Annotated in this window: 54 protein-coding genes and 2 pseudogenes (1 of these 56 cut by a window edge); 39 read left to right on the forward strand and 17 right to left on the reverse strand. The window is 63.3% G+C overall.

Annotated features, from left to right (window positions below):
- Positions 1 to 68: the start of a GFA family protein gene (locus FXB38_RS15445; RefSeq protein ID WP_148751721.1), read on the reverse strand. The gene continues 331 nt to the left of window position 1, outside the view; 68 of the gene's 399 nt are visible here — the first part of the coding sequence; the start codon lies at positions 66 to 68; its stop codon lies off the left edge, out of view.
- 263 nt (positions 69 to 331) lie between these two features.
- Between FXB38_RS15445 and FXB38_RS15450 the strand changes: the two genes are divergently transcribed.
- Positions 332 to 922 (forward strand): hypothetical protein, encoded by a 591-nt coding sequence (locus FXB38_RS15450; RefSeq protein WP_148751722.1) that lies wholly within the window; start codon positions 332 to 334, stop codon positions 920 to 922.
- A gap of 349 nt (positions 923 to 1,271) precedes the next feature.
- On the opposite strand, the pseudogene FXB38_RS15455 reads toward FXB38_RS15450, so the two are convergent.
- Both FXB38_RS15455 and FXB38_RS15460 read right to left on the reverse strand, forming a co-directional pair.
- Positions 1,272 to 1,427: pseudogene (locus FXB38_RS15455) on the reverse strand (flagellar biosynthesis protein FlgA); the annotation flags it as partial.
- Between the two features lie 296 nt (positions 1,428 to 1,723).
- Positions 1,724 to 2,674 (reverse strand): LysR family transcriptional regulator, encoded by a 951-nt coding sequence (locus FXB38_RS15460; protein ID WP_148751723.1) that lies wholly within the window; start codon positions 2,672 to 2,674, stop codon positions 1,724 to 1,726.
- 194 nt (positions 2,675 to 2,868) lie between these two features.
- Between FXB38_RS15460 and FXB38_RS15465 the strand changes: the two genes are divergently transcribed.
- Together FXB38_RS15465 and FXB38_RS15470 are read left to right on the forward strand one after the other, a co-directional pair.
- Positions 2,869 to 3,612: an SDR family NAD(P)-dependent oxidoreductase gene (locus FXB38_RS15465; RefSeq protein WP_148751724.1), complete on the forward strand. Its 744-nt coding sequence runs from the start codon at positions 2,869 to 2,871 to the stop codon at positions 3,610 to 3,612.
- Positions 3,613 to 3,628: 16 nt separating this feature from the next.
- Entirely contained in the window at positions 3,629 to 4,540 is a 912-nt protein-coding gene (locus tag FXB38_RS15470) for an alpha/beta fold hydrolase (protein WP_148751725.1), read from the forward strand.
- 426 nt (positions 4,541 to 4,966) lie between these two features.
- Here FXB38_RS15470 and FXB38_RS15475 read toward each other — a convergent pair whose 3' ends face one another.
- The 3 genes from FXB38_RS15475 to FXB38_RS15485 form a co-directional block, all read right to left on the reverse strand.
- Positions 4,967 to 6,280 (reverse strand): NAD(P)H-dependent oxidoreductase, encoded by a 1,314-nt coding sequence (locus FXB38_RS15475; RefSeq protein ID WP_148751726.1) that lies wholly within the window; start codon positions 6,278 to 6,280, stop codon positions 4,967 to 4,969.
- A 156-nt stretch (positions 6,281 to 6,436) separates the two neighbouring features.
- Positions 6,437 to 7,237, reverse strand: a complete 801-nt coding sequence (locus FXB38_RS15480; protein ID WP_148751727.1) for a phytanoyl-CoA dioxygenase family protein — start codon at positions 7,235 to 7,237, stop codon at positions 6,437 to 6,439.
- A 107-nt stretch (positions 7,238 to 7,344) separates the two neighbouring features.
- On the reverse strand, positions 7,345 to 8,163 hold the full coding sequence (locus FXB38_RS15485) for an alpha/beta fold hydrolase (RefSeq protein WP_148751728.1): 819 nt from the start codon (positions 8,161 to 8,163) through the stop codon (positions 7,345 to 7,347).
- A gap of 138 nt (positions 8,164 to 8,301) precedes the next feature.
- Here FXB38_RS15485 and FXB38_RS15490 point away from each other — a divergent pair, with 138 nt between their 5' ends.
- On the forward strand, positions 8,302 to 8,844 hold the full coding sequence (locus FXB38_RS15490; protein ID WP_148751729.1) for a methylated-DNA--[protein]-cysteine S-methyltransferase: 543 nt from the start codon (positions 8,302 to 8,304) through the stop codon (positions 8,842 to 8,844).
- 159 nt (positions 8,845 to 9,003) lie between these two features.
- On the opposite strand, the gene FXB38_RS15495 is transcribed toward FXB38_RS15490, so the two are convergent.
- On the reverse strand, positions 9,004 to 10,176 hold the full coding sequence (locus FXB38_RS15495; RefSeq protein WP_148751730.1) for an acetyl-CoA C-acetyltransferase: 1,173 nt from the start codon (positions 10,174 to 10,176) through the stop codon (positions 9,004 to 9,006).
- A gap of 222 nt (positions 10,177 to 10,398) precedes the next feature.
- Between FXB38_RS15495 and FXB38_RS15500 the strand changes: the two genes are divergently transcribed.
- The 7 genes from FXB38_RS15500 to FXB38_RS15530 all read left to right on the forward strand — a co-directional run bounded on the left by FXB38_RS15500 (position 10,399) and on the right by FXB38_RS15530 (position 18,467).
- Positions 10,399 to 10,995: a TetR family transcriptional regulator gene (locus FXB38_RS15500; protein WP_246229909.1), complete on the forward strand. Its 597-nt coding sequence runs from the start codon at positions 10,399 to 10,401 to the stop codon at positions 10,993 to 10,995.
- A gap of 55 nt (positions 10,996 to 11,050) precedes the next feature.
- Positions 11,051 to 11,809, forward strand: a complete 759-nt coding sequence (locus FXB38_RS15505; protein ID WP_148751731.1) for an SDR family NAD(P)-dependent oxidoreductase — start codon at positions 11,051 to 11,053, stop codon at positions 11,807 to 11,809.
- A 273-nt stretch (positions 11,810 to 12,082) separates the two neighbouring features.
- Positions 12,083 to 13,954, forward strand: a complete 1,872-nt coding sequence (locus FXB38_RS15510) for an AMP-binding protein (protein WP_148751732.1) — start codon at positions 12,083 to 12,085, stop codon at positions 13,952 to 13,954.
- Between the two features lie 28 nt (positions 13,955 to 13,982).
- Positions 13,983 to 15,110, forward strand: a complete 1,128-nt coding sequence (locus FXB38_RS15515; RefSeq protein WP_148751733.1) for an acyl-CoA dehydrogenase family protein — start codon at positions 13,983 to 13,985, stop codon at positions 15,108 to 15,110.
- Positions 15,111 to 15,125: 15 nt separating this feature from the next.
- Complete coding sequence (locus FXB38_RS15520) at positions 15,126 to 16,373, forward strand: acyl-CoA dehydrogenase (protein ID WP_148751734.1); 1,248 nt, start codon at positions 15,126 to 15,128, stop codon at positions 16,371 to 16,373.
- Positions 16,374 to 16,382: 9 nt separating this feature from the next.
- Positions 16,383 to 17,627 (forward strand): acyl-CoA dehydrogenase, encoded by a 1,245-nt coding sequence (locus tag FXB38_RS15525; RefSeq protein WP_148751735.1) that lies wholly within the window; start codon positions 16,383 to 16,385, stop codon positions 17,625 to 17,627.
- A gap of 138 nt (positions 17,628 to 17,765) precedes the next feature.
- Complete coding sequence (locus FXB38_RS15530) at positions 17,766 to 18,467, forward strand: nitroreductase (RefSeq protein ID WP_148751736.1); 702 nt, start codon at positions 17,766 to 17,768, stop codon at positions 18,465 to 18,467.
- A gap of 88 nt (positions 18,468 to 18,555) precedes the next feature.
- Here the strand turns inward: FXB38_RS15530 and FXB38_RS15535 are convergent, their stop codons facing one another.
- Positions 18,556 to 19,104 (reverse strand): sigma-70 family RNA polymerase sigma factor, encoded by a 549-nt coding sequence (locus tag FXB38_RS15535; RefSeq protein WP_128954138.1) that lies wholly within the window; start codon positions 19,102 to 19,104, stop codon positions 18,556 to 18,558.
- Positions 19,104 to 19,337 (reverse strand): NepR family anti-sigma factor, encoded by a 234-nt coding sequence (locus FXB38_RS15540; RefSeq protein WP_187434895.1) that lies wholly within the window; start codon positions 19,335 to 19,337, stop codon positions 19,104 to 19,106. Before FXB38_RS15540 ends, FXB38_RS15535 begins: the two co-directional genes overlap by 1 nt.
- A gap of 222 nt (positions 19,338 to 19,559) precedes the next feature.
- Here FXB38_RS15540 and FXB38_RS15545 point away from each other — a divergent pair, with 222 nt between their 5' ends.
- From FXB38_RS15545 to FXB38_RS15585, 9 genes and pseudogenes are all read left to right on the forward strand, one after another.
- The gene (locus tag FXB38_RS15545; RefSeq protein WP_187434896.1) at positions 19,560 to 20,366 is read left to right on the forward strand and encodes a response regulator; all 807 of its coding nucleotides are present in this window, start codon (positions 19,560 to 19,562) and stop codon (positions 20,364 to 20,366) included.
- Between the two features lie 145 nt (positions 20,367 to 20,511).
- Positions 20,512 to 21,126, forward strand: a complete 615-nt coding sequence (locus tag FXB38_RS15550) for a nuclear transport factor 2 family protein (protein WP_148751739.1) — start codon at positions 20,512 to 20,514, stop codon at positions 21,124 to 21,126.
- Positions 21,127 to 21,466: 340 nt separating this feature from the next.
- Positions 21,467 to 21,788: pseudogene (locus FXB38_RS15555) on the forward strand (helix-turn-helix domain-containing protein).
- A complete protein-coding gene (hyfB, locus tag FXB38_RS15560) occupies positions 21,788 to 23,803 on the forward strand; it encodes a hydrogenase 4 subunit B (RefSeq protein ID WP_148751740.1) in 2,016 nt (671 codons plus the stop codon). Before FXB38_RS15555 ends, hyfB begins: the two are co-directional and overlap by 1 nt.
- Positions 23,794 to 24,750 carry a respiratory chain complex I subunit 1 family protein gene (locus FXB38_RS15565; RefSeq protein ID WP_148751741.1) on the forward strand — a complete coding sequence of 319 codons (957 nt, stop codon included), beginning with the start codon at positions 23,794 to 23,796 and terminating at the stop codon, positions 24,748 to 24,750. The genes hyfB and FXB38_RS15565 overlap by 10 nt, the downstream gene beginning before the upstream one ends.
- Before the next feature lie 5 nt (positions 24,751 to 24,755).
- Entirely contained in the window at positions 24,756 to 25,418 is a 663-nt protein-coding gene (locus tag FXB38_RS15570) for a hydrogenase-4 component E (protein ID WP_187434909.1), read from the forward strand.
- The gene (locus FXB38_RS15575; protein ID WP_148751743.1) at positions 25,415 to 26,866 is read left to right on the forward strand and encodes a hydrogenase 4 subunit F; all 1,452 of its coding nucleotides are present in this window, start codon (positions 25,415 to 25,417) and stop codon (positions 26,864 to 26,866) included. Before FXB38_RS15570 ends, FXB38_RS15575 begins: the two co-directional genes overlap by 4 nt.
- 18 nt (positions 26,867 to 26,884) lie before the next feature.
- The gene (locus FXB38_RS15580) at positions 26,885 to 28,396 is read left to right on the forward strand and encodes a hydrogenase large subunit (RefSeq protein ID WP_148751744.1); all 1,512 of its coding nucleotides are present in this window, start codon (positions 26,885 to 26,887) and stop codon (positions 28,394 to 28,396) included.
- Positions 28,397 to 28,409: 13 nt separating this feature from the next.
- On the forward strand, positions 28,410 to 28,943 hold the full coding sequence (locus FXB38_RS15585) for an NADH-quinone oxidoreductase subunit B family protein (protein WP_148751745.1): 534 nt from the start codon (positions 28,410 to 28,412) through the stop codon (positions 28,941 to 28,943).
- 77 nt (positions 28,944 to 29,020) lie between these two features.
- Here the strand turns inward: FXB38_RS15585 and FXB38_RS15590 are convergent, their stop codons facing one another.
- Positions 29,021 to 29,341, reverse strand: coding sequence for a helix-turn-helix domain-containing protein (locus FXB38_RS15590; protein WP_148751746.1), 321 nt, complete (start codon positions 29,339 to 29,341; stop codon positions 29,021 to 29,023).
- Between the two features lie 342 nt (positions 29,342 to 29,683).
- Between FXB38_RS15590 and FXB38_RS15595 the strand changes: the two genes are divergently transcribed.
- The 3 genes from FXB38_RS15595 (at position 29,684) to htpG (ending at position 33,227) form a co-directional block, all read left to right on the forward strand.
- Positions 29,684 to 30,334, forward strand: coding sequence for a spermidine synthase (locus FXB38_RS15595; RefSeq protein ID WP_246229911.1), 651 nt, complete (start codon positions 29,684 to 29,686; stop codon positions 30,332 to 30,334).
- A gap of 447 nt (positions 30,335 to 30,781) precedes the next feature.
- Entirely contained in the window at positions 30,782 to 31,228 is a 447-nt protein-coding gene (locus FXB38_RS15600; RefSeq protein WP_148751748.1) for a hypothetical protein, read from the forward strand.
- Positions 31,229 to 31,352: 124 nt separating this feature from the next.
- Positions 31,353 to 33,227, forward strand: a complete 1,875-nt coding sequence (gene htpG / locus FXB38_RS15605) for a molecular chaperone HtpG (protein WP_148751749.1) — start codon at positions 31,353 to 31,355, stop codon at positions 33,225 to 33,227.
- A 12-nt stretch (positions 33,228 to 33,239) separates the two neighbouring features.
- On the opposite strand, the gene FXB38_RS15610 is transcribed toward htpG, so the two are convergent.
- Positions 33,240 to 36,374, reverse strand: coding sequence for an efflux RND transporter permease subunit (locus FXB38_RS15610; RefSeq protein ID WP_148751750.1), 3,135 nt, complete (start codon positions 36,372 to 36,374; stop codon positions 33,240 to 33,242).
- 426 nt (positions 36,375 to 36,800) lie between these two features.
- Between FXB38_RS15610 and FXB38_RS15615 the strand changes: the two genes are divergently transcribed.
- Entirely contained in the window at positions 36,801 to 37,091 is a 291-nt protein-coding gene (locus tag FXB38_RS15615) for a DUF3551 domain-containing protein (protein WP_148751751.1), read from the forward strand.
- 61 nt (positions 37,092 to 37,152) lie between these two features.
- On the opposite strand, the gene FXB38_RS15620 is transcribed toward FXB38_RS15615, so the two are convergent.
- Positions 37,153 to 38,133 (reverse strand): Bug family tripartite tricarboxylate transporter substrate binding protein, encoded by a 981-nt coding sequence (locus tag FXB38_RS15620; protein ID WP_148751752.1) that lies wholly within the window; start codon positions 38,131 to 38,133, stop codon positions 37,153 to 37,155.
- A gap of 223 nt (positions 38,134 to 38,356) precedes the next feature.
- Between FXB38_RS15620 and FXB38_RS15625 the strand changes: the two genes are divergently transcribed.
- The 6 genes from FXB38_RS15625 to FXB38_RS15650 all read left to right on the forward strand — a co-directional run bounded on the left by FXB38_RS15625 (position 38,357) and on the right by FXB38_RS15650 (position 44,298).
- A complete protein-coding gene (locus tag FXB38_RS15625; protein ID WP_148751753.1) occupies positions 38,357 to 40,171 on the forward strand; it encodes a long-chain-acyl-CoA synthetase in 1,815 nt (604 codons plus the stop codon).
- 151 nt (positions 40,172 to 40,322) lie between these two features.
- The gene (locus FXB38_RS15630) at positions 40,323 to 40,568 is read left to right on the forward strand and encodes an acyl carrier protein (RefSeq protein ID WP_008135396.1); all 246 of its coding nucleotides are present in this window, start codon (positions 40,323 to 40,325) and stop codon (positions 40,566 to 40,568) included.
- Positions 40,555 to 41,937, forward strand: coding sequence for a class I adenylate-forming enzyme family protein (locus FXB38_RS15635; protein ID WP_187434897.1), 1,383 nt, complete (start codon positions 40,555 to 40,557; stop codon positions 41,935 to 41,937). The genes FXB38_RS15630 and FXB38_RS15635 overlap by 14 nt, the downstream gene beginning before the upstream one ends.
- A complete protein-coding gene (locus tag FXB38_RS15640; protein ID WP_148751754.1) occupies positions 41,930 to 42,652 on the forward strand; it encodes an SDR family NAD(P)-dependent oxidoreductase in 723 nt (240 codons plus the stop codon). The genes FXB38_RS15635 and FXB38_RS15640 overlap by 8 nt, the downstream gene beginning before the upstream one ends.
- Before the next feature lie 124 nt (positions 42,653 to 42,776).
- Positions 42,777 to 42,986: a hypothetical protein gene (locus FXB38_RS15645; RefSeq protein WP_148751755.1), complete on the forward strand. Its 210-nt coding sequence runs from the start codon at positions 42,777 to 42,779 to the stop codon at positions 42,984 to 42,986.
- 169 nt (positions 42,987 to 43,155) lie between these two features.
- Positions 43,156 to 44,298: a DUF3095 domain-containing protein gene (locus FXB38_RS15650; RefSeq protein ID WP_148751756.1), complete on the forward strand. Its 1,143-nt coding sequence runs from the start codon at positions 43,156 to 43,158 to the stop codon at positions 44,296 to 44,298.
- 133 nt (positions 44,299 to 44,431) lie between these two features.
- Here FXB38_RS15650 and FXB38_RS15655 read toward each other — a convergent pair whose 3' ends face one another.
- The gene (locus FXB38_RS15655; RefSeq protein WP_148751757.1) at positions 44,432 to 44,872 is read right to left on the reverse strand and encodes a DUF2147 domain-containing protein; all 441 of its coding nucleotides are present in this window, start codon (positions 44,870 to 44,872) and stop codon (positions 44,432 to 44,434) included.
- 99 nt (positions 44,873 to 44,971) lie between these two features.
- Complete coding sequence (locus FXB38_RS15660) at positions 44,972 to 45,499, reverse strand: GNAT family N-acetyltransferase (RefSeq protein ID WP_148751758.1); 528 nt, start codon at positions 45,497 to 45,499, stop codon at positions 44,972 to 44,974.
- 210 nt (positions 45,500 to 45,709) lie between these two features.
- Here FXB38_RS15660 and FXB38_RS15665 point away from each other — a divergent pair, with 210 nt between their 5' ends.
- The 9 genes from FXB38_RS15665 to FXB38_RS15705 all read left to right on the forward strand — a co-directional run bounded on the left by FXB38_RS15665 (position 45,710) and on the right by FXB38_RS15705 (position 52,552).
- On the forward strand, positions 45,710 to 46,306 hold the full coding sequence (locus FXB38_RS15665) for a superoxide dismutase (RefSeq protein WP_063985730.1): 597 nt from the start codon (positions 45,710 to 45,712) through the stop codon (positions 46,304 to 46,306).
- Between the two features lie 193 nt (positions 46,307 to 46,499).
- Complete coding sequence (locus tag FXB38_RS15670; protein ID WP_148751759.1) at positions 46,500 to 46,748, forward strand: hypothetical protein; 249 nt, start codon at positions 46,500 to 46,502, stop codon at positions 46,746 to 46,748.
- Between the two features lie 2 nt (positions 46,749 to 46,750).
- The gene (locus tag FXB38_RS15675) at positions 46,751 to 47,506 is read left to right on the forward strand and encodes a metal ABC transporter ATP-binding protein (protein WP_187434898.1); all 756 of its coding nucleotides are present in this window, start codon (positions 46,751 to 46,753) and stop codon (positions 47,504 to 47,506) included.
- 6 nt (positions 47,507 to 47,512) lie between these two features.
- Positions 47,513 to 48,382 carry a metal ABC transporter permease gene (locus FXB38_RS15680; protein ID WP_148751761.1) on the forward strand — a complete coding sequence of 290 codons (870 nt, stop codon included), beginning with the start codon at positions 47,513 to 47,515 and terminating at the stop codon, positions 48,380 to 48,382.
- A 2-nt stretch (positions 48,383 to 48,384) separates the two neighbouring features.
- Entirely contained in the window at positions 48,385 to 49,248 is an 864-nt protein-coding gene (locus FXB38_RS15685; RefSeq protein ID WP_187434899.1) for a metal ABC transporter solute-binding protein, Zn/Mn family, read from the forward strand.
- Between the two features lie 54 nt (positions 49,249 to 49,302).
- A complete protein-coding gene (locus FXB38_RS15690) occupies positions 49,303 to 50,346 on the forward strand; it encodes a CobW family GTP-binding protein (protein WP_148751763.1) in 1,044 nt (347 codons plus the stop codon).
- Entirely contained in the window at positions 50,346 to 51,365 is a 1,020-nt protein-coding gene (locus tag FXB38_RS15695; RefSeq protein ID WP_187434900.1) for a WD40 repeat domain-containing protein, read from the forward strand. Before FXB38_RS15690 ends, FXB38_RS15695 begins: the two co-directional genes overlap by 1 nt.
- A gap of 30 nt (positions 51,366 to 51,395) precedes the next feature.
- On the forward strand, positions 51,396 to 52,112 hold the full coding sequence (locus tag FXB38_RS15700; RefSeq protein WP_148751765.1) for an MgtC/SapB family protein: 717 nt from the start codon (positions 51,396 to 51,398) through the stop codon (positions 52,110 to 52,112).
- 101 nt (positions 52,113 to 52,213) lie between these two features.
- Positions 52,214 to 52,552: a hypothetical protein gene (locus FXB38_RS15705; protein WP_187434901.1), complete on the forward strand. Its 339-nt coding sequence runs from the start codon at positions 52,214 to 52,216 to the stop codon at positions 52,550 to 52,552.
- A gap of 116 nt (positions 52,553 to 52,668) precedes the next feature.
- Here the strand turns inward: FXB38_RS15705 and FXB38_RS15710 are convergent, their stop codons facing one another.
- The 3 genes from FXB38_RS15710 to FXB38_RS15720 all read right to left on the reverse strand — a co-directional run bounded on the left by FXB38_RS15710 (position 52,669) and on the right by FXB38_RS15720 (position 55,280).
- Entirely contained in the window at positions 52,669 to 54,111 is a 1,443-nt protein-coding gene (locus tag FXB38_RS15710; protein ID WP_148751767.1) for a homospermidine synthase, read from the reverse strand.
- A 48-nt stretch (positions 54,112 to 54,159) separates the two neighbouring features.
- The gene (locus FXB38_RS15715; RefSeq protein WP_148751768.1) at positions 54,160 to 54,549 is read right to left on the reverse strand and encodes a RidA family protein; all 390 of its coding nucleotides are present in this window, start codon (positions 54,547 to 54,549) and stop codon (positions 54,160 to 54,162) included.
- Positions 54,550 to 54,692: 143 nt separating this feature from the next.
- Complete coding sequence (locus FXB38_RS15720; protein WP_148751769.1) at positions 54,693 to 55,280, reverse strand: GNAT family N-acetyltransferase; 588 nt, start codon at positions 55,278 to 55,280, stop codon at positions 54,693 to 54,695.
- Between the last annotated feature and the right edge of the window lie 32 nt (positions 55,281 to 55,312).

Consider the following 55,312-nt stretch of genomic DNA (forward strand, 5'->3'; position numbering starts at 1 on the left):
TCGGTGATATCCGACACGAGCCTGAACGTCACCGCGCCGCAATGACAGGCGCCTTGATAGGTCGGCATGCTTTTCTCTCTTCTCGATGCGCTCGAGCATGATCCGGGACGAGCTGTCCGCACAACAGTCCAATTGCACGCAGAACAATGTTTGGTGATCGCTGGCGGCTCCACAGGGTTGTGATCATTCAGCCATGATCGCCCGCTAGCAGGGACACGCTGAGTTCATGTGGAGTTCATTTCGAGTTCCCTAGCTTCCGACCGTCTACACCCTCGACGGCCAAATCCCTTCCGCCATCAAAACCAGCCATCCCCCTCAGGAGGAGACTTCCATGCCAGCATTGCTTCGTCCCGCCCTCACTGCGTTCGGCGTCGCGTGCCTTCTGTCCGCAGCCACGCTCGCCTCCTCCGGCGCCGCGTTCGCGCAGGCCAAGCAGCAGCCCGCACCGGCGCAACAGGCCGCGCCCGAGCAAGCTCCCACGCTCAAGCAGATGGCGCTGACCGACAAGCAGCTCGACGGTGTGCTCGCCGCGCAGAAGGACATGGATGCGATCACGGCAAAGCTGCCGGAGAACACCGCGCCCGACGCGAAGGTGATCGCCCAGCTCGACGGCGTCGCCAAGAAGCACGGCTTCGCCAGCTATGACGACTACAACAACGTCGTCGACAACATCAGCCTGGTGCTCGGCGGCTTCGATCCCGCCAGCAAGAAATATGTCGGCGCCGAAGCCGTCATCAAGTCGCAGATCGCGCAGGTCGAGGGCGACAAGAAGATGCCGGCCAAGGACAAGAAGGAAGCGCTCGATGAGCTCAACCAGGCCCTGAAGACCCCGGCGCCCGCAATCGAGAACAAGGCCAACATCGATCTCGTCGGCAAGTATTACGACAAGCTGGTGGCGGCGCTAGGGGACGATCAGAACTGAGACCGTAGCTCTCGTGTCCCGGACGCGCTGCAACGCGTAGCGTTGCCGCGCAGAGCCGGGATCCAGTGAGCCACGGATTCGGAGCAGCGTGGGCCCCAGCTCTGCAGCGCATCGTCGAAGGGACGCTGCGCTGCGTCCGGGGCACGCCGGCTCTGTAGGGTGGGCAAAGGCGCAACGCGCCGTGCCCACCATCCCTCGGCGGATCGCGATAGACATTGGTGGGCACGCTGCGCTTTGCCCACCCTACAAGACCTGACAACCAAAAAGCCCTGGAAACACCTCCGGGGCTTTCGTCATTTCCGCCATTTCTCGCTGATCAGCGCCTCGCAATGACAGAGTGCATGATTGCTTATCTCGCGAACGCCGCCTCCATCGCCTTCCTTGTCCTGATCGTCTCGTTGTTGGCGTCGAACTCCACGTCGCTCCAGCGCACGATCTCGCCATGAGCGACGTCGTGCTTCAGCTTGAGGCGATGCGCTAGGCCAATCGGCAGGGCGCTCACCTTGGCTCGCGGCACGCCAACACTGCTCGATCCCGTTGAAGAAGCGCTGAACTAGATTGTGGCTCCGGTTGGGAGGCTTCAATCACGGATATTCTTAGGTTCGCAATATCGAGCCGGCAGGTCCGAGATCGACTGGATAGCGGGCATGTCGCAGGTACGGCGAAATCGAAGCGAATGACCCTCAGCGGACGCCCCATGAAAAATTGACTGATTTGCCCTTCAGCAGTCCACAAAGATTGAGGTGAACACTAGCCTCACGACCGCAGAAGCGCTCGGTCTCGAAGTGCAGCCGACATTGCTCACTCGCGCCGATCGAGATCGACCTTTGCTAGGGGACTTATCCCGCTTTCTGCTTCGCCCTCGACGGATGACACAAGGTTCGCGGCGAGAAAGTCCACGAAAGCTCTGAGTTTGGGAGCGAGTTGCCGGCTCGACGGCCACAGGATCCGCAGCGGTCCCGAACGATCGGTGTAATCGTCGAGCACGGGGACGAGCAGACCTTCGCGAAGCTGGTGGTTGATGGCGAAGTCCGGCAGGTAAGCGATGCCCATACCCTGTTCGGCCATATAGATGAGCGGCTCAAGCGTACTCGCCACGACCGTTTTTGGCAGCTCGCTTTCGATGTCGGCATGCTCTCCCCGCAGCGGCCATCGCTCGAACCTTCGGCTGGTCGGAAACATGTGGCGCAGACAGGCATGAGCCTTGAGGTCGTCGGGGGTCTGAGGAACGCCTTTGGCCGCCAGATAAGCCGGCGATGCCACCAGGCGTCGGCGATACATGCCCAAAGCCCGGGACATCAGGCGCGTGTCGCCGGCGTCGGCGAAGCGCACGACGGCGTCGAAGCCTTCCTCGATGACATCGACGACCCGATCGCTGAAATCGAGATCCAATGTTATCTCCGGATATGCCCGCATGAACGCGACCAGAGTGGGCATCATCAGCATGCCGGCCAATGGCAGGGCGACACGCAGCGTGCCGCGCGGAGTTTCGTGCGTCTGCGACAGCTCAAGCTCGGCCGCTTCAATCTCAGCAAAGATGCGACGGCAGCGCTCCAGAAACCGGGCACCTTCCGCGGTGAGCGTGATGCTGCGCGTGCTGCGATGGAGAAGGCGCACGCCGAGCCGTTCCTCCATCCGCGCTACCGCCTTGCCGATCGCTGACGACGACACGCCAAGCTGCCGTCCCGCGACCGTGAAATTTCGGGCTTCCGCCGCCCGTACGAAGGCATTGAGCGACGTCAGACTGTCCATGGGCGAACCTCCATTTTGGACATTTTAGTCCGATATGTTTGGAATTGCGGCCCAATTTTCAAAGCGTTGAAGAGCGCTCATCTTCGGCCCAACGCCGCGGTTTCTTTCGCCTCACCGAAGGGATGGAGACGACGGGCGGCCCAGAGCAGAGGAGCCACCTCTGCTCAAACATTCGCTTTTTCAAGGAGATAGTCATGTCATCGTCAGTCGTATTGATCACGGGGGCCCTCACTGGCATCGGCCGCGCTGCAGCAGTCGCGTTCGCAAAAGCAGGCCATCGGGTCGTTGTTTCCGGGAGAAAGCCGGATGCCGGGGAGGCCTTGGTCCGCGAACTCCGTGCGTCTGGTGCCGAAGCCGAGTTCGTCCAAGCCGACGTGCGCAAGGAAGACGATGTCCGTCGCCTTGTCGACCGCACGGTCGAGCGCTTCGGGCGTCTCGATGTCGCGGTGAACAATGCCGGCACCGAAGGCAAACCCGGCCCGATTACGGACCAGACCGCGGAAAGCTACGCCGCGACGTTCGACACCAATGTTCTCGGCGTGCTGCTGAGCATGAAGCACGAAGCCCGCGTCATGAAGGGACGGGGCAGCGGCAACATCATCAACATCTCCTCGACCTACGGGCATGAGGGCGCGGCCGGAGCGTCCATCTATGTCGGCAGCAAGCACGCCGTGGAAGGCATTACCAAGTCGGTGGCGCTCGAACTCGCAAAGTCGGGCGTCCGTGTGAATGCCGTGGCTCCCGGTCCGACCGACACCGGCATGTTGACCCGCTTCACCGGCACGCCCGAGAACAAGGCGGCTCTGGTGACGACCGTGCCGATGGCCCGCCTCGGCCTCTCGGAGGAGCTTGCCAATGCGATCGTCTTCATCGCGTCGGAAGGAGCCTCATACATCACCGGCCATGTCCTCCATGTCGATGGCGGCAAGAGCCACTGACTGTCAGGGGCTTTCCATGACCCAACACAATCACCAGACCGCTCCCACGCGGTTCATCGAGGCCAACGGCATCCGCTTCGCCTATCGCCGCTTCGGCCGGGCAGGTGGCGTGCCGCTGGTCTTCAACCAGCATTTCCGCGGGACCATGGATCATTGGGACCCCGCCGTCACCGATGGTCTGGCCGGTAACCACGAGGTGATCCTCTTCAATAATGCGGGCGTCTCAAGCAGTTCAGGCCGGGTCCCGACAAGCTTTCAGGAAATGGGTGCAAATGCGATCGCCTTCATCAAGGCTCTCGGGCTTACCGAGGTCGACGTGCTCGGCTTTTCCATCGGCGGCATGGTCGCCCAGGAAATCGCCATCCAGGCTCCCGATCTAGTTCGCCGGCTCATTCTCGTCGGAACCGGGCCGCGTGGGGCTGACATGGCAACGAGCAGATCAGCGGAGATATTCGCTGCCACCTACGACTCGCCGGAGTATCTCTGGCTCGCCGTTCACTTCTCGCCGTCCCCTTCGAGCCAGGCCGCAGGTCTCGCCTTTCTGGAACGCAAGCTTTCCCGCGACGATCGCGATCCCGAGGTGAGCCGAGAAGCTGCGTCCGCGCAGCGCGAAGCCATCGGCAAATACATCGCTCCGGCCGAGAGCGTCTTCGACCGTCTGAAAAATATCCGTCAGCCGACGCTGATCGTGCAGGGCAGTAACGATGTCATCATACCTACGGTGAACTCTTACATCCTGCAGCAAAACCTGCCGAATGCGCAGCTGATCCTTTATCCGGACGCAAATCACGGGTCGTTCTACCAGTACCCCGAACTCTTCGTGTCGCAAGCCGACCAGTTCCTCAGATCGTCACTGCAAGGCGACGATGCGAACCTGCAACCCGCCGAGCGGCTGCCATTCCCCTCCATCGTCTCGGAAGGAATTTAGCAGGCTGGGACACGGAGCTAGGACATGGAAACGCCGCCCAAGACCCCGTTTCCAACTGAAAAGGATGCAAATCATGGCTGACAAAGTGGTGAAGATTCCGGGGGCTGATCACCAGATCGAGGCGAACCCGTCGCGGCGGTCTGCCGGTGTTTGGCGACAGCTTCGCAGATCAATCTTGATAGCGACGGAAGGCGGCGAGCTTCACCGTGAGCGATGTGATGGAGAAACGACGACCAGTGCGAACAGGAACTAAGAACAGCCCAAGGTTCACGGCATTTATGGTGGTAAGGGGTGCTAAAAGGCATGACCGCTATTGTCCCCCTGGCTGACCTGAGGCGATGTCCAGTTTGAGTCCGCAAAGCAAAGCAAGCAATGCATCGCATCGCTCAAGCCGCGCTATTGAATCTCGATTTATGAGTACACGGCCTAATCTACCTTTACGAACGCCGCTTCCATCGCCTTCCTTGTCTTGATCGTCTCGTTGTTGGCGTCGAACTCCACGTCGCTCCAGCGCACGATCTCGCCATGGGCGACGTCGTGCTTCAGCTTGAGCCGATGCGCCAGCCCGATCGGCAGAGCGCCCGCCTTCAGGCTCGAGGCCGCCGGCACCAGCTTGCCCCACACGGTGTAGCCGCCTTCGCCGTCCAGCATCTCGCCGGCGCGCAAGTTTCGCTTGGCCACGGACGCGACATCGCCGCGGAAGCCGTAGGGCTGGCCGGTCGGCTCGCCTCGCAGCGCGGCCGACAGCACCGAGATGTTCAGCTCAAGCCCGATCAGATGATAGGGCTTGTACATCGCAGCGAAGCGTCCGCTGCCGTCGGTCTTCAGGCCGTATTGCTTGAAACAGTCGGCGGCGTAGTCGTTCGGCGCCTCCAGCACGACATAGACGCCCCAGCGCAGATCGCGAAACACCGGCCTTCCGTCGCGCTCGATCGAGGAAACGACCTCGACCACGCCGGAGCGCTCCAGCACGCCGCCGCGCGAGCGCGGCCGCATGATGTGCGGGAGATCATCGACGCCGCAGGGTGGAAACAACAGTCCTTCCGCCGGCACGTCGAGACCGCAGGCGTTCGCGATCGCGGCCATCTCGATCGCCGACTTGGTGCCGTCGAGGAAGGAGTTGAACATCTGCGGATTCATGCCGGCCGACTGCGCCTCGCCGGCGGTGAGGCCATAATGCTGCCAGACGCCGTCCGGCGTCACGTCGTGATAGGCCGGCAGATATTTTGTCCCTTTGCCGGCGGCGACGACGCGAAAGCCGGTGGCGCGGGCCCAGTCCACCATCTCCGCCGTCAACGCCGGCTGGTCGCCATAGGCGAGCGAATAGACGACGTCTGCTTTCCGCGCCTCTTCGGCGAGCAGCGGACCGGCCAGCACGTCGGCCTCGACATTCACCATCACGATATGCTTGCCGGCCGCAATCGCGGCGCGCGCATGCTTGATGCCGACGGCCGGATTTCCGGTCGCCTCCACCACCACATCCATCGCGCCGCCAGCGATGGCGCGTGCGCCGTCATCGGTGAAGACGGTGGCCGAAATCCGCTCGGCGCTCCAGCCGACGGTGCGGCAGGCCTCGCGCGCGCGCTCGCGGTCGATGTCGACAATGATGGGCACTTCCAGACCCGGCGTGTGCGGTACCTGTGCCAGAAACATCGAGCCGAATTTGCCGGCGCCGATCAGCGCGACACGGACAGGCTTGCCGGCGGATGCGCGGGCCTGGAGGAGGCGGAAGAGGTTCATGGGGGATTCCGATTATGATCGTGTCCCGGACGCGGTGCGGCGCGAAGTGCCGCTCCGCAGAGCCGGGACCCAGAGAAAAACTATCCGCGTGGCGTGGGCCCCGGCTCAGCAGCGCATCGTCGAAGGGACGCTGCGCTGCGTCCGGGGCACGATACCTTACTCCGCCGCCTGCCGCGGCGCACGGGCCAGCCGCAGAAGCGCGTCGTCGTCCACCTTCCTGATCGGCGCGAAATCGCGGTGCGCGATGTAGTCCGGCCGCGTCGGGGTGCGGATATAGTTCGAGACCGCGTTCAGCGTCAGGTACACGATCTTGCGCGGGTAGGGCGTGATGTTGCCGGCCGAGCCGTGCACGAGATTGCCGTGGAACATCAGCATGCCGCCTCCCTTGCCGGTCGGCGCGACGATGCCGCCCTGCTTGACCAGCCGCGTCACCGTGTCCTCGTCCAGTGTCCACAGTGGATACGACGTGGTGGCGAGGTCATGCGAGGCCTTGAGATCGCCGGCGTTCTGGCTCTGCGGCACCAGCATCAGGGGTCCGTTGATCGGCATCACCTCGTCGAGGAAGATCGCGATGTTCATCGCGCGCGGCTCCGGCATGCCGTCGTCGCGCTTCCAGGTGCCGTAATCCTGGTGCCATTGCCAGACGTCGCCGGTAAAGGCCGATTTCGCGTTGATCTTGAACTGGTGCATGTAGACAGGCTCTCCGAACACCTGCTCCACGGGATCGATCATGCGCGGATGCGCCCCCAGAATGCCGAACGCATCATTGTAGAGATGCGCGGCAAAGGCCGTGCGCGGCGCGCCGCTCTTCTCGCGCCAGACCTCCGGCCGGTTGGCGTCGTAAATGCCAACCGCCTCGCGCGCGAGCAAATCGACCTCCTCCTGGCTGAACAATTCGGGCAGGAACAGCCAGCCCTCGCGCTGGAAGAACTCCAATTGCGCCTCGGACAGTTTCATGGGTCGTCCTCCTGTTTTGTTTTGTTTTTGATATCACCAAGTCTTTGATTTTATTGGGGCGGTCTACTGTGCATGGGGTTGTTTTCGGCAAAAATAGTTCTCGTCCGCTACTCCGCCAGGAACCTGCGCACCGCCTCGGTGAATTCCACCGGCGCCTGCTCGAACATCGGATGCGTCGCGTTCGGGATGATCGCCGTCTGGGAGCAGGGCACATGTGCGGCGAGCGCATGCAGCACCTTTGGCAGCAGGCCCTTGGTTCGCGCGCCCAGGATGAACAGCGTCGGCATTCTGATCGCCTCCGCATCCGCCTTCGAGAACGGCGGGCGATTGTCGCGGACCTGGCCAATCAAGGTATAGGCGTTGTCGCGCAAATTCTGCTTCACCATCGCCGGCAGCCGTGAGCAGGTGCCGGGGCCTTCGAGCGTGTCGACGAAGACGGCGAGGCCGCCATCGACATCGCCGGCCGCGATCTTCTCGGCCGAGGCCGTGAACCGCGCCAGCAGCGGCGACGGGCCGCCGGCGTACTCGGGATCAAGGCTCGCATCGAGCTCGCCGCCGGGTTCGGCGAGGACGAGCCGCCGCAGCAGATCCGGCCTCGCTTGCGCGACACGGAAGCAGATGTGGCCGCCGCGGGAATGTCCCATCAAATCGACCGGGCCGAGATCGAGCTTCTCGATAAAGGCGATGACGTCGCTGACATGCTGGGCAATCGAATAGGTGTCGCCGATGCCATCCCATTGTGCCGGGAAGAAATGCCGCAGGCTGACAGCTATCATCCGGTGCCGCTGCGTCAGCGGCCCGAGCACGCAGCCCCAGACGCGGAAGTCGGACAGCGAGCCGTGCACGCAGACCAGCGGCGGGCCGCCTCTGTTCTCGCCCACGTCGAGATAGGGCATATCGTATCCGTTGACGTGGAGGCTTTGCATTCTTGGCTCGCGGAAGGGGGCGGAACTCCTGTGCAAGATTCCCGGAAATCGGGTGGATCGCAACTATTTCCAAGCCTAGATTTAGGCCGAGATCACGATGGGGGCATGCGACAATGACGCGAGCTCAGGAACCAAGCCATGACCGACCAGCATTTTGCCCTGTTCGACACCAGGATCGGCCTCTGCGCCATCGCCTGGGGCCCGCGCGGCATCAACGGCACGCAGCTGCCGATGGGCGGCGAGGAAAAGATCCGCACCCGCATCAGCCAGCGCCACGCCGACGCCAGCGAGGCCGAGCCGACCCCCGAAGTGCAGCAGGCGATCGACCGCATCGTCAAACTGCTCGCGGGTGAGCCGGATGACCTCAAAGACATCCCGCTGGATCTCGATGGCGTGCCCGACTTCAACCGCGGCGTCTACGAGATCGCCCGCGCGATCCCGCCCGGCAAGACCATCACCTATGGCGACATCGCCAAGCAGCTGGGCGGCGTCCAGCTGTCGCGCGATGTCGGCCAGGCGCTCGGGCACAACCCGTGTCCCATCGTCGTGCCCTGCCATCGCGTGCTGGCGGCCGGCAACAAGCCCGGCGGCTTCTCGGCAAATGGCGGCGTGGTGACCAAGCTGAAGATGCTCGAGATCGAAGGCGCGCTGGTGAACCATACGCCCAGCTTGTTTGATTGATACGGCGCTAGATCTTCGCCACGGTCTTCGGCCAATACCTGTCTCACAGATGCCGCTTCACCAGCTTGCCCGTCGGTGTGCGCGGCAGCCCGGCTTCGAAGTCGACCGAGCGCGGGCATTTCACCTGCTCGCTATTCGCTACTCGCCACTCGCCCTTTCTTACAGCCGCTCCACGATCGTCACATTCGCCATGCCGCCGCCTTCGCACATGGTCTGCAGGCCATAGCGCTTGCCGCGCTGATGCAGGGCGTGGACCAGCGTCGTCATCAGCTTGGTGCCGGAGCCGCCGAGCGGATGGCCGAGCGCGATCGCGCCGCCATTGACGTTGAGGCGTGCCGGATCGGCGCCGGTGGTCTTCAGCCAGCCGGTCGGCACCGAAGCGAAGGCCTCGTTGACCTCGAACAGGTCGATGTCGCCGACCTTCATGCCGGCCTTCTCCAATGCGCGCTTGGTGGCGTGCAGCGGCGCGTCGAGCATGATGACCGGATCGCCGCCAGTCATGGTCATGTGGTGGATGCGCGCCAGCGGCGTGGCGCCGAGCTGCTTGAGGCCGCGCTCGTTCACGACCATCACGCCGGAGGCGCCGTCGCAGATCTGGCTGGCGCTCGCCGCGGTGAGCTTGCCGTTCTCGGCGATCAGCTTGACGCCCTTGATGCCGTCGAGCGTGGCATCGAAGCGGATGCCTTCGTCGATGTGATGGGTGTCCTTGCTGCCGTCGGCGCGGGTGATCTCAAGCGGCACGATCTCCTTCTTGAAGTAACCGGCTTGTGTCGCCGCGATCGCGCGCTGATGGCTGTTGTAGGAATATTCGTCGAGATCGTCCTTCGACAGGCCGTATTTCTCGGCCATCATCTCCGCGCCGGTGAACTGGCTGAACACGATGTTCGGATATTTGTGCTCGATGCCCGGGCTCTTGTAATTGCCAAAGCCGTTCTTGGCCGGGAGCTGCGACGACAGGCCCATCGGCACGCGCGTCATGGATTCCACACCGGCCGCGATCACCACGTCCATCGTCCCCGACATCACGGCTTGCGCCGCGAAATGCAGCGCCTGCTGCGAGGAGCCGCACTGGCGGTCGATCGAGGTACCCGGCACGCTCTCCGGCAGCTTCGAGGCCATGATCGCGTTGCGCGCGACGTTGTTGGACTGCTCACCGACCTGCATCACGCAGCCCATGATCACGTCCTCGACCAGCGCAGGATCGACCTTGGTGCGATCGACCAGCTCGTCGAGCACCTTTGCGGCGAGATCGGCCGGATGCCAGCCGGCGAGGCGGCCCCCCTTGCGCCCGCCCGCGGTACGCGCAGCGGCGACGATATAAGCCTCGGCCATTTCGGTCTCTCCCATGATTGTTCTGAATTGGTTTGGGTTGTCGGGGGCGGATTTAATGGACGACATATCGTTTAGTCAATCGATCAATTAACTCTTGTGGGGAGGCGCTGCTTGGGCTTATCTGCGGCCCGCTTCAAGCGCCGAGAACAAAGGATTTCCGTGACTACCAGCGTACCGAACAGGCTTCCGGGCGGAAAGAATTCCACGGCAGAGAAATTGCTCATGGCCGCAAGCGAGCTGATGATCGAACGCTCCTCGATCGAGATCTCGCTCTCCGACATCGCCCAGAAGTCCGGTGCCAATGCCGCGCTGGTCAAATATCATTTCGGCAACAAGGACGGCCTGCTGCTGGCGCTGCTCGCGCGCGACGCCGCGACAGAAATGTCCAATCTGGAATATCTGCTGGCGCAGCAGATCACCTCCACGGCGAAGCTGAAGCTGCATATCGGCGGCATCATCCGCGCCTATCACCGGTTTCCCTACATGAACCGGCTGATCCATTATCTCCTGCACGAGAGCGTTGCCGGCTCCGCGGACGAAGTTTCAAAATTCTTCGTCGCACCGCTGCTCGACTTTCATCGCCGCCTGCTCGCTGAGGGCGTCAGCCGCGGCGAGTTCCGCGCCACCGATCCGGTGCTGTTCTACACCAGCCTGATCGGCGCCTGCGACCACCTGTTCTTCGGCCGGCACGCGATGTCTCGCGCGACCGGCGTCGGCCCGGTCACCGACGACGTCTGCCGGCAATATATCAAGCACATGGAAACGCTGATCTGCGGCGGCATCCTCACGCAAGCCGAGGAAGCTGCCGCGGTCGGATAATCCGGCCATCACTCTCAAGTCTAGAGAAGAAACGCCCAAGGAAAGGTAGCCTGTCATGGAATTGAAAGACGTAGCCGTTCTCATCACCGGTGGTGGTTCGGGTCTTGGTGAAGCGACCGCGCGCGCCATGGCTGCCAAGGGCGCCAAGATCGGCGTGATCGACCAGAACAAGGATAACGCCGAGAAGATCGCCGCCGAAGTGAAGGGCGTCGCGCTCCATGCCGACGTCACCAGCGAGGAGCAGATCAAGGCCGCGATCGCGAAGGCGGAAGCCGCGCACGGCGTTGCCCGCGTGCTGATGAACTGCGCCGGCATCGGCGGCTCGCAGCGCATCGTCGGCCGCGACGGCGTCTATCCCTTGGAGAAGTTCGCACGCATCATCAACGTCAACCTGATCGGCACGTTCAACTGCCTGCGCCTGTTCGCCGAGCGCCTCGTCACGATCGAGCCGATCGGTGAAGAGCGCGGCGTCATCATCAACACGGCGTCTGTCGCTGCCTATGAAGGCCAGATCGGTCAGATTGCTTATTCGGCCTCGAAGGGCGGCGTTGTCGGCCTCACCCTGCCGGCCGCGCGCGACCTCGCCAGCCAGAAGATACGCGTCAACACCATCGCGCCCGGCCTGTTCTTCACGCCGTTGCTGATGGGCCTGAACGAGGAAGCCCGCAAGAGCCTGGGGGCCCAGGTGCCGCATCCCTCGCGCCTTGGCGATGCCAAGGAATACGGTGCGCTCGCCGTGCACATGGTCGAGAACCCGATGCTCAACGGCGAGACCATCCGTCTCGATGGCGCGATCCGCATGGCGCCGCGGTAGGCTCTTCTTCCTTCTCCCCTTGAGGGAGAAGGTGGCGCGAAGCGCCGGATGAGGGGTATGTGTCCGTGGAGGCAGACCCCGCACCCAAGCGAGTTCTCGGTCAGCGACCTAGCAAGAATTTTTGTGCTGGCCTCGACCTTAAGGCCGCGATGGCGCGCCGCTCCGAGGAATTTTCGGAAGGCATCAGGGCCTTCCTTGAGAAGCGAAAGCCTGTCTATATCAAGCACTGAACAACGAAGATCCGCAAAGGACAATAATTCCGGGAGACGCAAAATGAGTGGAAGCGCGGCGGCGGTGATGACGAAGCCTGCCTTTCGCAAGGTGGAGTGGCTCGCGCGCGACATCGATGTCGAACGCCGCGCTGACGGCACGGTGGTGCTCAAGTCGCGCATTCCCTTGCAGGCTTACGAGAAGCATCTTCCGGCCTCGCTCGCGAAGTGGGCGAGGCAAGCGCCGGAGCGCATCTGGCTGGCGCAACGCGGCGGTCCCAATCGCGAGTGGCGCAAGGTGTCGTATGGCGAAGCCAAGCGCACCGTCGATGCGCTGACGCAGGCGCTGCTGAACCTCAGGCTCGAGGGACGCCCGGTCACGATCCTCTCCGGCAATTCGATCGAGCACGCGCTGATGACGCAGGCCGCGATGCAGGCGCGCGTCCCGGCGGCTCCAGTGTCGCCGGCCTATTCGTTAATGAGCCATGATCATGTCAAGCTGAAATACCTGTTCGACCTGATCAAGCCGGCCGTGGTGATGGTGCAGGACGGCCCGACCTTCGAGAAGGCGCTGAAAGCGCTCGATCTCACCGGCGTCACCGTCGTTCACGTCGTGCGGCCCTGCGATGACGTCAAGAGCGTCAGCTTTGCCGAGCTTGCAGTCACGCCGGTGACGCCTGATGTCGACGCATCGATCGCGAAGATCACGCCCGATACCGTCGGCAAGCTACTGTTCACGTCGGGCTCGACCGGCATGCCCAAGGCCGTCATCAACACGCAAGAGATGATGTGCGCCAATGCAGCGATGATGATGCAGGTGCGGCCGCGCAGGCCGGGCGGTCCGCTCGCCACGGTGCTGGACTGGATGCCCTGGAATCACACGATGGGCGGCAATGCCGCATTCCACCCGGTGCTGGTCGAGGGCGGCACGCTCTATATCGACGACGGCCGGCCGATGCCGGGGCAGTTGGAAGAGACTATCAAGAACCTGCGCGAGATCTCGCCGACCTATTACGCAAACGTGCCGGCCGGCTACGCGGCGCTCGCTGCTGCGATGGAGAAGGACGATGCGCTGTGCCATTCGTTTTTCAAGAACCTGTCGATCATGGCCTATGGCGGCGCGAGGCTGCCCGACGATCTCTACGACCGCATGCAGGCTCTCGCGGTAAAGACCACCGGCGAGCGCGTCGTGTTCTATACCGGCTGGGGCTCGACCGAGACTGCGCCGACCTCGACCGGCACCTATTGGGACACCGAGCGCGTCGGTCTGATCGGCCTGCCGTTCCCCGGCGTCGAGCTGAAGATGGTGCCGTGCGGCTCGAAATACGAGCTGCGCCTGCGCGGCGTCAATGTCACGCCCGGCTACTTTGGTCAGCCTGATCTCACGAAGAAGATGTTCGACGAGGAGGGGTTCTACTGCATCGGCGATGCCGGTATTTTCGTCGACGATGCCGATCCGGTGAAGGGCATCATCTTTGCCGGGCGCGTGGTCGAGGACTTCAAGCTCACCACCGGCACTTTCGTGCATGTCGGCTCGCTCCGCACCGATGCGATCGCCGCGGCGACGCCCGTCGTGCATGACGCGCTGGTCGCGGGACAGGACCGTGCCTTTATCGGGCTCCTCGCCTGGCCGAACCTGCATGCGTGCCGCCAGCTCGTCGGCAATGCCGATCTCAGCTTCGAGGATGCTGTAAAGCATCCCGAGGTGATTGTCTGCTTCAGGCGTGGGTTAGAGGCCCACAACAAGGAGTGCGAAGGCGCCAGCAGCCGCATCATCGCGCGCGCGACGCTGATGGCCGAGCCGCCCTCGATCGACGGAAATGAGCTCACCGACAAGGGCTACATCAACCAGCGCGCCGGCCTGGAACGCCGCGCTGCGCTGGTCGATCGGCTCTATGCGGACAAGCCTGACCAGGACGTCATCATTCTCAAGTAATCGACATCATTCAACACGGGTGCGGGCCATGAACTTCGATTTCTCTGACGACCAGAAGCAGCTCCGCGACCAGGCGCGCAAATTCCTCGCTGAAAAATGCTCGCCCAAGGCGGTGCGCGTCGTGCTCGACGGCAAGGTTCCCTACGACAAGGAGCTGTGGAAGGGCCTCGCCGAAATGGGCTTTCTCGGCGTCGCGATTCCCGAAGAGTTCGGCGGCGCGGGCGCGGGGCATCTCGAGCTCTGCGTGATCGCGGAAGAGATGGGCCGCGCCAATGCGCCGGTGCCGTTCTCTTCGACCGTGTATCTTGCCGCCGAAGCGCTGCTGATTGCCGGCAGCGACGCGCAAAAGAAGAGGTGGCTGCCTGCGATCGCCTCGGGCAAGGCGATCGGCACGCTGGCGCTGTTCGAGGGCAAGGGCAATCCGGCGCCGAAGAACGTCAAGCTGACCGCTGCGAGTGGCGTGCTCAATGGCGTCAAGAAGCCGGTCGCGGATGGTGCGATCGCCGACTTCGCGGTGGTCGCTGCGCGGACGGGCTCCAGCGGTCGCGACGGCGACATTTCGCTGTTCCTGGTCGATCTTGGGGGCGGCGGCGTCGAGGTGAAAGGCCTCACCAATCTCGATCCGACCCGCGGGCAGGCCGAGATCACTTTCAAGGACTGCAAGGCGGAGCCGCTCGGTGCCGCCGGCGAAGGCTGGAGCATTTTGTCTCAGGTGCTCGATCGTGCCGCAGTGCTCTGCGCCTTCGAGCAGGTCGGTGGCTCCGACCGTGCGCTGGAGATGGGCCGCGACTATGCGCTCGACCGTATCGCTTTCGGTCGCCAGATCGGCTCGTTCCAGGCGGTGAAGCACATGCTGGCCGACATGTATGTCTCGGCGACGCTGGCGCGCTCCAACAGCTATTATGGTGCCTGGGCGCTCTCGACAAACGCGGCCGAGCTGCCGGAGGCCGCCGCTGCCGCGCGCATCAGCGCGACGCAGGCGTTCCAGCACTGCGCCAAGAACAACATCCAGGTTCACGGCGGCATGGGTTTCACCTGGGAGTTCGACTGCCACATGTACTACCGCCGCGCCAACGCGATGGCACTTGGGCTCGGCAGCATCTCCTATTGGGAAGATCAGTTGATCGATCGCATGCGCAAGAAGAACGCGGCGTAAGCGAAGGACAACGCCATGAACTTCGACGACACCCCGCAGGAAGCCGAATTCCGAGCCACTGCCCGCGTCTGGATCGGCGCGAACGCGCCCAAGCAATACGAGGAGGAGCTGCGCAAATCGTCGCTCGGCCGCACCCAGCTCAAGAACGCCAACATCCTTGAAGTGGCAAAGGCCTGGCAGAAGAAGAAAGCCGACGCCGGCTGGGCGTGCCTGCACTGGCCGAAGGACTATGGCGGTCGCGGCGCCTCGCCGATCGAGCGTGTGATCTGGCAGCAGGAAGAAGGGCCGTTCGGCAAGCTCTCCGGCATGTTCATCATCGGCCACGGCATGTGTGGGCCGACCATGATGGCGTTCGCGCGCGAGGAGCATAAGCGCAACTATCTGCCGCCGCTCGCCTCCGGCGAAAAGGTCTGGTGCCAGCTATTCTCCGAGCCTGCCGGCGGCTCGGACGTCGCAGGCTTGCGCACGCGCGCGGAAAAGGACGGCGACGACTGGCTCATCAACGGCCAGAAGATCTGGACCTCGGGTGCGCATTATTCCGACTACGGCATCCTGCTCACCCGCACCGATCCGACCGTGCCCAAGCACAAGGGGCTCACCATGTTCTTTCTGGACATGAAGAGCCCCGGCGTCGAAGTGCGGCCGATCAAGCAGGCGAGCGGCGCTTCCGACTTCAACGAGGTCTATTTCACCAATGTCCGCATCCCCGACCACCAGCGCCTCGGCGAGGTCGGCGACGGCTGGAACGTCTCGCTGACCACGCTGATGAACGAGCGCATGTCGATCGGTGCGGGCGTGTCGACCGGCTTCCCGGAGCTGTTCGAGTACTGCGCAGGCCTGATGCTCGATGACGGTCCTGCGATTGAGGATCGCGCGGTGCGCTCGAAGCTCGCCAACTGGGCGGTGAAGGCGAGCGGCCGGCGCTACACCAGCATGCGTGCGATCTCGGCGCTGTCGAAGGGTGAACGTCCGGGGCCGGAAAATTCCATCGGCAAGCTGGTCGCGGGCTCGATGATCCAGGACGTCGCGGCCTACGCATTGGATCTGCAGGGCGCGAGCGGTGTGGTCAGCAGTCCCGAGAATGCCGAAGCCGCCGGCCGTTTCCAGGCGATGCTGCTGCGTGCGCCGGGAACGCGCGTGGAAGGCGGCACTGACGAGATCATGCGCAACATCATCGCCGAGCGGGTCTTGGGTCTGCCCGGCGATATCCGTGTCGACAAGGACGTGCCATTCAACAAGATCCCGACCAAGGGAAGAGGTTAGAGGTCCGCCATGAATTTCGACGACACCCCGCAGGAAGCCGCATTCCGCGAGACCGCGCGCAGATGGGTCGCCGCCAACGCGCCGAAGGAGTTTGAGCAGGAGCTGTCAAAATCGTCGCTCGGCCGCATCAGGCTTGCGAAGCATGACATGGTCGAGGTCGGTAAGGCCTGGCAGAAGAAGAAGGCGGAGGGCGGCTGGGCCTGCCTGCACTGGCCGAAGGAATATGGCGGTCGCGGCGCAACGCCGATTGAGCGCGTGATCTGGCAGCAGGAGGAGGGCGTCTACGGCAAGCTGACGCAGCCGTTCCAGATCGGCGAGGGCATGTGCGGCCCAACCGTGATGGCCTGGGGCAGCGAAGATGCCAAGCGCCGTTATCTGCCGAAGCTCGCCGCGGGCGAGGAGATCTGGTGTCAGCTGTTCTCCGAGCCATCGGCCGGCTCCGACGTTGCGGGTCTGCGCACACGCGCGGAGAAGAACGGCGACAATTGGGTGGTCAACGGCCAGAAGATCTGGACCTCGGGCGCACATTATTCCGACTTCGGTCTCCTGATCGCGCGCACCGATCCGAACGTGCCCAAGCACAAGGGCCTTACCATGTTCTTCCTGGACATGAAGAGCCCCGGCGTCGAGGTGCGGCCGATCAAGCAGGCCAACGGCATGCAGGAGTTCAATGAGGTCTATTTCACCGACGTCGTGATTCCCGACAGCCAGCGGCTCGGCGCCGTCGGCGAGGGCTGGAGCGTGTCGCTGACCACGCTGATGAACGAGCGCATGTCGATCGGCTCGCGGCTTGCGACCGGCATGCCTGAATTGTTCGAGCTCTGCTCCAATTTGATGCTGGAGGATGGCCTTGCCATCGACGATCCCGCCGTGCGCTCGAAGCTTGCGAGCTGGGCGGTGAAATCGAGCGGGCTGAAATACACCAGCTACCGCGCGATCTCGTCGCTGTCCAAGGGCGAGCGGCCGGGCCCGGAGAATTCCATCGGCAAGCTGGTGTCTGGCATGATGCTTCAGGACATCGCGACCTACGCGATGGACCTCCAGGGCGCGGCCGGCGTTCTCACGGGCGTGGACGAGGAAACGGCGCAGGGGCAATTCCAGCAGATGCTGCTGTCCTCGCCCTCGATGCGCATCGCCGGCGGCACCGACGAGATTTTGCGCAACATCATCGCGGAGCGCGTGCTGGGCCTGCCCGGCGACATCCGCGTCGACAAGGATGTGCCGTATAACAAGATCCCGACCAAGGGTAGATAAGAGATCTTGTGTCCCGGACGCGGTGCGGCGCGAAGTGCCGCTCCGCAGAGCCGGGACCCAGGAGCCACAATGGGCCCCGGCTCTGCGCCGCATCACTTCGTGCTGCGTCGCGTCCGGGGCACGAAAGCGAGCTAGGCAATGGACGCTAAAGCAAATCAGACCCAAGACCGCATCGGCGTGCTAGAAGGGCTCCTCAACGAGCGCTACTCCGTCCGCGCTTTCCTGCCGAAAGATGTCGACCGCGCCACCATCGAGCATGTGCTGACCACGGCACAGCGGACCGCATCCTGGTGCAACAGCCAGCCCTGGCAGGTCATCATCGCCAGCGGCGAGGCCAAGGAGCGCTTCCGCCAGCTGATCTACAAGGAGGCATCGGGCGGCCTCGGCGACGATTATGATTTCACGCCGCCGCGTGAATATGTCGGCGTCTATCTCGAACGCCGCCGCGAGAGCGGATTCCAGCTCTACAACACGCTGGGCATCCCCCGCGGCGACAAGATGGGCTACGCCAGGCAGGCGCTGGAGAATTACAATTTCTTCGGCGCACCGCATGTCGCGATCGTTCACACCAGCGAGCCGCTCGGCATCTACGGTGCGATCGATTGCGGGGCCTACGTGTCGAATTTCATGCTCGCGGCCCAGGCGCTCGGGCTCGGCACGATTCCGCAGGCAGCACTTGCGCGCCATTCCGGCCTGATCCGTCGTCACTTCAACCTGTCCGACGACCGCCGTGTCGTCTGCGGCATCTCGTTCGGCTATGCCGACCACGCGCACCAGGTCAACAGCTACCGCACCACGCGCGCAACCGTCGTCGACACAGTGACGTTCGTCGAGAAGTGACTGAGCGGAAATAAACTGCCCACACGCACGTAAAGGCGATCGCGCAAACAGCCGCCTTCACAGCTGTCGCCTTCAGTCGATTGACGCGCTATCCGCCGCTGCCGCCGATTACGGCGCGCACGGTCTCGTCGGGCCCGAAGTCCTCGGCGCCGTCGACATAGAGCAGCGCGGCGAGCTTCGAGCGCGCGCGGTTGACGCGGCTCTTGATGGTGCCGACCGCACAGCCGCAGATCGAGGCCGCATCCTCATAGGAGAAGCCAGAGGCGCCGACCAGGATGAGCGCCTCGCGCTGGTCCTGCGGAAGCTTCTCGAGCGCGGTGCGAAACTCCTCGAACTCGAGATGAGCGTTCTGCGAGGGCTGCGTCTTCAGCGTCTTGGCATAGTTGCCCTCGGCATCCTCGACCTCGCGCCGCCGCTTGCGATAGTCGGAGCGGAATAGGTTGCGCAGGATCGTGAACAGCCACGCCGGCAGGTTGGAGCCGGGCTGGAATGAGTCGATGTTGGCGAGTGCGCGCAACAGCGTCTCCTGAACCAAATCGTCGGCGCGGTCCGCATTGCCGCTGAGCGAGATCGCGAACGCGCGAAGGCTCGGCACGGCCGCGAGGATGTCGTCACGCAGGGAGTTCGTGAGAGGCATTAATCCCTCCCATTGTTGTCGTTGGAGCCCCCAGCCCCATTCTCGTTCTGGGATCCACCTCCCGGCGCATCAAGCCTCTTGATGAGCTCCGCGAACCGGTCCGGAACCCCCTGCCGCACGACGTCGTCGTACATGGCGCGCAGTTGGTGCCCGATCCGGGATTGGATCTCCGGAGTGAGGCCTCCCTTGCCGGGGGTCGTGCTTTTGCTGGCTTGAGACTTGAGATCTTTCATGACCTGTTCCACGTTTCCCCGAGTTAAGTGACTGCAAAATCGAGAAGTTTTCTCAACCGGGAGCCGTTCCCTGGATGAGTTCAATTCGAGCTTCGACAAAAAGTTCCCAGGCCCATGGGAACTTTTCTTATCCTGAAGCGTAATTAGCCCCAGTAGGGGAACCCGGGTCTCCCCCTTGTAGTTCCTGATTTTTGAGGCTGGCCCGAAATGAATGGAGTGGGGATGTCCCGTTCGCAGCTTGTTGCTGAGCACTTGCCGTTGTTGCGCCGGTATGCACGCGCCCTGACGGGCAGCCAGGCCTCCGGTGACGCCTATGTCGCCGCCATGTTGGAAGCCATGCTGGGGGATCCGTCGGTGCTCGACGAGAGCCATGGGCCGCGCGCCGGCCTGTTCCGGCTGTTCACCCAGATCTGGAATTCCGTCTCGGTCAATGACGACGCCGAGGTGGCGACACTGCCGATGCCGCCGGAGCGGCGGCTGTCCAATATCACGCCGCTGCCGCGGCAGGCCTTCCTGCTGCTTTCGCTCGAAGGATTTTCGGAAGAGGAAGTCGCCTATATTCTCGCGACCGATGTCGCCGAGACGCGGCGGCTGGCCGATGCCGCCGGCCGCGAGATGGCGGCCGAGATCGCGACCGACGTCCTGATCATCGAGGACGAGACCTTCATCGCCATGGACCTCGAGAGCCTGGTGAAGAATCTCGGTCACAATGTCGTTGGCGTCGCGCGCACCCATGCCGATGCGGTGGCGCTGGCCAAGAACAAGCGGCCGGGCCTCATCCTCGCCGACATCCAGCTCGCCGACGGCTCGTCGGGTCTGGATGCCGTCAACGAACTGCTCCGCACCTTCGAGGTGCCGGTGGTGTTCATCACCGCCTATCCGGAGCGCTTCCTCACCGGCGAGCGTCCGGAGCCGGCTTTCCTGATCTCAAAGCCGTTCCAGCCCGCGATGGTGTCGGCGGTGGCAAGCCAGGCGCTGTTCTTCCAGCGCAACTCGCGCAACCGCACGCCGAAGGCGCCGGCGGCGTAATAGGCGCTGCGGCGAGCTATCTGACGATGATGATTCGATCCGGCGTGCTGCAAGGCACGCCGGATCTTCCGTGCCTGCTCGGGCTGCTTGACGCGCGTCGTGTTCACCGCTCATACCTCGCATTGCCCTCATCGGAGACGTGCCCATGGACCAGCAGCTCCTCGACCGCCTCGCCATCCGCGACCTCGTCGAGAACTGGGCGGTGTGGCGCGACGCCGGTGACTGGGAGCGCTTTGCCACGGTCTGGCACGAAGAAGGCTGGATGTCCGCCACCTGGTTTCAGGGGCCGGCGCGGGATTTTATGCGCGTCAGCCAGGAGGGCTTTGCCAAGGGCGTGCGCATCCTGCATTTCCTCGGCGGCACCAGCATCGACCTCGCCGGCGAGCGGGCCATTGCGCAAACCAAGATGACCATCTCACAGCGGGCCCTGGTGCACGACGTGCTCTGCGACGTCGTCTGCACCGGCCGCTTCTACGATTTCGTGGAGAAGCGGCATGACCAATCAGGTATTGGCAAATGGGGCATCGTGCGCCGCCAGCCGATCTACGAGAAGGACCGGATTGATCCGGTCGATCCCGCCGCAACACTTCAACTCGACCAAAAGGCGCTCGCCGCGCTGCCTGAGGGCTACCGCCACCTCGCCTACATGCAGGAGCTGATCGGCTACAAGGTCAAGCGCGACATGCCGGGCCTGACCGGCCCCGAGGTCGAGAAGCTCTATGGCGAGGGGCGGGACTGGCTTGCGGGGCTCGGCCGATAGTGTCGGGCACTCCAGCCAAGACTTGCCTGCCTTCTTGCAGAATGCTTCGCGACCGAAACACCGTCGCGTAGGTCTGCATCGCGCGTTGCATCTCGAGCCTAAGCGCGGGTGTCGGCGTCCCGCCCTTGGCATTACGCAGGCTGTCGAACCGGGCCAACGCCGCGCCCTTCACGAATTTCCACCGTCATTGCGCGCGACGCATTGGCTGCCGACAATTCCCGGAGGCGTTTGCGCTTAGATTAGATGTTTTAAATATCACTTCTTGACAATATAACATGATTAATTACGATGCAGGGATGATGCATAGTATTCGATCGAACCCGGATAGTAGTGCAATCCGATGATTACAGCGGCTCAATTGCGAGCGGCGAGGGTGCTCCTCGGCATCGATCAGCGCCGGCTCGCAGAAAATGTCCGGGCTTTCGGTGCCAACCATCCAACGTATGGAGGCCAGTGAGAAAATGGTTCGGGGCAATGTCGATTCGCTGGTGAAGCTGATCGCGGCTCTCGACGCCGCCGGCATTGAGTTGATAGACGAAGGGGCGGTCAGTAGCGCCGAGGGACGCGGGGTGCGCCTGAAAGTCAATTCTGGATCGGCAAAAATCTATTTGAGCAATCGGATAGAAAACAAAGCACCAAGCGGAATGAAGGCGCGCAGGTAATGTCGGCTGTCGTCTTGCAAATGCTCTGTGTCGCCGGAATGCTTGGATCGGCAGTCCTGGCGATTGTTCTCAGCCGCTCAACGATCGCCACGGCCATCATCTATAGCGCGACGTTAGCCGCGTCTGCGATTGCGTTGATTGGATCCATTCACTGGTTGCTGGGCGATACGACGAACGCCACCGATCTGACCCTCCCAATCGGATTGCCGTGGCTTGGCGCCCATTTCCGGCTCGACGGGCTGGCTTCGTTTTTTCTTGTTGTCGTCAATCTCGGAGGGACATCGGCAAGCCTTTATGGTCTCGGTTACGGCCATCATGAGGAGGCTCCGCAGCGCGTGTTGCCCTTCTTCCCCGCCTTTCTAGCAGGAATGAATCTTGTGGTGCTGGCGGGCGACGCGTTTTCCTATCTGCTTTGTTGGGAATTCATGTCGCTCGCGTCCTGGGCGCTCGTCATGGCGCACCATCGTGAACCGGGCAACGCGAAAGCCGGTTACGTCTACCTCGTCATGGCGAGCTTCGGCACGCTCGCATTGCTGCTGGCCTTCGGCCTTTTGGCGGGACCGGCCGGAGACTACGAATTTGCCGCCATTCGCGCGGCTCAACATACGCCCTACGTGGCCACGTTGGTGTTGATCTTGATGCTGCTCGGAGCCGGTTCAAAGGCCGGCCTGGTGCCGCTGCACGTCTGGCTACCGCTCGCTCATCCGGCAGCGCCCAGCCACGTTTCGGCGCTGATGAGCGGTGTCATGACCAAGGTCGCGATCTACGGCTTTATTCGCGTGGTATTCGATCTGCTGGGACAGCCGAGCTGGTGGGCGAGTGTGATCGTGCTTTCTCTTGGCGGCATCACCGCCGTAATGGGCATCTTGTATGCGATGATGGAAAAGGACCTCAAGCGCCTGCTCGCTTACAGCACGATCGAAAATATCGGCGTCATCTTCGCAAGCCTCGGCCTTGCATTGGCCTTCCAGGCCAACGGCCTGAAACTGCTGGCCGCGCTCGCGTTCGCTGCTGCCTTGTTTCACGTTCTCAATCACTCCTTCTTCAAGAGTCTGCTTTTCTTCGGCGCCGGCGCCGTCCTGATCGCGACCGGCGAGCGGGACATGGACAAGCTGGGTGGTCTCATTCACCGCATGCCGTTCACAAGCTTCGCCGTTCTCGTCGGCTGTGTCTCGATATCGGCGCTTCCACCCTTCAACGGCTTCGTCTCGGAATGGCTCATGTTCCAGGCCGTGCTGCAGAGCCCGGAGTTGCCGCAATGGGCGCTGAAGATCACCGTGCCTGCGGTCGGTGCTCTATTGGCCCTGGCTGCTGCGTTAGCCGCGGCGTGTTTCGTCAAGGCATACGGCGTGACCTTTCTCGGGCGACCACGTAGCGTGGCGGCGGAAACCGCGGAGGAAGTCGACCATTACTCGCTTTCGGCAATGTTCATCCTCGCCGCGCTTTGCTTGCTGGCCGGAATTTTGCCGGGGCTGGTGATCGACGCGCTTTCGCCGATCACGCTACAGATCCTCGGCGGCCGCATGCCGATCCAGATCAACGAGCCCTGGCTTTCGATCGTGCCGATTGCGGAGAGTCGCAGTTCATACAATGGATTGCTTGTTATGGTGTTCATCGCGATATCCGCCTCGTTCGCCGTTGTCTTTATTCATCGCTTTGCCTCTCATGCGTTAAGGCGGGGTCCGGCCTGGGGCTGTGGGTTTTCCGATCCGACACCCGCGGCCCAATATTCGGGCGGAAGCTTCGCTCAGCCCATTCGCCGCGTTTTCGGTACGCTCGTGTTCCACGCCCGCGATCATGTCGAGATGCCGGCCCCCGGGGATATCAGGCCAGCGCGCCTGCGAATCGAATCGCACGATCTGATCTGGGAGGGAATGTATGAGCCGATAGCGGGCGTCGTTGGCTTCGCTGCCGATAAACTCAATCGCCTGCAGTTCCTGACCATCCGGCGGTATCTCAGCCTGGTTTTTGCGACCCTCGTCACACTCCTTCTGGTCCTCGCAATATGGTCGTGATGTCGGGCATTCTTGTGCAAGGCGTGCAGATGCTTCTGGTGCTGCTGCTGGCGCCGCTGCTGACCGGCTTTGTGCGCAAGATGAAGGCCCGCCTGGTGCGTCGCCAGGGAGCGTCGGTCTTTCAACCGTATCTGGATCTCCTGCGATTGCTCCGCAAGGAAGTGGTGCTGGCGGACAACGCCTCCTGGCTGTTCCGCGTAACACCCTATGTGACCTTCGCCGCGATCTGGGTTGCCGCAGCCCTGGTGCCGACGTTCGCTACCGGCCTTCTCTTCAACTGGACGGCGGACCTGATTGCCATCGTGGCGCTGCTCGGAAGCGCGCGCTTCTTTCTGGCACTGGCCGGCATGGACGTCGGCACCAGTTTTGGCGGCATCGGCGCCAGCCGCGAAGTCATGATCGCTGCACTGGCGGAGCCGGCGATGCTGCTGGTTGTATTTTGTGTTGCCCTGGTTGCCGGCTCGACCCAACTTTCGACGGTCGCAAATTTCATGGCCTCGTCGTATGTCGGCTTGCGGGTATCGCTGGGAATGGCGGTGATCGCGCTCATCATGGTGGCCCTGGCGGAGAACGCGCGAATTCCGGTCGACAATCCTGCGACGCACCTGGAGCTCACTATGGTGCACGAAGCGATGGTTCTCGAATATTCGGGCCGTCATCTCGCGATGATCGAGTTCGGCGCCTTTCTCAAGCTATTGCTCTATATCTCGCTGATCGCATGCGTGTTCCTGCCTTGGAAGATAGCAGTCTTCGGCACCGGTCCATTGTCCTATGCCATCGGCGCCGTCGCCTACCTCGTCAAGCTCGCGGCTGCGGGCTTTTTCCTCGCACTGTTCGAGACCGCCACGGCGAAAATGCGGGTCTTTCGCGTTCCGCAATTTCTCGGTGCGGCTCTCATGCTGGGCCTGCTCGGCACCCTTCTCCTGTTCGTGTCAAAGAGCTTCTGATGCAGATGCACAGCCTCTCCTTCGACGTTTCGCACACACTGGCTGGCGGACTCGTCCTGATCAGCTTCATGATGCTGTACCAGGATAGGCTCTATTCGCTGCTCAACGTCTTTGCGCTTCATGCCCTTGTGCTCGCGCTTTCCGTCGCTTGGCAGGCCTTCGTCCAGGACGCACCTCATCTTTACATCACGGCAACAATCGCCCTCGTCTTCAAAGCGATCATCATTCCGGTGGCGCTGCATCGCATCGTCAAGCAGCTGGGGATCCATCGCGACATCGAATCGGCAGTGGGGATCGGCCCGACCATGCTGGCCGGGATGGCACTAGTTGCCCTCTCAATGGTGCTGATGCTGCGGGTGACCGCGGAGGCCGATCCATTGGCGCGCGAGGATCTCGCTTTTGCCTTGTCGGTCGTGCTGCTCGGACTTCTGGTCATGGTGACCCGTCGCAACGCCGTCAGCCAGGTCGTCGGATTCATGTCGCTCGAGAATGGGCTGGTGCTGGCGGCAACCGGCGCCAAGGGCATGCCGCTGGTGGTCGAGATCAGCGTCGCCTTCTCGATCCTGATCGCCTTCATCGTCATCGGCATCTTCCTGTTCCGGATCCGCGAACGTTTCGATTCCGTCGATGTCTCCGCGCTCGACGACTACCGGGGCGAACGGCGATGAACGTACTTTCCTTCGATCCGGTGGCGGCTGTCCTGATAATTCCGATCGGCTCGGCAGCGTTGCTGGCCATACTGCCGGGTTATCGGCTGACGGCGCGGTTGAACGTCGTCGCGAGCTTGGCGACATTTCTTTCATCCCTCTCGTTGTTCGTCATCGCACGTCCACCGCCGGGGCCGTACGTGCTCGTCGACGATCTCAACATCGTCTTCATCGTGCTCAACACCTTCGTGGGGTTTACGACCAGCATCTTCAGCGCCAGCTACATCGCGCATGAACTGGAGACTGGTCGGTTGACACCGGTTTATCTGCGTTTCTACCACGCCATGTATCAGACCATGATGTTCGGCATGAACCTGGCTTTCGTGTCGAACAATATCGGCCTGATGTGGGTCGCGGTGGAAATTGCGACGCTCACCACAGTGTTGATGGTCGGCATCTATCGAAGCCACGCCGCTTTGGAAGCGGCATGGAAATATTTCATTCTGGGGAGCGTCGGAATAGCGTTCGCCCTGTTCGGCACGATCTTGGTCTACATGGCGGCGCGGCCGGTTGTGGGCGAGGGCCAGGACGGCATGATCTGGACCCTGTTGATCCGACATGCCGCGAATTTCGATCCCGCGCTTCTCAACGTCGCTTTCATATTCCTGCTGCTCGGCTACGGCACCAAGGTCGGTTTGGCGCCGCTGCACGCATGGCTGCCCGACGCCCACGCCGAAGGTCCGACGCCGATATCGGCGGTACTGTCGGGGCTGCTGCTGAATGTCGCGCTCTACGCACTATTGCGCTTCAAGATATTGCTGGCCGCCAATCCGGCAGCGATCGCTCCTGGCCCCCTTATGGTGACGATGGGCCTGGTTTCGCTCGTCTTCGCAGCTTTCATGCTCTACCGTCGACGCGACATCAAACGGCTGTTCGCCTATTCGTCGATCGAGCACATGGGCATCATCGTGTTCGCGTTCGGCATGGGCGGCCCGCTCGCCAATTTCGCGGGACTGTTGCACATGGTGATGCACAGTCTGACCAAGTCCGCGATCTTCTACGCGGTCGGACATATATCGCAGATCAAGGGCACGCAGCGAATCTCCGGGATCCGGGGCTTGACCGTGACCCATCCGGCGCTCGGCTGGTGCCTGGTGACGGGCGTCGTCGCGATCGCCGGCGTGCCGCCGCTCGGCATCTTCATGAGCGAATTTCTGGTCGTAAGCTCGACCTTCGCACGCCAGCCCCTGCTCGCGATCGTACTGGTATTCGGGCTGTTGTTGGCCTTCGGCGCTTTGACGTTGCGTCTGACAAGCGTCGCATTTGGCGAGCCTCGCGGCAGCACGAAGTCAGCCGAGGCTTCCTATGTGCCGATGTTTGCCCATCTCTCGCTGGTTCTGATTGCGGGAATCTATCTTCCAGCGCCGCTCGTTACCTGGTTCCAGCACGTGGCTCGCCTTCTTGGATAGTTTGGAGATCAACGGGATATGCCATCGCTGATCGATCTATTGCTGGAGGGCCGCCCGGTCCAACAACACAGCCCGTGGCCGCGAGCTGTAGTCGATGCTTCCGTTTGGACGTTTGCGGCAAGTGAGCTGGCACACGGACGCTGGAGCCTGCTCGGCCTTTGGGGGGAACCCTCAACGGTGCACATGGCGATTATGGATGGACATACGGCAGAAGTTGCCACTGTCAGCCTGGATTGCCCCGACCGCGCTTATCCTTCAGTCGGCAAACACCACCCGCCAGCGCTTCGATTGGAGCGCACCATCAACGATCTGTTCGGATTGTCAGCGGAAGGCTTGCCCGATATTCGTCCGTGGCTTGATCACGACCGTTGGGCCGTTCGCTTCCCCTTGGGAAACCGCATCAACGCATTTTCGAAGGCGTCGCCCTATCATTTCCTGCCGGTGGAGGGCGACGACCTGCATCAGGTCGCGGTCGGTCCGGTGCATGCGGGAATTATCGAACCGGGGCATTTTCGGTTTACGGCCAGCGGTGAGACCGTGGCCCGGCTGGAACAGCGGCTGGGATATACCCATAAGGGTATCGAGGGTCTCATGGCTGGAGCCAATCTCGAACGGGCTGTTCAGCTCGCCGGACGCGTGTCAGGCGACAGCACAGTCGCCTACGCCTTTGCGTTTTCGCGAGCGGCCGAAGCAGCCTTGCAGCTTGTCGTGCCCGATCGTGCAGTTTGGCTGCGTGCGCTGCTCGCGGAACTCGAGCGGCTCGCCAATCATCTCGGCGACATCGGTGCAATCTGCAACGACGCCTCCTTCGCGCTGATGCACGCTCTTTGCAGCGTGTTGCGAGAGAGCATTCTGCGCGCATCCCATATCGCATTCGGTCATCGGCTGATGCGGGATATTATCGTGCCCGGTGGCGTGACCCGCGACCTTAACGATGAAGGGAGGGAAGCCATCCAGGCGGCGCTGGATAACATCCGCCAGCGGTTTCCTGCTTTGGTCGAGCTCTACGACAATACGGCATCGCTGCAAGATCGCACGGTCGATACGGGCGTGCTTAAGCCCGCATTTGCCAAGCAGTATGCCGCTGGAGGCTACATAGGCCGCGCATCCGGTCGGTCCTTCGATGCGCGACGCACACTTAAGTATCCACCGTATGACGCGCTGCGCTTCGAAGTCCCGGTCCTGAACGAGGGGGATGTCAACGCACGCGTCTGGATCCGCGTGCGCGAGGTCGAACAGAGCCTTCTGCTGATCGACCAAATATTGGACCGGCTTCCCGATGGCCCGCCGGGAACGCATGCGGGGCACCGGCGGGAGGTGCGGGAAGGCATGGCGATCGTCGAGGGATTTCGCGGCGACGTCCTGGTTTGGCTCCGCTTGCGGGATGGCCGGGTCGAACGATGCCATCTGCGCGACCCGTCGTGGTTTCAATGGCCGCTTCTAGAGGCCGCGATCGAGGGCAACATCATCGCCGACTTTCCGCTCTGCAACAAATCCTTCAATTGCTCCTATTCGGGCCACGATCTCTGAGGAACGGCACCAGATGCGCAAGCTGCTTTTTGAGAGCCTGTTTCGCCGGCCGTTCACCGAGCAAGCACCGTCACCGGACGACGCCGCAGTGACCGAGCTCGCCACGGCCGTCGGTCGCGCGGCACGACGGCGTCTCGGCCGAAGCCTCTCGATACGCGAGGTCGATGCTGGATCTTGTAACGGATGCGAACTTGAAATCCACGCGTTGAACAATGCCTACTACGACGTCGAGCGCTTCGGCCTCCGGTTCGTAGCGTCGCCGCGTCATGCCGATGTATTGATGGTAACCGGGCCGGTGACGAAGAACATGCGCGAGGCGTTGGAGCGCACCTATCATGCGACCCCCAACCCGAAATGGGTCGTCGCCGTGGGAGATTGCGCTCGGGATGGCGGCTGCTTCGCCGGCAGCTATGCGGTGGTAGGAGGGGTCTCGCAGGTAGTTCCCGTTGATCTTCATATTCCCGGCTGTCCTCCGCCGCCCAACATGATCTTGCAGGGACTTCTCGCCCTGCTCGATCGGACGGCCGATCACGCCAATTCCATTTGAAGTTCGGTGGGAGGGCTATTCCAGGCCGGCGTGATCGCAGGGGGCCTCGATCGAGAAACCCATCTTGCCTCGGCGGGTTATCGCGCCCGTTCCAAAGTTCGCGGCGAAGAGGGCTTGGGCTGCTTCATGTTCTTCATTTTCGGCTTCGCGACGTGCTCCCTGAGGCGAACGCCTCGACCCCCGGCCGAGCTCGCAACGCCCGGATTGATCAATTCGATCCCGGCATTCTCCAGCGCAGAAACCAATTTCATCAGAGAATCGACGTTCCCACGGATAACTCCGTCACTCGCTTCCATGCGCTGAATGGTGGGGACTGAAAGACCAGCGAGTTCGGCCGTCTGCCGCTGGTCTATATTCAGGAGCGCGCGAGCAGCCCTGAGTTGATTGGCCGTGATCATGAAATGGCGGCCTCCAGTGCGATCCTCATGCAGTATATTTACACCATCCATAATCCAACTTCAAGCATCAATTTAGATGCACAATATATCAGTGACCGGATCGCACCGCCCTAAAGGGATAGAGGTCGGAGACTTGTATCGAATTTTTCTCCCGGAATGCGGAAACATTATCAGCGATAGTCGAAACAGTTGGCGCACCGCAAATTACATGATAAGAGATGTTTAATGCATGTGTTCTAATGCCCGCCGATTAAGGTATTTGGTGTCGTGAAATTGTTGGGTCGTTATCAAGGGAGGAACGGACAGATCGATATCGTCGAATGTTCTTGGGATGGCACGCGCGTGTACTTCGAAGACGGCATCCGGCAAAGCCAGGCGACGCCAGACGGCGAAAGCGTCTTCACCTATGTGAAGCTCATGGACGAACTCTTGTCTCGGTCCGAACAGATCCTCGTCCTGGGTTGTGGCGGCGGAAATCTTGCGACACGCCTGTGGCGTCTCGGCAAGAGATTGACCATTGTCGACATTAACCCGATCAGTTTCGTGCTCGCGCACAAGTATTTCGATCTTCCGGACGAGTTGCCATGCATCGTCTCCGACTTTCGAAAATTCGTGTTCGATGACCGCGCATATTACGACGGCATTGCGATCGACGTTGGTGGACCGGGATTCCGTTTCACGGAAGAGTTTGATGCTGAGACCTGCGACGCCATCCGCGCCCGCTTGGCACCGGGCGGTCGGATCGTGATGAACGTATTGGTCGCCCACGACATTGATCCGACGCCCGACCGGATCGCAGCAAGGCTCGCCGGTGAAGAACTGCGGACATGGATTGTCGACGAGCAATTCATCGAGGATCGCAATGCCGTCATCGCCTGCATCCCCGAGAAGACCTTGGGTTCACGGGCGGCGCTCGATCGCGTGATGCGCCATAGCCATGAACGCTGGGCAATCCGCCGCGGAAGATTGCGAAGCCGCGATCTTGCCTGTTGATTGCGCTAATGTCTCAGCCTTGGGCTGACCGACGCGAGACGTGAATAACCGGCGTCCGACTCGTGTCCAACGGGTCGGACGCAAATTGGGATGCTCTCCGCAACGGTCGCGTGAACGTCGATCTGGAAAGATATACCCCCGGATGATCCGCCCTTGGGGGCGGAAGGTGGGGCGGAAATTTTGGTTGGCGAGATTTGCGCAGACAAAAGTAAGGCGCGACTGGCATCACCACAGTCGCGCCCTACATCGCCGGCTTATGGGGCAGGGGGGAATAGCCGGCTGCTGAGACGACTCCCCGGCGCAGGAGTCGTTCCAAGCGGCCTGCAAAAATTTTTCGCAGGCATTCTGTGGTTTCCGCACACGGTTAAGTGATCTTAACGTCCGGGAAACTCCGGCCCTCCGCTCGCGTTGTTCCCTTGACCGCCATGGGGCGAGGGGCCGACAGCTATGCCACAGATTCAAAAGGTATTTTTTCAAAAGGTATTCTTTGGTGCCGTCGCACTCGCCGCGACGCTTGGCGCCGTCCAGGTTGGCGCGGTGCAACTGGCCTCCGGCCACGATCTGGCCGACCGCTGGCAGGCGCTCGCCGAACAGCCGGCCCAAACCTCAGCTCGCAGCGTTGCTAGTCACGACGTCAATCGTGCCGGCAAGTCCGACCGGCTCGGCGACTTGAAGCCGGCGGCGGTTGCCACCCGCACCGTCTCGATGCGGCTGAACGATCTGACCGATACGTCCGTGCTGCTCCGGGTCCCCGCGGTGATCGAGACCGGCAACGCCAAGTCCGCTCCTACGATGCTGAAGCCGGGCCGCAAGCCAACGATCGCTTGCGAGCCGATGGTCAGCTCCCTGACCGAGGTCGCCAAGCTGCTGCAGCCCGGCCGCTGCGTGACCTGATCGGCCTCGTCCCACATGCAAAACCGGTCTCCCGCCGGGACGGCGGTCCTACATGTCCACTTGATCCCCTATCCCATCGCGTTATATCCCGGGTTTCTTCACTTTTGATTGACCGGGTAAACGCATGACGACGTCCGATACGGCCACGCATACGCAGCCTTTCCAGGCCGAGGTTTCCGAACTGCTGCACCTGATGGTGCACTCCGTCTATTCCGAGACCGACATCTTCCTGCGCGAGCTGGTCTCCAACGCCTCGGATGCCTGCGACAAGCTGCGTTACGAGGCGATCGCCAGTCCTGCACTGCTGGGTGAGGGCGACGCGCTCAAGATCCGGATCATCCCGAACAGGACGGCCACGACGCTCACGATCGCCGACAACGGTATCGGCATGGAGCGGCAAGAGCTGATCGACCATCTCGGCACCATCGCCCGCTCCGGCACCAAGGCCTTCGTGTCGAAGCTGAAGGAGGCCAAGGACGGCCTCGGCCTGATCGGCCAGTTCGGGGTCGGCTTCTATTCCGCCTTCATGGTCGCCGAGAAGATCGTCGTCGTCAGCCGCCGCGCCGGCGAGAGCGATGTCTGGACCTGGACGTCCTCAGGCGGCTCCGGCTTCGAGATCGCACGCGCCAGCGAGGAAGAGGCGGCCCGCGTGGCGCGCGGCACCGAGATCGTGCTGCACCTGAAGGACGATGCGAAGAAATATCTCGAGACCTACGAGATCGAGCGCATCGTTAGTGCTTATTCCGACAACATCCTCTTCCCGATCGAGCTCGTCCCGGAAGAGGGCGAGCCGCGCCAGATCAACTCGGCGAGCGCGCTGTGGCAGCGCTCGAAATCCGAGCTATCGACGGAGGACTACAAGAAGGCCTATCAGCAGATTGCCTCCGCCTTCGACGATCCTGCGATGACGCTGCATTATCGCGCCGAGGGCCGCTACTCCTACGCCGTGCTGCTGTTCGCGCCGTCGACCAAGCCGTTCGATCTGTTCGAGCCGAACCGCAAGGGCCGCGTCAAGCTCTATGTCCGCCGCGTCTTCATTACCGATGATGCGGATCTCTTGCCCGGCTATCTCCGCTTTATCCGCGGCGTCGTCGACAGCGAGGATCTCCCGCTCAACATCTCGCGCGAGATGCTCCAGAACAACCCGCAGCTGGTGCAGATCCGCAAGGCCGTTGCGACCCGCGTCGTCAACGAGCTCGAAACCCTCGCCGAGAAGGATGCGGAGAATTTCGCAAGGATCTGGGACGCCTTCGGTGCGGTGCTGAAAGAGGGCATCTACGAGGATTTCGAGCGCCGCGAGAAGTTGCTCGCGCTGTCTCGCTTCACCACCACCACCGGCGAGAAGCGCGCGCTCAAGGACGTCGTCGCCGATTTCAAGCCGAACCAGACCGAGATCTATTATCTCGTCGGCGACAGCATCGAGCGGCTGAAGTCCAGTCCGCGGCTGGAAGCTGCGACCGCACGCGGCATTGAGGTGCTGCTGCTGTCCGATCCGGTCGATGCGTTCTGGACCTCGATGCCGACCGAGTTCGAGGGCAAGCCGCTGAAGTCGCTGAGTCAGGGCGATCTCAATCTCGACCTGATCCCGCGCGTCGACGAGAAGGACGAGGCGAAGAAGGACGAGCCCGAGGCGGACGAGGCCGCCACCATCGCGGTGATCAAGGCGACGCTTGGCGAGCGCGTCAGCGATGTCAAGGCCTCGACCCGCCTCACCAGCTCCGCCTCCTGCCTCGTCGCCGACAGCCAGGGTCCGAGCCGCGAGCTCGAGCGCATCCTGGCGCAGCAGAACCGCGGCATGCGCACCAGGCCGATCCTGGAGATCAATTTGCGCCATCCCATGGTCACGGCGATCACCAGGGCGCAGGCCGGCTCGAAGACGGTCGACGATCTCAGCCTGCTCCTGCTCGAACAGGCGCAGATTCTGGACGGCGAGCTGCCGGAGGATCCCGCCGCGTTTGCCGCAAGGCTGAACCGGCTGGTGCTGCAGGGGCTGGGTTAGCGCGAGCCCAGCTCACTCCGCCGCGTCCTTCTGCTCTTCGCTCTCGGCCTCCGGCTTCGGCTTCTTCTCCATCCAGCGTGACAACGTGTTGGAGAAGCGGTCGAGGTAAAGGTAGATGACGGGGGTCGTGAACAAGGTGAGCGCCTGGCTGACCACGAGACCGCCGACCATGGCGTAGCCGAGCGGTTGACGGATCTCGGCGCCGGTGCCGGTGCCGAGCATCAGGGGGACGCCGCCGAGCAGCGCCGCCATCGTCGTCATCATGATCGGCCGGAAGCGCAGCAGTGCTGCCTGGCGGATCGACTGCTCTGGCGTCAGATGCTGCTCGCGCTCGGCGGCGATGGCGAAGTCCACCATCATGATGCCGTTCTTCTTGACGATGCCGATCAGGAGGATGACCCCAATCAGGGCGATCAGGCTGAAATCAAAGCCGAAGACCATCAGGATCGCGATCGCGCCGACGCCGGCCGACGGCAGCGTGGACAGGATGGTCAGCGGATGGATATAGCTCTCGTACAGCACCCCCAGCACCAGATAGACCACGACGAGTGCGGCGAGGATCAGCATCGGCACGGTGCCGAGCGACTGCTGGAACGCCTGCGCAGTCCCCTGGAAGCTCATTGACAGCGTCGGCGGCGCACCCATCTCGCCGACCGCGCGCATTACGGCGGCGGTCGCCTGTCCGAGCGCCACACCCTCGGCAAGGTTGAAGCTGATCGTCACCGCCGGAAACTGGCTCTGGTGCGCGATCGCGAGCGGTCGCACCGGCTCGTTGGTCCAGCGACAGATGACGGAGAGCGGGACCTCGTCGCCGCTCAGCGGCGACTTGATGTAGAGCTTGTCGAGCGTGTCGAGCTTGCCTTGCAGCGCCGGCGTGATCTCGAGCACGACATGATAGCTGTTGGTCTGCGTGAAATATTGCGCCACCTGGCGTTGGCCGAAGGCATCGTAGAGCGTGTCGTCGATCAACTGCGGCTGGATGCCGTAGCGTGCGGCGGTGTCGCGATTGATCGTGAGCTGCACCGTCGTGCCCTCGGTCTGCTGGTCGGTGGCGACGTCGCGAAGCTCCGGCAGGCCTCTCATCTCCGTCAGGATCTTGGGCGCCCATGCGTCCAATTCGGCGAGATTGGCGTCCTGGAGCGTGAACTCGAACTGGGTGCGGGTGGCGCGACCGCCGAGCCGTACGTCTTGCGAGGCCTGCATATAGAGGCGCGCGCCCTCGACCTTGGCGAGCTTCGGCCGCAGCCGCGCGATGATCTGTTGCGCATTGGCGTCGCGCTCCCCGAGCGGCTTCAGCGTGATATACATGCGCCCCGAATTGAGCGCCGTGCCACCCCCGCCGATGAACATCGCGATGGAATCGACGGCGGGGTCGGCCTGCACAATGGCATTGAGCGCCTCCTGCCGCCGCTTCATCTCGGCGAAGGAGATGTCCTGGGGCATTTCCGACACCGCGGTGAGGAATCCGTTGTCCTGCTGCGGGAAGAAGCCTTTGGGGATCAGGATGAACAGCAGCGCCGACAGCGCGACGGTGGCGAAAAAAACGCAGAGCGTGACGAGACTATGCCGCAGCGCGAGGTCGAGCCCGCGCTCGTAGGCGCCGAGCAGCCGCTCGTACAGCCGCTCGCTCCATTGGTAGAAGCGGCCGCCGCGGGCCTCGTGGCCGGAACGTAGAAAACGCGAGGCCATCATCGGCGTCAGGGTCAGCGACACCACGAGCGAGACGAAGATCGCCATGGACAGCGTCACCGCAAATTCGCGAAATAGCCGGCCGATAATGCCGCCCATCAGCAGCAGCGGGATCAGCACGGCGACCAGCGATATGCTGATGGAGACGATGGTGAAGCCGATCTCGGCCGCGCCCTTGTAGGCGGCGGTGACCGGGTTCTCGCCCCGCTCGACATAGCGCGTGATGTTCTCCAGCATCACGATAGCGTCGTCGACCACAAAGCCGACCGCGATGGTCAGCGCCATCAGCGAGAGATTGTCCACCGAGTAGCCGAACACCCACATCAGCGAGCAGGCCCCGAGCAGGGCCAGCGGCACGGTGATGCTCGGGATGATCGTGGCCCAGAAGCTGCGCAGGAAGATGAAGATCACCATCACCACCAGCGCGATGGTGATCATGAGCGTGATCTGCACCTCGTCGACCGCGGCGCGGATGGTGATGGTGCGGTCGCTGATGATCTTGATGCTGATCGCGGGCGGGATCGCCGCGATCAGCCGCGGCAGCTTCTGCGTGATGCGGTTGACCGTCTCGATGACGTTGGCGCCTGGCTGCTTGAAAATGACGAGGAATACGCCGCGCTTGCCGTCGGCCCAGGCAGCGGTCTTCATGTCCTCCGGTCCCGACACCGCCTCGCCGATGTCGCGAATCCGCAAAGGCGCTCCGTTACGATAAGCGATGATCACATCCTGCCACTGCGTAGCCTCGAGCAGCTGGTCGTTGGCGTAGACAGTGTAGGCGCGCCGCGTGCCGTCGATGTTGCCCTTCGGGCTGTCCGTGGTCGCAACCGCGATCTGGCTGCGCACGTCCTCCAGCGACAGGCCCTTGGCGACCAGCTTGGCCGGATCGACCTGGATGCGCACCGAGGGCTTCTGCTGCCCGCCGACAAACACCTGCGCGACACCCGGAATCTGGCTGATCTGCTGCGCAAGCTGGGCGTCGGTAAGGTCGCTGACGGTGGTCAGGGGCAGCGTGTCGGAAGTTGCCGACAGGATCATGATCGGCGAGTCCGCCGGGTTGACCTTGCGATAAGTCGGCGGCGAGGGGAGGTTCTTCGGCAATTGGCCGCTCGCTGCGTTGATCGCAGCCTGCACGTCGTTGGCGGCGGCATCGATCAGGCGATTAAGATCGAACTGGATGGTGATCGATGCCGAGCCGAGCGAGCTCGTCGACGTCATCTGCGCGATGCCCGGGATTTGCGCGAGCTGGCGCTCGAGCGGCTGCGCCACGGAGGAGGCCATGGTTTCGGGGCTACCGCCGGGAAGCGACGCGGAAACCTGGATGGTCGGAAAGTCGACCTGCGGCAGCGGCGCAACCGGCAGCAGAGGGTAGGCCACGAGGCCAACGAACAGGATGCCCGCCATCAGCAGCGAGGTGCCGATCGGATAGCGGATGAACGGAGACGAGAAGCTCTCTTGCATGCTCTGGGACCAAAGGTTGGCCAGCGCATCTTCTCCCCGCGCACGGCGGAGCCGCGCTCAAAAGCCCGAGCGCGAATGTGCGTTTCCTCCAGCCCATATGTTTGTTGATTGCCCTGGAACGTCATCGGGCCTGGGCCAGCGTTGTGATCGAGAGACTAGTCCGTTCGCCCAGACGTGCGAACGGATTCCTGCGCCGGTGGCGTGCGACCTTGGTCGAAGGATGGTTGTACGGAGATATGCGTTCAGTGCGGGTCGGGCACGGAGCGCCTTCACCGTTTCGGATCGTTACGGCGCCGTGTCGGATCGTTTTTGATGCTTGTCACAAGCGGGAGAGGTATGAGTAGGAACGATCGCTTCTTTCGCGCCGTTGTGCCATATCGAAATGGCATAACGCCTGCCGTTGCTACCAATTCGAGGAAATGTCCGATGCGCCTGCCTCTCCTGACCCTCACCGCCATTGCCACGCTGTTCGTTGCGGCAGATGCCAGCGCCCAGACCTATGATCCGCGTTACCCGGTGTGCATGCACAAATACACGGGTGGTGGCGGCGGCTTGGGTGGTGGTGGCGGCGGCGGCTATTTCGACTGCAGCTTCACTTCGCTGGAGCAGTGCCGCGCCACGGCATCGGGCCTCGCGGCCAGCTGCGACGTCAATCCCTATTACGCTTTCGATAAGCCGCCGCCCCCGCCACGCAGGCGTCATAAGCAGGTGTACTGACGGATTGTGATGCGGTCGTCCGGGATGACGATCCGCTTGCTTGGCGCGTAGAAGCCGCGAGCTATTCTTTCCTGATCCCCGACAGCTCCACCACCTTGCGCCAGCGCTCGGTCTCGGCGGTCAGCATGCCGCCGAACGCGCCTGCATTGCCGTGCAGCGGGATCGCGCCGAGCTCGGCGAGGCGCGCCTTGATCCCGGCGTCGGACAGCGCCGCGTCGACCTCGCCATTGAGCAGGTCGACGATCTCGCGCGGCGTGTCGTAGGGAGCGCCGACGCCGTAGAACGAGGATGTCTCGTAACCGGAAAGTGTGTCGGCGATCGGTGGCACGTCAGGCAAAATCTCCGAGCGATCGCGCGTGGTGATGCCGAGCGCGCGCAGCTTGCCGGTGCGCACCAGCTCGAACGACGAGGTGACGTTGTCGAACATGCCCTGGATCTGCCCGCTCATCACGTCGGTCAGGCCCGGCGCGGAGCCGCGGTACGGCACATGCGTGAACTGGACGCCGGCCATCGACTTGAACAATTCGCCGGAGAGATGCAGCGAGGTGCCGATGCCGGAGGAGGCGATCGACATCTTGCCGGGATTGGCCTTGGCATAGGCGATGAAGTCGGAGCCGCTCTTCACCGGCAAATCGTTGTTGACGACCAGCACCAGTGGAATGCGCGCAACGCCGGCGACCGGCGCGATGCCCTTGGCGAAATCGTACGGCAGCGCCGGATCGAACGAGGCGTTGATCGCATTCGCTGTCGAGGTCAACAGCAGCGTGTAGCCATCTGGCGCGGACGTGATCACCGCCTGTGTGCCGATATTGCTGCCGGCGCCGGGTTTGTTCTCGACCACGAAGGTCTGGCCGAGCCGGTCGGACAGCCGCTGGCAGATCAGACGTGACAGCACGTCGGTGGCGCCGCCCGGTGCATAGGGCACCACCCATTTCACGCTGCGCGACGGATAAGACGGGTTGCCGATCGCGAAGGCGCGCGGAGCGATGAGCGTGGCCGCGGCACAGGCGGCGGTCTGAAGGAAGTGTCGCTTGGTGATCATCGCAGCCTCCAGTTCATCTTGCGGCGAAGGGGACGCGCACAGCACGTCCGAAAGTCTGGATTTGCTATCGCAAGAATCGCCCCAGGCCGCACGACGTTCCCGTCGGCTTGGTAAAGGATGATCGCAGTTAATCGAGAGCTAACCGAGTTTTACCTTGTCTCTTAACACCTGGGCAGGACGCGCGAGCTAAGTTGCCGGGAACAAGCAGATACCGCCCGAAAGAATGAACGGCATGACCACCGGCGTCATCGAGCAAACGAAAGCCGCGCGCGCCCCCTCGGCTTCAAAGATCTGGCTGAAGGCGATCGAGCTGACTGCGCGGATCGAGACGCGGCCGGGCCGTCTCTTCGCCGACGTCGTCGACGATTGGGCACGTCGCCAGCCCGACCGCGTCGCGCTGGTCACGGACGACGGAAGCCTCGACTATGACGGGCTGTCGAAGCGCATCAACCGCTATGCGCGCTGGGCGCTCTCGGCCGGCGTCGCCAAAGGAGATACTGTCGGCCTGATCATGCCGAACGGCATCGATTATGTCGCGGCCTGGCTCGGCATCAGCCGCGTTGGTGGCGTAGTGGCGCTGATCAATACCAAGCTTGTCGGGCAGTCTCTCGCGCATTGCGTCGATGTCGCAAAGCCCTCGCATATCATCGTCGCGCATGAGCTCGCGGAGACGCTGGAGAGCGCGAGGCCGCATCTGAACACCGACGCCAAGATCTGGACCCGTGGTGATGCCCGCAGCGCGCGCGCGATCGATGTTGCGCTTGCCGCGCTCGATGACGGGGCGCTGTCGCCGGAGGAGCACGGTGTCGTCACCATCGATGACCGCGCGCTGCTGATCTACACCTCCGGTACCACCGGCCTGCCGAAGGCCGCCAGCATCAGCCATCGCCGCATCCTCAATTGGGCTTTCTGGTTCGCGGGTCTCACCGGCGCGACGCCGCAGGACCGGCTCTATGATTGCCTGCCGCTGTTCCACTCGGTTGGCGGCATCGTCGCGCCTTGCAGCATGCTCGCCGCCGGCGGCTCGGTGGTGATCGCGGAGAAATTTTCGGCCTCGAACTTCTGGCCCGACATCGTGCGGCACGACTGTACGCTGTTTCAGTATATCGGCGAGCTCTGCCGCTATCTGCTCAAGGCGCCGCCGTCGGAATACGAAAACCGTCACCGCCTGCGGCTGGTCTGCGGCAATGGCCTGCGCGGCGATATCTGGGAGGATTTCCAGGGCCGTTTCGCCATTCCCAGCATTCTTGAATTCTATGCCGCGACCGAAGGCAATTTCTCGCTGTTCAACGTCGAGGGCCTGCCGGGCGCCATCGGCCGCATCCCGCCGCTGCTTGCGCATCGCTTTCCCGCAGGCCTCGTCAGGCTCGATCCCGCCAGCGGCGCGCCGCTGCGCAATGGCGAGGGCTTCTGCATCGCCTGCGCGCGCGGTGAGGCGGGTGAGGCTATCGGCCGTATCGGCCAGGCGGACGAGGGCGGTGGCCGCTTCGAGGGCTATACCGATGCCGGCGAGACCGAGAAGAAGATCCTTCGCGACGTCTTCGCCAAGGGCGATGCCTGGTTTCGCACCGGCGATCTGATGCGGCTCGACGACAGGGGCTTCTTCCACTTCGTCGATCGCATCGGCGATACCTTCCGTTGGAAGGGCGAGAACGTCGCGACCTCCGAGGTCAACGACGCCGTGCGCGATTTCACCGGCGTGGTCGATGCCACCACCTACGGCGTCAGCATCCCCGGCGCCGACGGCCGCGCCGGCATGAGCGCGATCGTCGTGAACGAAGGATTTGATATCGCCGCACTGTCTGCCTATCTCGCGCAGCGGCTGCCGGCCTATGCCCGCCCGGTCTTCATCCGCATCTCGCGCGAGCTCGATGCGACCGAGACATTCAAGCAGAAGAAGGGCGAGCTCGCGCGCGCGGGCTTTGACCCGGGTGCAATAGAAGACGCGATGTTCATGCTCGAGCCGAGATCCGGCGCCTATGTCGCGCTCGATTCCAGGGCTTTTGCGCAGATCGTGGACGGTACGATCAGGCTGTAGCCGCGGCAAAATCGAGAGATAGGTCCAATTTTATCTGAATTGTCCAAGAGGCCATTTACTTCTGTCGGGTAAACAAGCGGCCACGGGAAGGCGGTCATCACGAGCCGCCGCAAGACTACGATCGATTAACTAAGTAAGAGGCGAGCCAGCCATGTCGGTACGATCCAAGGTCATTGAAGCGATTCAGCAGATCGCTAGGGAACAGCACGTCACGCTTCCCGCACTCTCGGACGATCTGTCCCTGCACGAGACGGGCTTCGACTCGCTCGCCTTCGCGATCCTGGTCGCACGTCTCGAGGACGAGACCGGCGTCGATCCCTTCACCATTTCCGAGGACGCAGCGTTCCCCGCCACCGTGGGCGATTTCGTGCGGGCCTACGAAAATGTCCCCGCGTGAGATCTTTGCGCTCCGTGACCATCTCGGCGCGGAGCTGAAGGGCCGCAACCTGTCGGATGCGCACCATGTCGTGTCGCTGACCGATATCTTGTCGCAGACCGTCCTCGTCGGCCGCCTGCGCGAGCTGTCCGGCCGCGCCGTGTTGCTGAAGCTGTCGGACCAGCTCCGGTCGGGCCTCGCCATGATCGAGCTCGACGGTATCGTCCGTCGCATGTTGCTGTGCCCGCCGGATCTCGACCCGGCGCATCTGGACGCCCTGATCGCAGATGCCGGGATCGATGCTGTCGTCACCGACGAGCCTGATCGCTGGACCGCGACCGGCGTGTCGCTGGTCGTTACTGCACAATTGCCGCTTCAATCCACCGCGCCTGCGCAGACCGAAAGCGCGACCGAATGGCTGATGCTGACGTCGGGCACATCAGGCGTGCCGAAAATCGTCGGCCATACGCTGGAAGCGCTCACGGGCGCTATCGTCGCCGAAGGCCCCGCCAAGGGCCCCGCGCCGGTCTGGGCCACGTTCTATGACATCCGGCGCTATGGCGGCCTGCAGATCTTCCTTCGCGCCGTCCTCTCCGGTGGCTCGATGGTGCTGTCGGACCCGCACGAGGCGCTCGCCGATCACGTTGCCCGGCTGAACGCGCGCGGGGTCTCGCACATCTCCGGCACGCCGTCGCACTGGCGCAAGCTCCTGATGAGCGGCTCCGCCGCGCAGTTTGCGCCGGGCTATGTTCGCCTCTCCGGGGAGATCGCCGACCAGGCGGTGCTCGACGGCCTCAAGGCGGCATTCCCCAATTCGTCCGTCGGCCATGCCTATGCCTCGACCGAGGCCGGCGTCGGCTTCGCCGTCAACGACGGGCTCGAAGGTTTTCCGGCGAACTATCTCGGCAACCGTAACGGCGTCGAGATGAAAGTTGTCGACGGCTCGCTCCGGATCCGATCGACGCGCACGGCACACGCCTATATCGGCCGTAACGCGGCTGCGCTCACCGACGGCGACGGTTTCGTCGATAGTGGCGATATCGTCGAACTGCGCGGCGACCGCTATTATTTCGTCGGCCGACGCGGCGGCATCATCAATATCGGCGGGCTGAAAGTGCATCCCGAGGAGATCGAGGCGGCGATCAACCGTCATCCCGACGTGCGGATGTCGCGGGCGAAATCGCGGCGCAGCCCGATCACGGGCGGCATCGTTGTCGCCGACGTGATCCTTGCCGACGGCACCGACCAGGCACGCGCGAAGGAAATTCGTGACCAGATCCTGGATCAGTGCCGCGCGCAGCTGGCGTCCCACAAGGTGCCGGCGGTGGTCCGCTTCGTCGAGGCGCTCGACGTCACGCCGGCCGGCAAACTGGCGCGCACCGATGCATAATGTTCTCGTCACCGGCGGCAGCCGCGGCATTGGCCTTGCGATCGGCACGCGCCTGGCCAGCACCGGCTACAACGTGATCGCGGCCGCGCGGCGCGAGAGCGACGAGCTCAAGGCCGCGATCGCCGGGTCCGAAGGCCGGCTGCACTTCCGCGCCTGCGACCTTGCCGTGATCGATGCGATCCCCGCTTTCGCAAAGCTCGTGCGCGATGAATTCGGCCCGACCTACGGCCTCGTCAACAATGCCGGCCTCGGCACCGAGGGCCTGCTCGCCACCATGCACAATTCCGAGATCGAAGCGCTGGTGCAGCTCAACGTGCTGTCGCCGATCATCCTCACCAAATATGTCGCGCGCCAGATGATGGCGGATGGCGCCGGCCGCATCATCAACATCTCCTCGATCATCGCGACGACGGGCTATAACGGCCTCTCGGTCTACGGCGCAACCAAGGCCGCCGCCACCGGCTTCACCCGATCGCTCGCGCGCGAGGTCGGCAAGCTCGGCATCACCGTGAACGCGATCGCGCCGGGCTTCATCGACACCGAGCTCACGCACAATCTCTCCGACGAAAGCCGCAAGCGCATCGCCGGCCGCAGCGCGCTGCGGCGATTGCCGGCGACGGATGACATCGCGCGCATGGTGGAATATCTGCTCGGCGAGGGCGGCCGCAACGTCACCGGCACCGTGTTCACGATCGACGCGGGCAACACGGCGTAAAGGAACTCCGTTGCCACAATTGAGTTGATCAGGCCCAATGACATTTCACCGGATCTGGTCGTAAGATACGCCGCAATCGATTGGGTTACGTCAATCGATCTGCCCTAATCGAGAGGAGCAGTCCATGGTCGCGTCAAACATGACCGCTTCAAATCTAGGCCGGATCGAACAGTCCCGCGCGAAGCCGGAGGACGTTCACTGCCCCCCGATGACGCATCAGAATTCCGGCGACCACGGCCACGAAATGCATCCGCAGCAATTTGTGCGGCTGGTTGGCTGTCACAACGCCCCCGCGGATGTATCGCGCAAGCATGCGGACGAGAAACTGCATTAGCTTGCGTCCCGGCAGATTGCCTGCGAACAGTGCTCGGGTGGCAGGCGCCGCATCTTGTTGTCATCCCCGTTTCAGCCAATGATGCGCCGTTGTTCGGGCGAGCCGGCAGGCGAACCCGGATCGATCCCGCCCCGTATCTGTTCTCGTGCAAACCTGACCAGCTCCTGCGATGACAGCCGCATCCTTTTATGGCGCCATACCCGTCTTCCGCGGCTTCACCAGCCTGATGGAGCCCAAGCTCTATTCCCCGCTGCCGGAGGACTGGAGCGTCGGCGTCGCCGACATCGTCGATTCCACCAAGGCGATCGCGGCGCAGCGCTACAAGGCGGTCAACATGGCTGGCGCCGCCGTGATCGCTGCGGTGACGAATGCGCTGGAGGGACGCGAATTTCCTTTCGTGTTCGGCGGCGACGGCGCCAGTTTTGCGGTCGCGCCGGCCGATCTCGATGCTGCACGCGAAGCTTTGGCTGCAACGGCGACCTGGGTGCGGGAAGACCTCGATCTCAAAATGCGCGTCGCGCTCGTGCCGGTGAGCGCCATCCGCGCGACAGGTCTTGACGTGCGCGTGGCGCGCTTCGGTCCGTCGGCCAATCTGTCCTATGCGATGTTCTCCGGCGGAGGGCTCGCCTGGGCCGACGCCGCGATGAAGCGCGGCGAGTTCGCCGTCGCTGAGGCGCCCTCAGGCACGCAACCCGATCTCTCCGGCCTGTCCTGCCGCTTCGAGGTGATTCCGGCCTCGCGCGGGCTGATCCTGTCGGTGCTGGTGATGCCGGCAGGCGGCGCCGATCCGCAGGCCTTCCGCGAGGTGATCGAGGACATCATCCATCTCGTCGAGCGCAGTCCGGATTCCGGCCGTCCCGTGCCACCGCAGGGGCCGCCGCTGAAATGGCCGCCGCAGGGCCTGGACTACGAGGCGCGGGCGATCCGTGGCGGGTCGTTGCTCAAGCGCCGCGCCGGTCTGCTCGCCTATACGTTTTTCGTCTATGTCCTGATGCGCTTCGACATCAAGGCCGGCGGCTTCCTGCCGAAGGTCTACAAGCGCCAGGCCGTCGAGAATTCCGACTTCCGAAAATATGACGACGGTCTGCGTATGATCCTCGACTGCACGCCGGAGCTCGAGTGCGCCTTGAGCGATCGTCTTGCGACCGCTGCGCGCGATGGCGTCGTGCGCTACGGGCTTTATCAGCAGGATGCCGCGATGATGACCTGCTTCACGCCCTCGGCGCTGCGCAGCGACCACGTGCACTTCATCGACGGCGCGCGCGGCGGCTACGCCTCTGCGGCGACGGCGCTCAAGGCGATGGTGGCCTGAAATCACTCTCTTGCCCCGGACGCAGCGCAGCACGTAGTGATGCGATGCAGAGCCGGGGCCCATCTTGGTGTGGGTCCCGGCTCTGCGAGGCAGCGCTTCGCGCTGCATCGCGTCCGGGACACGAGGGAGCGGATCAGCGTCCCGCCCGCGTCCAGGTCTCGCCGCCGCAGAGCGCGCCGACGCAGCCTTCGACGCGCAGCGTCGCTGTGCCCGACACCGAGACGCTGCTCGCATAGGTGCTGCCGTCATCGGCATTGTAGATCTGGCCCGACCATTTGTTCGGCCCTGCGGGCTGCATGCCGGAGAACAGCGGCAGGCCGATCATCGGGCGCCTGGCGAGCGCGGGATTGGGATTCTTGCTGTCGGTTGCGGGCTGCCCGGTCGCAGTGTCGGTGGGCTCGCGCAGCCAGACGATGACACCGCAGATGCCGCCGCCGCATTTGCTGATCTTCACGCGGGCATCGCCAGCCTGGGTGAGCCAGGTCCCGCTCGCGTCAGCACTTTGCGTATGCGCGGCCGTCGCGCCGGACAGCGCAGCCAGGAGGACGGAGAGGATGGCGAATCTGCGGGACATTGAGGGGCCTCGGAATGGAGGCGTCTCCATAGCAGCAAATCAGAATCGTGCAACGCCTGATGGAATCACATTGCTGGCTCATTTGCCCCAGCGAATGTTTCACCACGGCAGGCCGCAGAGGTCGATGGTGCCGAGCGTCGGCGCACGGACGATGTCGAACACGTAGGGCGCCATATGCGTGAAGTGGACGCGGCCCTCCGGTTGCTCGCAATAGATGTCGCCGGTGAAGGCGCGCCATTTGCGGGCCTCGTAGAACGCGACATTATGCGGTTCGCAGAACAGGATCGCGAAGCGAACCGCCTCGTTGGCGCGCATGGTGTGCACCGCCGCGTCGATCGCCATGGTCGCATAGCCGCGGTTGCGGCGATCCTCGCGCGTGCAGACGCCGCCGATGCCGCCGACGTGCGCTTTCTGTCCATTCCAGCTGATGGTGCGGAAATAGATGCCGACGTGGCAGACCAAGCCATCCTCGGGCGTCTCGATCAGCACGCGCAGATCGGCATGGGCCCATTTGACGTGGCTCCAGGACGGCTGCTCGGCGGCGTCGCGTCCCCAGACTGCGCTGAGCAGCGGTTGCGCGATCGGCCACGCGGCGTCGCCGTTCAAAATGTCGATCTCGATGCTCATGGCTTTCGCAGCTCTGCTCCGTGACGCATTCGTTCTGCCATAAGCACTTCAAAGGCAATGATATTTTTCGAGGACATGAAAGTTGTGCAATCGGGCCATGCCGTCGCAATCGCGCCTTTTCGCAAATTGACGGTATTTAACGGCGCAGGAACCTTCTATAAGGGGTGACCGTTAGAGAACACGTTCCCCACCAGTTGCGGACAAGAACCCATGACATTCACGCTGCCCCCCCTCCCTTACGCCTATGACGCCCTCGGCCAGTTCATGTCGAAGGAGACGCTGGAATTCCACCACGACAAGCATCATCAGGCCTACGTCACCAACGGCAACAACGCGCTCAAGGGCACCGAATGGGAAGGCAAGTCCCTTGAAGAAATCGTCAAGGGCTCGTTCGGCAAGAACCCCGCGGTGTTCAACAACGCCGGCCAGCACTACAACCATATCCACTTCTGGAGCTGGATGAAGCCCAATGGCGGCGGCACCAAGCTGCCGGGCAAGCTCGAGAAGAAGATCAACGAGGACCTCGGCGGCTTCGAGAAGTTCAAGACGGACTTCCAGGCGGCCGGCGTCGGCCAGTTCGGCTCCGGCTGGGCCTGGCTCCAGGTCAAGAACGGCAAGCTCGAGATCGCCAAGACCCCGAACGGCGAGAATCCGCTGGTGCACGGCGCGACCCCGATCCTCGGCGTCGACGTCTGGGAGCACTCCTACTACATCGATTATCGCAACCGCCGTCCCGACTATCTCAAGGCATTTGTCGAGAACCTCGTGAACTGGGAATACGTCGAGTCCCTGTTCGACAAGGCCTGAGGCTTTACTCCGCCATTCCAGGATGCTGCGTTAGCACCAGACTTGGAATCTCGAGATTCCGGGTTCGGCTTCGCCGCCCCGGAATGACGGAAACAACAGAGGCGGTCGCTCACGCGGCCGCCTCTTTGCTGTGTGGAATCGCCCTGCGTGACGGCCGTGGACAAGCGTAATGTTATAATATAACGTTCTTGGCATGGTTCCCGCCGCGTCCCACGCCCATCATCCCGCCCATGCTCATGGCCACTCCCATGGCCATTCTCATGACCACGGGCAATCGCACGGACACGACCACACCCATGCCCATGTCCACGACGCGGCCTCTCCGCACCCAGCCCAGGACGCGCCCTGGTCGATCCTGCGCATGACCGTGGCCGGCCGCCTCGCAGCCGCCGTCGCCGTCTGCGCCGTGCTCTGGGGTGTGGTCTGGCTCGCGATGAGGTGACCATGGCAGCGCTTCACTTTCACAACGTCACGCTCGGCTATGACCGCCATCCGGCCGTGCACCATCTCAACGGCGAGGTCGCCTCCGGCGCGCTGGTCGCCGTGATCGGCCCGAACGGCGCCGGCAAATCGACGCTGCTGCGCGGCATCGTCGGCATCCTCAAGCCACTCGACGGCAGTATCCATCTCGGCGGGCTCGATGCCAGGGACATCGCCTATCTGCCGCAGAGCGCCGAGATCGACCGCACCTTCCCGATTTCGGTGTTCGATTTCGTCGCGACCGGGCTGTGGCGCGCCACCGGCTTGTTCGGCGGCATTGGTAAGCCGGCGCGTGAAAAGATCCTAGATACGATCGCTTCCGTTGGCCTCAACGGTTTTGAGAACCGTCCGATCGGCACGCTCTCGGGCGGCCAGATGCAGCGCGTGCTGTTCGCGCGCGTGCTCCTCCAGGATGCACGCCTGATCGTGCTCGACGAGCCTTTCAACGCCATCGACAGCAAGACCACGGCCGACCTGCTCGCGCTCGTGAAGCACTGGCACGGCGAAGGCCGCACCGTGCTGGCCGCGCTGCATGACATGGAGATGGTGCGCACCCATTTCCGTGACACGCTGGTGCTGGCCCGCGGCCCGGTGGCGTGGGGCCCGACAGCGGAGGTGCTCACGCCCGAAAACCTGCTGGTCGCGATGCGGATGTGCGAAGCCTTCGACGACAGTGCGGCGGCCTGCGCGGCCGACGATGCTCGCTCGCGGGCGGCGTGATCCCAGATGGTCTATGACGCGCTGATCGGTCCGTTCACCGAATTCGAGTTCATGCGGCGAGCGCTTGCCGCGGTGATCGCGCTGTCGCTGGCGGGCGCGCCGATCGGCGTGTTCCTGATGCTGCGGCGGATGAGCCTCGTCGGCGACGCCATGGCGCACGCAATCCTGCCGGGCGCCGCCGTCGGCTTCCTGCTCTCCGGCCTCAACCTTTTCGCGATGACCGCTGGTGGCCTGATCGCCGGCTTTGCCGTGGCAATCCTCGCCGGCGTGGTCGCGCGCTCGACCGGATTGAAGGAGGATGCCTCGCTTGCAACCTTCTATCTGGCCTCGCTGGCGCTCGGCGTCACCATCGTGTCGATCAAGGGCACCAATATCGACCTGCTGCACGTGCTGTTCGGCAACATCCTCGCGATGGACGATCAGACGCTGCTGGTGGTCGCCTTCAACGCCACGGTCACGCTGCTGGTGCTGGCGGTGATCTACCGCCCCCTGGTGATCGAGAGCGTCGATCCACTGTTCCTGCGCACCGTCAGCCGCGCCGGCGGCCCCGCGCATCTCGCCTTCCTCGCGCTCGTCGTCATCAACCTCGTCAACGGCTTTCAGGCGCTCGGCACCTTGCTGGCGGTGGGCCTGATGATCCTGCCGGCGGGCATCGCGCGGTTCTGGTCGCGCGATCTCACGGTGATGATCTGCATCGCGGTCGTCGCTGCCGCCGTCTCGGGCTATGCCGGGCTCGTGCTGTCGTTCCAGACCCGCGTGCCGTCGGGCCCTGCAATCATTCTGGTGGCGACGGTGTTCTACATCGTCTCCGTGCTGTTCGGCCGCGTCGGCGGCATCGTCCGGCAGCTGTTTCCCGGCCGGCATCTGGAAGCATGACGATGCGGCGCCTCCTGCTTTGCGTGCTTCTGCTGATCGCCTCGCCGTCACACGCCGCGGAGCGGCTCAACGTCGTCGCCAGTTTCTCGATCCTCGGGGATTTCGTCCGCGCCATCGGCGGTGACCGCATCAACATCACGACGCTGGTCGGCCCCGACAGCGACGTCCATGTCTACACGCCGGCCCCATCCGATGCGAAGCGGATCGCGGACGCAAAACTCGTCATCGTCAACGGGCTCGGCCTCGAGGGATGGCTGCCGCGCCTCGTGCAGTCCTCCGGCGCCAAGGCACAGGTGGTGACCGCGAGCGCCGGCATCGCGCCTTTGAAGCTCGGCTCGGCCGCCGATCCGCACGCCTGGCAGTCAGTCCCCAATGCCAAAGTCTACGTGGCCGACATCACCAACGCGCTGGCCGCCGCCGACCCGGATGATGCCGATCTCTTCCGGACCCAGGCAAAAGCCTATCTTGAAAAGCTTGACGCTCTCGACCGCGAGATCCGCGAGGCCGTCGCCAAAATCCCGCCGGATCGGCGCAAGGTGATCTCGACCCACGACGCCTTCGGCTACTTCGCCGCCGAATACGGCGTCCAGTTCATAGCGCCCTTAGGGGTCTCCACCGAAACCGAGCCCAGCGCTCGGGATATCGCGGCCATCATCGGCCAGATCAAGGCCCAGAAAATCCCGGCGGTGTTCCTGGAAAATATCAGCGACGACCGGCTGATCCGGCGGATTGCGGCCGAGACCGGCGCAAAGGTCGGCGGGACCCTGATTTCGGACGGTTTGACCGGCGAAAAGGGGCCTGCACCCACTTACATTGACATGGTCAGGCACAATATAAAGGCGCTGACCAGCGCGCTTGACCACTAGGGCAGGGGGCCACCCCGCCTCGCGTCGCGCGGAAAGCCCGAAGTCGGAGTTGTTATGTCTGAAGCGACCGTCTCCAAAATTCCCGTGACCGTCCTGACCGGCTATCTCGGCGCCGGCAAGACCACGCTGCTGAACCGCATCCTGTCGGAAAACCACGGCAAGAAATACGCCGTCATCGTCAATGAATTCGGCGAGATCGGTATCGACAATGACCTCATCATCGGCGCCGATGAGGAAGTGTTCGAGATGAACAATGGCTGCATCTGCTGCACCGTGCGCGGCGACCTCGTCCGCATCATGGATGGCTTGATGAAGCGCAAGGGCAAGTTCGACGCCATCATCGTCGAGACCACCGGCCTTGCCGATCCGGCGCCGGTCGCCCAGACCTTCTTTGTCGACGAGGACGTGCAGAAGAACGCCCGCCTCGACGCGGTCGTCACGGTCGCCGACGCCAAATGGCTGTCCGATCGTCTGAAGGACGCGCCCGAGGCCAAGAACCAGATCGCCTTCGCGGACGTCATCGTGCTGAACAAGACCGATCTCGTCAGCAAGCCCGAGCTCGCCGAGGTCGAGGCCCGCATCCGTGCCATCAACCCCTATGCGAAGCTCCATCGCACCGAGCGCTGCTCGGTGGCCCTGGCCGATGTGCTCGATCGCGGCGCGTTCGATCTCGACCGCATCCTCGACATCGAGCCGGACTTTTTGCAGGCCGACGATCATGACCACGACCATGATCATCACGGCCACGATCATCATCACGACCATGATCACGGCCACGGCCTGAAGCATTACCACGACGAGGACATGCAGTCGCTGTCGCTCAAGACCGACAAGCCGCTCGATCCGAACGTGTTCATGCCCTGGCTCCAGAATCTGGTGCAGGTCGAGGGCGGCAAGATCCTGCGCTCCAAGGGCATCCTCGCCTTTCACGACGACGACGATCGCTACGTCTTCCAGGGCGTCCACATGATGCTGGAGGGCAACCACCAGCGGAAATGGAAGGACGGCGAGCAGCGCGAGAGTCGCCTCGTCTTCATCGGCCGCGAATTGCCCGAAGAGCTCATTCGCTCGGGCTTCGAGAGCTGCATCGTCTCGTGATGAAAGAGTTTACGCCGGCCCCCGATTCTGCCTCGATCGTCTCCGTCACCGATCGCGTCAAGCCTGTTACGCTCGGCATGGGCGTGACCTCGGTGCATTTCCTTGGCCCCCGCGCTGCCTTCGTCGGCGGCGAGGAGAATGTCGCGTTCGTCGACGCCAAGGGCGAGATCACCACCGTCGCCGTGCACAGCGGCGGCATCCTCTCGACCGCCTCCGACGGCAAGCGCCTCGTGATGGGCGGCGACGACGGCAAGGTCGTTGCGCTCGACGCCAAGGGCGAGGTGACGCTGCTTGCCACCGATCCGAAGCGGCGCTGGATCGATGCGGTGGCGCTGCATCCGGATGGCGCCTTCGCCTGGTCCGCCGGCAAGACCGCGACCGTCAAGAGCGGCAGGGCCGAGGAAAAATCGCTCGAGGTGCCCTCGACCGTCGGTGGCCTCGCGTTCGCGCCGAAGGGCCTGCGGCTCGCGATCGCCCATTACAACGGCGCCACGCTGTGGTTTCCGAACATGGAGGGATCAGCCGAATTCCTGCCCTGGGCCGGCTCGCATCTCGGCGTCACCTTCAGCCCGGACAACAAGTTCCTGGTCACCACAATGCATGAGGCGGCGCTGCACGGCTGGCGGCTCGCCGATAACAGGCACATGCGCATGACCGGCTATCCCGGCCGCGTCCGCTCGATGTCCTGGAGCGCAGGCGGCAAGGCGCTAGCGACCTCGGGCGCCGACACCGTGATCCTGTGGCCGTTCGCCAGCAAGGACGGACCGATGGGCAAGGAGCCCGCGATGCTGGCGCCGCTGCAGGCCCGCGTCGCGGTGGTGGCCTGCCACCCCAAGAACGACATCTTCGCCGCCGGCTACAGCGACGGCACCGTGCTGATGGTGCGGATGGAGGACGGCGCGGAGATCCTGGTCCGCCGCAACGGTACGCCGCCGGTGGCCGGGCTCGCCTGGAACGCCAAGGGCACGCTGCTCGCCTTCGCCGACGAAAACGGGGACGGCGGACTGCTCGAGCTTTGATCTGTCATCGTTCCGGCCGTATAGGGAATCATGCGGTTCCTGACGACCTTCCAGATCGCTGATTTCGCCGACACGTTGGTCAGCCTGTTCACGGCCTTCGTGCTGGGCACGCTGATCGGCGCCGAGCGGCAATATCGGCAGCGCACCGCCGGCCTGCGCACCAATGTGCTGGTCGCGGTCGGCGCTGCCGCCTTCGTCGATCTCGCCATGCATTTGACCGGCGCGGACGGTGCGGTGCGGGTGATCTCCTATGTCGTCTCCGGCATCGGATTCCTCGGCGCCGGCGTCATCATGAAGCAGGGCATGGACGTGCGCGGGCTCAACACCGCGGCGACGCTGTGGGCCTCTGCCGCCGTCGGCTCCTGCGCCGGGGCCGACATGGTCGCGCAGGCCGCAGCGCTCACCGTGTTCGTCATTGCCGGCAACACGATGCTGCGCCCGCTGGTCAACGCCATCAACCGCATCCCGCTGAATGAGAAGACCTCGGAGGCGACCTATTACTTCAAGCTCGCGGTCGCGACGGATGCGTTGCCCGACATGCGCGACCGCGTCGTCGACAAGCTCGAGGCGGCGAAATATCAGGTGGCCGACATCGAAGTCGTCGAGATCGGCGACGATATCCTGGAGATCGTCGCAAAGCTGGTTGCGACCGCGGTCGATCCGAACGAGCTCAACGCGGTGGCGACCGATCTCCAGCATTTGCCCGGCGTGCGCCACGCGACCTGGGAAGTCAGCACCTCGGATTGAGCGCGGCGTTTTGGCGCGCAAACCTCCGGTTCCGCCCGGCCCCGGCTTGGAACTGCGGCTTGGCAAATTCGTTGATCCCACAGACAAAAGCGGTGATCGATATGCCCGGCAGGAACGACAAGCGCCGACTTCGACGAGACCTTTTGATCGCTTGCTCGCTATTTGCTGCAGGCGTCGTGATCTCGGGCCTGTCACTCGCGCAGATCCGGGACGAGAGCCGGATGCAGACGGCGCAGGCGACGGGGCCGCTTCAGGGCACGCCGTCCGAGGATCAGAGCAAGACGCCTGCGGAATCAAAGCCCGGCGGCGATCGCCCCACCACGCCGGCGCCCGAGCCCGCGCGCCCCGATCCACAGACGCAGGGCGCTGCGGGCGCGGCGAAACCAGCATTGCCGCCGGCACCTGCCGAGAAGATCGCGCCGCCGATCAAGGAGAAGTAGGTTCTTCGTCATTCGGGGGCGCGGAATCCATTGATCCGCACGTACCGCCGCCCGATGGATTCCGGGCTCGCGCTAAGTGGCGCGCCCCGGAATGACCGGCGGAGAGAGCTCGCCCCTTACCGCACCAGAATATTCCGGAACTGCCAGGGATCGCTCGTGTCGATATCCTCCGGAAACAGTCCCGGACGATCCGTCAGCGGCGTCCAGTCGGTGTAGAAACCCTTCACCGGGCCGAGATAGGGCAGCTGGATTTCCAGCAGGCGGTCGAAATCCATCTCATCGGCTTCGACGATGCCTTCCTTCGGGTTCTCTAGCGCCCACACCATGCCGCCGAGCACGGCGGAGGTCACTTGCAGGCCGGTGGCGTTCTGATAGGGCGCGAGCTTGCGGGTCTCCTCGATCGAGAGCTGCGAGCCGTACCAATAGGCGTTGTTGTCGTGACCGAACAGCAACACGCCGAGCTCGTCGATGCCGTCGACGATCTCGTTCTCGTCGAGGATGTGGTGCTTCTCCTGCATCTTCGCTGCGCGGCCGAACATTTCATGCAGCGACAGCACGGCATCGTCGGCCGGATGATAGGCATAGTGGCAGGTCGGCCGATAGACTGCCGTGCCTGATGCGTCACGCACGGTGAAGTAATCGGCGATCGAGATCGACTCGTTGTGGGTGACGAGGAAGCCATACTGGGCACCGCGGGTCGGGCACCAGGTGCGCACGCGCGTGTTGGCGCCGGGCTGCATCAGATAGATGGCGGCGCCGCAGCCGGCTTCGTGGGTCCGCGCATTCTCGGGCATCCATTTTTCATGGGTGCCCCAGCCGAGCTCGGACGGCTGCACGCCTTCCGACAGGAAACCTTCCACCGACCAGGTGTTGACGAAAACGTCCGGCTCTTTCGGCGACTTGGAGCGCTGGGTGTCGCGTTCGGCGATGTGGATGCCCTTGATGCCGGCCTGCCGCATCAGATCCGCCCATTCGGCCTTGGTCTTCGGCTTGGGGGCGTTGAGCTTCAGATCCGCGGCGACGTTGAGCAGCGCCTGCTTGACGAAAAAGGAGACCATGCCGGGATTGGCACCGCAACAGGAGACGGCCGTCGTCGAGCCCGCCGGGCGCGCCTTCTTGGCGGCCAGCGTCGCTTCGCGCAGTGCGTAGTTGGAGCGCGCTTCCGGGCCCTTCGAGGAATCGAAATAGAAGCCGAGCCAGGGTTCGTTGACGGTGTCGATATAAAGAGCGCCGAGCTCGTTGCAGAGCTCCATGATATCGGTCGAGCCGGTGTCGACCGAGAGGTTGACGCAAAAGCCCTGGCCGCCGCCTTCGGTGAGCAGCGGGGTCAGCAACTCGCGATAGTTGTCCTTGGTCACGCCCTTCTGGATGAAGCGTACATTGTGCTTCTCGCAATGCGCCCTGCGGCCCTCGTCCTTGGGATCGATCACGGTGACGCGCGACTTGTCGTAATCCAGATGCCGCTCGATCATCGGCAGTGTGCCTTTGCCGATGGAGCCGAAGCCGACCATGACGATGGGACCTGTGATCTTCGCGTAGATCTGCGAGGGGTGGCTCATGGGATGGGTTCTCCGGAACGTGCTGGCGGACAAAGGGTGAGGGGTGGCTCAGGCGCTGCGGCGCTTGGCGGTGACTTCGATCTCGACCTTCATCTCGGGCTTGTAGAGCGCGGAGACGACGAGAAGCGTGGCGGCCGGGCGGATTTCGCCGAGGACTTCGCCGCAGACCGCGAAGTGGGCGTCGGCGTCCTTGGCGTCGGTGAGGTAGTAGGTCACGCGGACCACGTCGGCCATCTCGAATCCGCCCTCCTTCAGGGCCGCCTCGATGGTCTTGAAGCAGTTGCGTGACTGGCTCGTGACATCGGCCGGCATGGTCATCGTGGTGTAGTCATAGCCGGTGGTCCCCGCGACGAAGGCGAACTCGCCGTCGATCACGGCGCGGCTGTAGCCAGCGGTCTTCTCGAAGGGGGAGCCGGTGGAAATCAGGCGACGGGACATGGTTCGGCCTCGGCTGAAAGGGTGTTTCGCGGGGTTAAAGGGCGTTTCCGGGGCCTGCGCAACCCCCAAGGAGCGGTGTCAAGTAGGCGTAGCCGGGCATCGCCGCTCAAAGCGGCTTCGGTCGTCGCCATCATGGCAGTCCCTTAAGCCGCGTGCGCTTCGAGGGGGCGAACCGCCCTCCGTTTGGGCAGGGCCGCGCCGGTCGGGACGATCATCCCGCAGGCGCCATCCAGCGCACCGGCCTGAAATTCGATCGCCAGCAGGCGGTCGCGCTCGAACGGGCCGGGCAGCGCCAGTGCGCCGGTCTTCTCCGCAGAGAAGCCGAAGCGGGCGTAGTAGGGCGCATCGCCGAGCAGGATCACGGCGGCATGCCCGCGCGCCCGAGCGGCAGCCAGCGCTTGTTGCATCAGCGCGGCGCCGATCCCGAGCTCGCAGCAGGCAGGGTCCACCGCTAGCGGTCCGAGGACCAGAGCGGGCCTGCCTCCGGCGCTGACGTGCCACAGCCGCACGGTTCCCACGAGTGTCCCCTCGTGCATCGCCGACAGCGCAAGGCCTGCGGCAGGTGCACGTCCGTCGCGCAGGCGCTGGCAGGTGCGGTCATGGCGGTTCTCGCCAAAGCAGGCATCGAGCAGCGCTTCACGCATCGTGAAGTCGACAGCACGCTCGCTGCGGATGGCGAACGGAGCGGCTTTCGAAGTGATGGCAATCTGTGGCTTCCGAAAAGCAGTCATGGCGCGTCAGTCCCCGCTTGAGCCGACGTGCA

This window comes from Bradyrhizobium cytisi (assembly GCF_008123515.1).
In the GTDB taxonomy this organism is placed as follows: domain Bacteria; phylum Pseudomonadota; class Alphaproteobacteria; order Rhizobiales; family Xanthobacteraceae; genus Bradyrhizobium; species Bradyrhizobium cytisi.

Excerpts from the sequence above, each read along its gene's own strand:
- FXB38_RS15450 (WP_148751722.1), top strand. The coding sequence starts at position 332 with ATGCCAGCATTGCTTCGTCCCGCCCTCACTGCGTTCGGCGTCGCGTGC.
- FXB38_RS15460 (WP_148751723.1), bottom strand. The coding sequence starts at position 2,674 with ATGGACAGTCTGACGTCGCTCAATGCCTTCGTACGGGCGGCGGAAGCC.
- FXB38_RS15465 (WP_148751724.1), top strand. The coding sequence starts at position 2,869 with ATGTCATCGTCAGTCGTATTGATCACGGGGGCCCTCACTGGCATCGGC.
- FXB38_RS15470 (WP_148751725.1), top strand. The coding sequence starts at position 3,629 with ATGACCCAACACAATCACCAGACCGCTCCCACGCGGTTCATCGAGGCC.
- FXB38_RS15475 (WP_148751726.1), bottom strand. The coding sequence starts at position 6,280 with ATGAACCTCTTCCGCCTCCTCCAGGCCCGCGCATCCGCCGGCAAGCCT.
- FXB38_RS15480 (WP_148751727.1), bottom strand. The coding sequence starts at position 7,237 with ATGAAACTGTCCGAGGCGCAATTGGAGTTCTTCCAGCGCGAGGGCTGG.
- FXB38_RS15485 (WP_148751728.1), bottom strand. The coding sequence starts at position 8,163 with ATGCAAAGCCTCCACGTCAACGGATACGATATGCCCTATCTCGACGTG.
- FXB38_RS15490 (WP_148751729.1), top strand. The coding sequence starts at position 8,302 with ATGACCGACCAGCATTTTGCCCTGTTCGACACCAGGATCGGCCTCTGC.
- FXB38_RS15495 (WP_148751730.1), bottom strand. The coding sequence starts at position 10,176 with ATGGCCGAGGCTTATATCGTCGCCGCTGCGCGTACCGCGGGCGGGCGC.
- FXB38_RS15500 (WP_246229909.1), top strand. The coding sequence starts at position 10,399 with ATGGCCGCAAGCGAGCTGATGATCGAACGCTCCTCGATCGAGATCTCG.
- FXB38_RS15505 (WP_148751731.1), top strand. The coding sequence starts at position 11,051 with ATGGAATTGAAAGACGTAGCCGTTCTCATCACCGGTGGTGGTTCGGGT.
- FXB38_RS15510 (WP_148751732.1), top strand. The coding sequence starts at position 12,083 with ATGAGTGGAAGCGCGGCGGCGGTGATGACGAAGCCTGCCTTTCGCAAG.
- FXB38_RS15515 (WP_148751733.1), top strand. The coding sequence starts at position 13,983 with ATGAACTTCGATTTCTCTGACGACCAGAAGCAGCTCCGCGACCAGGCG.
- FXB38_RS15520 (WP_148751734.1), top strand. The coding sequence starts at position 15,126 with ATGAACTTCGACGACACCCCGCAGGAAGCCGAATTCCGAGCCACTGCC.
- FXB38_RS15525 (WP_148751735.1), top strand. The coding sequence starts at position 16,383 with ATGAATTTCGACGACACCCCGCAGGAAGCCGCATTCCGCGAGACCGCG.
- FXB38_RS15530 (WP_148751736.1), top strand. The coding sequence starts at position 17,766 with ATGGACGCTAAAGCAAATCAGACCCAAGACCGCATCGGCGTGCTAGAA.
- FXB38_RS15535 (WP_128954138.1), bottom strand. The coding sequence starts at position 19,104 with ATGCCTCTCACGAACTCCCTGCGTGACGACATCCTCGCGGCCGTGCCG.
- FXB38_RS15540 (WP_187434895.1), bottom strand. The coding sequence starts at position 19,337 with ATGAAAGATCTCAAGTCTCAAGCCAGCAAAAGCACGACCCCCGGCAAG.
- FXB38_RS15545 (WP_187434896.1), top strand. The coding sequence starts at position 19,560 with ATGTCCCGTTCGCAGCTTGTTGCTGAGCACTTGCCGTTGTTGCGCCGG.
- FXB38_RS15550 (WP_148751739.1), top strand. The coding sequence starts at position 20,512 with ATGGACCAGCAGCTCCTCGACCGCCTCGCCATCCGCGACCTCGTCGAG.
- hyfB (WP_148751740.1), top strand. The coding sequence starts at position 21,788 with ATGTCGGCTGTCGTCTTGCAAATGCTCTGTGTCGCCGGAATGCTTGGA.
- FXB38_RS15565 (WP_148751741.1), top strand. The coding sequence starts at position 23,794 with ATGGTCGTGATGTCGGGCATTCTTGTGCAAGGCGTGCAGATGCTTCTG.
- FXB38_RS15570 (WP_187434909.1), top strand. The coding sequence starts at position 24,756 with ATGCACAGCCTCTCCTTCGACGTTTCGCACACACTGGCTGGCGGACTC.
- FXB38_RS15575 (WP_148751743.1), top strand. The coding sequence starts at position 25,415 with ATGAACGTACTTTCCTTCGATCCGGTGGCGGCTGTCCTGATAATTCCG.
- FXB38_RS15580 (WP_148751744.1), top strand. The coding sequence starts at position 26,885 with ATGCCATCGCTGATCGATCTATTGCTGGAGGGCCGCCCGGTCCAACAA.
- FXB38_RS15585 (WP_148751745.1), top strand. The coding sequence starts at position 28,410 with ATGCGCAAGCTGCTTTTTGAGAGCCTGTTTCGCCGGCCGTTCACCGAG.
- FXB38_RS15590 (WP_148751746.1), bottom strand. The coding sequence starts at position 29,341 with ATGATCACGGCCAATCAACTCAGGGCTGCTCGCGCGCTCCTGAATATA.
- FXB38_RS15600 (WP_148751748.1), top strand. The coding sequence starts at position 30,782 with ATGCCACAGATTCAAAAGGTATTTTTTCAAAAGGTATTCTTTGGTGCC.
- htpG (WP_148751749.1), top strand. The coding sequence starts at position 31,353 with ATGACGACGTCCGATACGGCCACGCATACGCAGCCTTTCCAGGCCGAG.
- FXB38_RS15610 (WP_148751750.1), bottom strand. The coding sequence starts at position 36,374 with ATGCAAGAGAGCTTCTCGTCTCCGTTCATCCGCTATCCGATCGGCACC.
- FXB38_RS15615 (WP_148751751.1), top strand. The coding sequence starts at position 36,801 with ATGCGCCTGCCTCTCCTGACCCTCACCGCCATTGCCACGCTGTTCGTT.
- FXB38_RS15620 (WP_148751752.1), bottom strand. The coding sequence starts at position 38,133 with ATGATCACCAAGCGACACTTCCTTCAGACCGCCGCCTGTGCCGCGGCC.
- FXB38_RS15625 (WP_148751753.1), top strand. The coding sequence starts at position 38,357 with ATGAACGGCATGACCACCGGCGTCATCGAGCAAACGAAAGCCGCGCGC.
- FXB38_RS15630 (WP_008135396.1), top strand. The coding sequence starts at position 40,323 with ATGTCGGTACGATCCAAGGTCATTGAAGCGATTCAGCAGATCGCTAGG.
- FXB38_RS15635 (WP_187434897.1), top strand. The coding sequence starts at position 40,555 with ATGTCCCCGCGTGAGATCTTTGCGCTCCGTGACCATCTCGGCGCGGAG.
- FXB38_RS15640 (WP_148751754.1), top strand. The coding sequence starts at position 41,930 with ATGCATAATGTTCTCGTCACCGGCGGCAGCCGCGGCATTGGCCTTGCG.
- FXB38_RS15645 (WP_148751755.1), top strand. The coding sequence starts at position 42,777 with ATGGTCGCGTCAAACATGACCGCTTCAAATCTAGGCCGGATCGAACAG.
- FXB38_RS15650 (WP_148751756.1), top strand. The coding sequence starts at position 43,156 with ATGACAGCCGCATCCTTTTATGGCGCCATACCCGTCTTCCGCGGCTTC.
- FXB38_RS15655 (WP_148751757.1), bottom strand. The coding sequence starts at position 44,872 with ATGTCCCGCAGATTCGCCATCCTCTCCGTCCTCCTGGCTGCGCTGTCC.
- FXB38_RS15660 (WP_148751758.1), bottom strand. The coding sequence starts at position 45,499 with ATGAGCATCGAGATCGACATTTTGAACGGCGACGCCGCGTGGCCGATC.
- FXB38_RS15665 (WP_063985730.1), top strand. The coding sequence starts at position 45,710 with ATGACATTCACGCTGCCCCCCCTCCCTTACGCCTATGACGCCCTCGGC.
- FXB38_RS15670 (WP_148751759.1), top strand. The coding sequence starts at position 46,500 with ATGGTTCCCGCCGCGTCCCACGCCCATCATCCCGCCCATGCTCATGGC.
- FXB38_RS15675 (WP_187434898.1), top strand. The coding sequence starts at position 46,751 with ATGGCAGCGCTTCACTTTCACAACGTCACGCTCGGCTATGACCGCCAT.
- FXB38_RS15680 (WP_148751761.1), top strand. The coding sequence starts at position 47,513 with ATGGTCTATGACGCGCTGATCGGTCCGTTCACCGAATTCGAGTTCATG.
- FXB38_RS15685 (WP_187434899.1), top strand. The coding sequence starts at position 48,385 with ATGCGGCGCCTCCTGCTTTGCGTGCTTCTGCTGATCGCCTCGCCGTCA.
- FXB38_RS15690 (WP_148751763.1), top strand. The coding sequence starts at position 49,303 with ATGTCTGAAGCGACCGTCTCCAAAATTCCCGTGACCGTCCTGACCGGC.
- FXB38_RS15695 (WP_187434900.1), top strand. The coding sequence starts at position 50,346 with ATGAAAGAGTTTACGCCGGCCCCCGATTCTGCCTCGATCGTCTCCGTC.
- FXB38_RS15700 (WP_148751765.1), top strand. The coding sequence starts at position 51,396 with ATGCGGTTCCTGACGACCTTCCAGATCGCTGATTTCGCCGACACGTTG.
- FXB38_RS15705 (WP_187434901.1), top strand. The coding sequence starts at position 52,214 with ATGCCCGGCAGGAACGACAAGCGCCGACTTCGACGAGACCTTTTGATC.
- FXB38_RS15710 (WP_148751767.1), bottom strand. The coding sequence starts at position 54,111 with ATGAGCCACCCCTCGCAGATCTACGCGAAGATCACAGGTCCCATCGTC.
- FXB38_RS15715 (WP_148751768.1), bottom strand. The coding sequence starts at position 54,549 with ATGTCCCGTCGCCTGATTTCCACCGGCTCCCCCTTCGAGAAGACCGCT.
- FXB38_RS15720 (WP_148751769.1), bottom strand. The coding sequence starts at position 55,280 with ATGACTGCTTTTCGGAAGCCACAGATTGCCATCACTTCGAAAGCCGCT.